Annotated in this window: 36 protein-coding genes, 1 tRNA gene and 1 pseudogene; 23 read left to right on the top strand and 15 right to left on the bottom strand. The window is 59.6% G+C overall.

Annotation, left to right across the window (positions count from 1 at the left end; genetic code table 11):
• The coding region (locus FJ941_RS27110; protein ID WP_348640762.1) for a hypothetical protein at positions 1 to 1218 on the bottom strand (1218 nt) is incomplete at its 3' end.
• Positions 1219 to 1541: 323 nt separating this feature from the next.
• Here FJ941_RS27110 and FJ941_RS27105 point away from each other — a divergent pair.
• Positions 1542 to 2495: a transglutaminase-like cysteine peptidase gene (locus FJ941_RS27105; RefSeq protein WP_140510480.1), complete on the top strand. Its 954-nt coding sequence runs from the start codon at positions 1542 to 1544 to the stop codon at positions 2493 to 2495.
• A 101-nt stretch (positions 2496 to 2596) separates the two neighbouring features.
• On the opposite strand, the gene FJ941_RS27100 is transcribed toward FJ941_RS27105, so the two are convergent.
• The 6 genes from FJ941_RS27100 to FJ941_RS27075 form a co-directional block, all read right to left on the bottom strand.
• Positions 2597 to 3238: a ribbon-helix-helix domain-containing protein gene (locus tag FJ941_RS27100; protein ID WP_140510478.1), complete on the bottom strand. Its 642-nt coding sequence runs from the start codon at positions 3236 to 3238 to the stop codon at positions 2597 to 2599.
• On the bottom strand, positions 3228 to 4517 hold the full coding sequence (locus FJ941_RS27095; protein ID WP_140510477.1) for an HlyD family type I secretion periplasmic adaptor subunit: 1290 nt from the start codon (positions 4515 to 4517) through the stop codon (positions 3228 to 3230). The genes FJ941_RS27100 and FJ941_RS27095 overlap by 11 nt, the downstream gene beginning before the upstream one ends.
• A gap of 50 nt (positions 4518 to 4567) precedes the next feature.
• Positions 4568 to 6700 carry a type I secretion system permease/ATPase gene (locus FJ941_RS27090; protein ID WP_140510475.1) on the bottom strand — a complete coding sequence of 711 codons (2133 nt, stop codon included), beginning with the start codon at positions 6698 to 6700 and terminating at the stop codon, positions 4568 to 4570.
• 39 nt (positions 6701 to 6739) lie between these two features.
• Entirely contained in the window at positions 6740 to 8188 is a 1449-nt protein-coding gene (locus FJ941_RS27085) for a TolC family protein (protein ID WP_140510473.1), read from the bottom strand.
• Between the two features lie 490 nt (positions 8189 to 8678).
• Positions 8679 to 8753 (bottom strand) — tRNA-Gln (locus tag FJ941_RS27080).
• A gap of 127 nt (positions 8754 to 8880) precedes the next feature.
• A complete protein-coding gene (locus FJ941_RS27075) occupies positions 8881 to 9225 on the bottom strand; it encodes a VOC family protein (protein WP_027145928.1) in 345 nt (114 codons plus the stop codon).
• A 224-nt stretch (positions 9226 to 9449) separates the two neighbouring features.
• Here FJ941_RS27075 and ppdK point away from each other — a divergent pair, with 224 nt between their 5' ends.
• From ppdK to FJ941_RS27060, 4 genes are all read left to right on the top strand, one after another.
• Positions 9450 to 12128 carry a pyruvate, phosphate dikinase gene (gene ppdK / locus FJ941_RS27070; protein WP_140510471.1) on the top strand — a complete coding sequence of 893 codons (2679 nt, stop codon included), beginning with the start codon at positions 9450 to 9452 and terminating at the stop codon, positions 12126 to 12128.
• A 123-nt stretch (positions 12129 to 12251) separates the two neighbouring features.
• On the top strand, positions 12252 to 13352 hold the full coding sequence (locus tag FJ941_RS27065; protein WP_246674026.1) for a glycosyltransferase family 9 protein: 1101 nt from the start codon (positions 12252 to 12254) through the stop codon (positions 13350 to 13352).
• 29 nt (positions 13353 to 13381) lie between these two features.
• Positions 13382 to 13522: a hypothetical protein gene (locus FJ941_RS29115; protein ID WP_181170010.1), complete on the top strand. Its 141-nt coding sequence runs from the start codon at positions 13382 to 13384 to the stop codon at positions 13520 to 13522.
• Positions 13522 to 14262: a polysaccharide deacetylase family protein gene (locus FJ941_RS27060; RefSeq protein WP_140510469.1), complete on the top strand. Its 741-nt coding sequence runs from the start codon at positions 13522 to 13524 to the stop codon at positions 14260 to 14262. The genes FJ941_RS29115 and FJ941_RS27060 overlap by 1 nt, the downstream gene beginning before the upstream one ends.
• A 93-nt stretch (positions 14263 to 14355) precedes the next feature.
• On the opposite strand, the gene FJ941_RS27055 is transcribed toward FJ941_RS27060, so the two are convergent.
• Positions 14356 to 14745, bottom strand: coding sequence for a DUF427 domain-containing protein (locus FJ941_RS27055; protein ID WP_140510467.1), 390 nt, complete (start codon positions 14743 to 14745; stop codon positions 14356 to 14358).
• Between the two features lie 130 nt (positions 14746 to 14875).
• Positions 14876 to 15229 (bottom strand): hypothetical protein, encoded by a 354-nt coding sequence (locus tag FJ941_RS27050; protein WP_140510466.1) that lies wholly within the window; start codon positions 15227 to 15229, stop codon positions 14876 to 14878.
• A 321-nt stretch (positions 15230 to 15550) separates the two neighbouring features.
• On the opposite strand from FJ941_RS27050, the gene FJ941_RS27045 reads away from it, so the two are divergent.
• Both FJ941_RS27045 and FJ941_RS27040 read left to right on the top strand, forming a co-directional pair.
• Entirely contained in the window at positions 15551 to 17179 is a 1629-nt protein-coding gene (locus tag FJ941_RS27045) for a fatty-acid--CoA ligase (RefSeq protein WP_140510464.1), read from the top strand.
• Between the two features lie 80 nt (positions 17180 to 17259).
• Complete coding sequence (locus FJ941_RS27040; protein WP_140510462.1) at positions 17260 to 18045, top strand: DUF1499 domain-containing protein; 786 nt, start codon at positions 17260 to 17262, stop codon at positions 18043 to 18045.
• 67 nt (positions 18046 to 18112) lie between these two features.
• On the opposite strand, the gene FJ941_RS27035 is transcribed toward FJ941_RS27040, so the two are convergent.
• Positions 18113 to 19021, bottom strand: coding sequence for an MBL fold metallo-hydrolase (locus FJ941_RS27035; RefSeq protein WP_140510460.1), 909 nt, complete (start codon positions 19019 to 19021; stop codon positions 18113 to 18115).
• Between the two features lie 114 nt (positions 19022 to 19135).
• Here FJ941_RS27035 and FJ941_RS27030 point away from each other — a divergent pair, with 114 nt between their 5' ends.
• From FJ941_RS27030 to FJ941_RS26980, 11 genes are all read left to right on the top strand, one after another.
• Positions 19136 to 19726 (top strand): biotin transporter BioY, encoded by a 591-nt coding sequence (locus FJ941_RS27030; protein WP_140510459.1) that lies wholly within the window; start codon positions 19136 to 19138, stop codon positions 19724 to 19726.
• A gap of 95 nt (positions 19727 to 19821) precedes the next feature.
• Positions 19822 to 20847 carry an NAD-dependent epimerase gene (locus FJ941_RS27025; RefSeq protein ID WP_140510457.1) on the top strand — a complete coding sequence of 342 codons (1026 nt, stop codon included), beginning with the start codon at positions 19822 to 19824 and terminating at the stop codon, positions 20845 to 20847.
• A gap of 102 nt (positions 20848 to 20949) precedes the next feature.
• Complete coding sequence (locus FJ941_RS27020) at positions 20950 to 21762, top strand: class I SAM-dependent methyltransferase (RefSeq protein ID WP_140510488.1); 813 nt, start codon at positions 20950 to 20952, stop codon at positions 21760 to 21762.
• A 241-nt stretch (positions 21763 to 22003) separates the two neighbouring features.
• The gene (rfbA, locus tag FJ941_RS27015) at positions 22004 to 22885 is read left to right on the top strand and encodes a glucose-1-phosphate thymidylyltransferase RfbA (protein WP_140510456.1); all 882 of its coding nucleotides are present in this window, start codon (positions 22004 to 22006) and stop codon (positions 22883 to 22885) included.
• A gap of 2 nt (positions 22886 to 22887) precedes the next feature.
• Positions 22888 to 23442, top strand: coding sequence for a dTDP-4-dehydrorhamnose 3,5-epimerase (gene rfbC / locus FJ941_RS27010; protein WP_027145915.1), 555 nt, complete (start codon positions 22888 to 22890; stop codon positions 23440 to 23442).
• Between the two features lie 29 nt (positions 23443 to 23471).
• A complete protein-coding gene (gene rfbB, locus FJ941_RS27005) occupies positions 23472 to 24542 on the top strand; it encodes a dTDP-glucose 4,6-dehydratase (RefSeq protein ID WP_140510454.1) in 1071 nt (356 codons plus the stop codon).
• Positions 24539 to 25447 carry a dTDP-4-dehydrorhamnose reductase gene (gene rfbD, locus FJ941_RS27000; RefSeq protein ID WP_140510452.1) on the top strand — a complete coding sequence of 303 codons (909 nt, stop codon included), beginning with the start codon at positions 24539 to 24541 and terminating at the stop codon, positions 25445 to 25447. The genes rfbB and rfbD overlap by 4 nt, the downstream gene beginning before the upstream one ends.
• On the top strand, positions 25444 to 29481 hold the full coding sequence (locus FJ941_RS26995; protein WP_140510450.1) for a glycosyltransferase: 4038 nt from the start codon (positions 25444 to 25446) through the stop codon (positions 29479 to 29481). The genes rfbD and FJ941_RS26995 overlap by 4 nt, the downstream gene beginning before the upstream one ends.
• A 15-nt stretch (positions 29482 to 29496) precedes the next feature.
• Complete coding sequence (locus FJ941_RS26990) at positions 29497 to 31548, top strand: methyltransferase domain-containing protein (RefSeq protein ID WP_140510449.1); 2052 nt, start codon at positions 29497 to 29499, stop codon at positions 31546 to 31548.
• Between the two features lie 28 nt (positions 31549 to 31576).
• Complete coding sequence (locus tag FJ941_RS26985) at positions 31577 to 32365, top strand: ABC transporter permease (RefSeq protein ID WP_140510447.1); 789 nt, start codon at positions 31577 to 31579, stop codon at positions 32363 to 32365.
• Entirely contained in the window at positions 32355 to 33839 is a 1485-nt protein-coding gene (locus tag FJ941_RS26980) for an ABC transporter ATP-binding protein (RefSeq protein ID WP_140510446.1), read from the top strand. Before FJ941_RS26985 ends, FJ941_RS26980 begins: the two co-directional genes overlap by 11 nt.
• Here FJ941_RS26980 and FJ941_RS26975 read toward each other — a convergent pair.
• From FJ941_RS26975 to FJ941_RS26965, 3 genes are all read right to left on the bottom strand, one after another.
• Positions 33736 to 35520 (bottom strand): capsular polysaccharide synthesis protein, encoded by a 1785-nt coding sequence (locus tag FJ941_RS26975; RefSeq protein ID WP_181170008.1) that lies wholly within the window; start codon positions 35518 to 35520, stop codon positions 33736 to 33738. The two genes, FJ941_RS26980 and FJ941_RS26975, sit on opposite strands and share 104 nt — an antisense overlap.
• 251 nt (positions 35521 to 35771) lie before the next feature.
• Complete coding sequence (locus FJ941_RS26970) at positions 35772 to 36473, bottom strand: ATP-binding cassette domain-containing protein (protein WP_140510442.1); 702 nt, start codon at positions 36471 to 36473, stop codon at positions 35772 to 35774.
• Between the two features lie 5 nt (positions 36474 to 36478).
• Positions 36479 to 37366: an ABC transporter permease gene (locus FJ941_RS26965; RefSeq protein WP_246674025.1), complete on the bottom strand. Its 888-nt coding sequence runs from the start codon at positions 37364 to 37366 to the stop codon at positions 36479 to 36481.
• Positions 37367 to 37689: 323 nt separating this feature from the next.
• On the opposite strand from FJ941_RS26965, the gene FJ941_RS26960 reads away from it, so the two are divergent.
• The 3 genes from FJ941_RS26960 (at position 37690) to FJ941_RS26945 (ending at position 41391) form a co-directional block, all read left to right on the top strand.
• Positions 37690 to 39678 carry a nucleoside-diphosphate sugar epimerase/dehydratase gene (locus FJ941_RS26960; protein ID WP_181170006.1) on the top strand — a complete coding sequence of 663 codons (1989 nt, stop codon included), beginning with the start codon at positions 37690 to 37692 and terminating at the stop codon, positions 39676 to 39678.
• A 119-nt stretch (positions 39679 to 39797) separates the two neighbouring features.
• Positions 39798 to 40730 carry a glycosyltransferase family 2 protein gene (locus tag FJ941_RS26950; protein ID WP_140510439.1) on the top strand — a complete coding sequence of 311 codons (933 nt, stop codon included), beginning with the start codon at positions 39798 to 39800 and terminating at the stop codon, positions 40728 to 40730.
• 121 nt (positions 40731 to 40851) lie between these two features.
• Positions 40852 to 41391, top strand: coding sequence for a sugar transferase (locus tag FJ941_RS26945; protein WP_140510482.1), 540 nt, complete (start codon positions 40852 to 40854; stop codon positions 41389 to 41391).
• A 45-nt stretch (positions 41392 to 41436) separates the two neighbouring features.
• Here FJ941_RS26945 and FJ941_RS26940 read toward each other — a convergent pair whose 3' ends face one another.
• Both FJ941_RS26940 and FJ941_RS26935 read right to left on the bottom strand, forming a co-directional pair.
• On the bottom strand, positions 41437 to 42384 hold the full coding sequence (locus FJ941_RS26940; RefSeq protein ID WP_140510438.1) for an NAD-dependent epimerase/dehydratase family protein: 948 nt from the start codon (positions 42382 to 42384) through the stop codon (positions 41437 to 41439).
• 17 nt (positions 42385 to 42401) lie between these two features.
• Entirely contained in the window at positions 42402 to 43727 is a 1326-nt protein-coding gene (locus FJ941_RS26935) for an O-antigen ligase (RefSeq protein WP_140510436.1), read from the bottom strand.
• 466 nt (positions 43728 to 44193) lie between these two features.
• Between FJ941_RS26935 and cysD the strand changes: the two genes are divergently transcribed.
• A complete protein-coding gene (gene cysD, locus FJ941_RS26930; RefSeq protein ID WP_140510434.1) occupies positions 44194 to 45099 on the top strand; it encodes a sulfate adenylyltransferase subunit CysD in 906 nt (301 codons plus the stop codon).
• 2 nt (positions 45100 to 45101) lie between these two features.
• A pseudogene (gene cysN, locus FJ941_RS29760) lies at positions 45102 to 45268 on the top strand (sulfate adenylyltransferase subunit CysN); the annotation flags it as partial.

The raw sequence follows: 45268 nt of genomic DNA, 5'->3' as shown, positions 1-45268 counted from the left end.
CAGGCCCGCTATGTCGGTGGCGACCCCGCCGGTCACCGCGGTTGAAGTGTCCGCACCAGCGGCGCGCACGCCGCTGATGGTGGCGCCATCGGCGCCGGCGACGTCGTTGGTCAGCACGCCGGCCGCGGCCGTGACGGTGAGCAGGACGCCCTCGGTCACGTCGTTGCTGTCGGCATGGGCCGTCGGCACATCGTCGATGATATTGATGACCAGGTTGCCGGGAGCAGCCGTGTCGCCATCGCCATCCGTCACCCCAACCGCAAAATTCACGCTCGTATTGTCGCCCGAGGTGTTGTCGCCGAGAGTATAGGAGTAGCTGATCGTGCCAACGCCCGAGGCAGCATCATAGACATAGCTTGCGGTCAGCGAGCCGGTAGCGTCGCTGAAGGTCTGCGGGGCACCGGTCAGCACATGGCCGCCCAGCGTCACTTCCGACACGCCGTCCGGCGAGGTGAAGCCGATCGTGCCCGATATCGTCTCGGAGTCCGACGCTGCATCCGAGCCAGCCGACTCGCCGCCACGGGCCGGAAGGCCGGCCTCATGGACCGTCGCTTCCCCTATGGCGCCAATGGAGGGAGTGGAATCGTTTTCCAGGAGGCTCGGGAACAATTCGCGATGATCCGGCTGCCCAAATTGCAGGTCCGTTGGTGGCAGGAGGGCCGACAGGCCGAAGCCGTCGCCGATCCCGCCGGCAGGCTGTTCGAAATTGCCGCCGGCGCTCGAGGTCGAACCTCCCGGGCCCGCCGATATCGAGCCGTCCGCGCCGAAGGCGACATCGACATGGCTCGCTTCCAGCGCGGCGATCAAGGCCACACGCGGCACTTCGACTTCGCCGATGATGAAGGTCGGCACATTCAGGGCACCGTCCTTGATGACGATGACCGAGCCGTCCGCCTGCTCGAGCACGAGGTTCTGGCCGTCGACCTTGATGTTGTCGATCGAGACGTTGGCGGGAAGCTTTACGACGTTGCTTGCGTCCGCCACGTATTCGTGGGGGGCATTTGCCGCTGGCGGAGCAGCCGCCGGCGCGCCGCCGCCGACATCGACCGGCACAGGCTCGGCCGCTGCCGGCGCTGTTTGAGCCGGCGCCGCCGCTTGCTCGGCCGGCGCGGCCTGCGCCACCAACTGGATCGGCGCTGTCAGGTCGTGGTGATCGTTGGAGACGGAATGCTCGTCCCACGAGTTCGAAACGTTGTCCAAATCAATACTGGTCGTCATAGCTTTAACCCCTCCGGCATTTCCCGGAAAGAGACAGGCGGCGCCTCGACTTTGCAACGGTCCGTCAATCCATTCTATATATTTGGATATGCGTTCGATGATTTTTTTTACGCTTGGTAAACTGTGAACATATAATCAGTTATATCTTGCTTGGAATGCGCGGCGCTTTGCCACGACTAGTGCGAAAAACTTGGTAAATAGAAGTATAAATACGTATAAAATTTTACACAAAATAGCAAAATCACTTTGCGGGAAAGTTATCCATCTTCATTTCCAGTAATTTGAGACAAGATTGGTAGCGTCCACGGTCAAAGGTGGGCGTCATGAAAAAACAAAAGAATGCTCCGGGGAAGAGAAAACTCAAGCTGCTTCTGCTGGCGCTGGGGATGGCCAGCGCGGCGCAGCCAGCCCTTGCCGGGCCCGTCATCAGGGATTTCCTGCCCGAAACGGCACTGCTTGGGACGGTCCAGGCGCCGCCTGGCCTCGGCGGCATTTCGCTGCGGAGGTACCAGCCCTGGCAGCCGGCCGCCGCCCACCAGATCAGCCTCGTCCTGAACGGCTACAATCCCGTTTCCGTGCAAGACCGGTCCAGCGCCTTGATGGCGCAAGAAGGCAGGGATATCGACCCGATGCAGACTGCGTCGATTATCCCGGGCGTGTTCGGGTCGGTTGCGCTGTCCATGCGCAATTTTCCGGTTTCGGCGCGCTGGGCACCGGTCTACCAGGCCATAACCAGTTGCACCGCCGGCAGTCCCTGCGACCACAAGAGCCCGGCCTTCGCGGCCATGGTTTCGGCTGCCCAAGGCAAGGGGTTTGTCGAAAAACTGTCGTTCATCAACAGCGGCATCAACCACCTGATCGCCTACAGGAAGGACAGCGTCGTTTACGGCAAGCTTGACTATTGGGCGAAGCCTTCGGAAATCCTCGCCAATCGCGCCGGCGACTGCGAGGACTTCGCCATTCTCAAGATGACGGCGTTGCTGAGGACCGGCATTCCGGCACGCAGCATGTCGCTCGTCGTTCTCCAGGACCGCAAGCGAGGTTTCTTCCACGCCGTCCTTTCGGTGAGCACTGCAAGCGGCGCTTACATTCTCGACAGTCTCAACAATACGGTGCTCAAGGACAGCGCTCTTCCGGACTATCAGCCACTGTACTCGTTCAGCACCGACCGGGCATGGATCCATGGGTCCAAACCGGGGGCCGCGCAGATGGCCGACGTCAAGGGCGGTTTCGAAACCGTCGCGCCTGGCGAAGGCGCGCAGATGGAAGTCAAGTAAAGCCAAAGCGCGGCCGCGTTTTTGTCCTGGCCGAATGCCCAGAGCAATTTCAGGAAAAATGCATAGCGCTTCCGCCGGGAATTGCGAAACGATGAGCGGCTCTAACCGTTGAAGACAAAAGCCATCAGCAATTCCAGGTCCAGCACCGGCGCGCGCACCACGTTAAGCTGACCCCGGTAACGGCGCTCACCGGCGCCGATCACAAATCCGCTCGCAACGGCAACGTCGCCGTTGGTGTCGAGGCGCGCGAATATATCCGCCACGTTGAGATCCAGCGCCAGCTTCAGGTCCTGCCGCGTGTCTCCGTCGAACGCCGTCGGCAACTGCCGTTTGACCAATTGCTGGAATGGCGCATTGAACGTCACGATCTTCTTGGTCGATGCCAAAGCGAAAGCCGGCGACGGACAGGCAAGCAGAATGGCGTTTACCGTCCTGATCGACGCAAGCCTGCGCAAATTCAGGTTCTCGTGTCCCAACGCGCGAATGCAGGCCACCCGAATTGCCGAGGTCAGGTTTCCGTTCTCCGCGTGACTTTCGGCGATCTCGTCGACCAGCATGCCGATGGTGCATTTGCGGCTCTCGGCCATCTGTTTCAGCGAAAGCCAGAAGGCCCGTTCCAGACGGATGCCGCGCCTTGTGCCGCCGCGCGCCACGACGCGGAACTCGAGCTCGAAATCTTCTGTCGGCAGCGGCAGAAGCAAACGGTTTTCGGGGGGCGGGGGAGAGATGGCGCTAGCGCTCACTCATTGCCTCCTGACGTGCTTTGTTGATCGGCTTCAGCAGGTAGCTCAGGATCGTCTTGCGTCCGGTCTTGATATCCACGGAACAGATCATGCCGGGGATGATCGAATATGCCTTTCCGTCTCGCTCCAGTGTCGATTTGTCGGTTGAAACACGCACTTGATAATAGGGCTCGCCCGTCTTCTGATCGACCAGGCTGTCCGCGGTAATGTTGGAAACCTTGCCTTCGATGCCGCCAAAGATCGAGAAGTCGTAAGCCGTGACCTTTATCAAGGCATCCTGGTCGGGGCGGATAAAGGCGACATCGCGGGGCGAAACACGCGCTTCGACCAGCAATGTCTCGGAAGTGGGCACGATGCCGGCTACGACAGTTCCGGGCTGGACGAACGCGCCGACGGTGTTCAGTTCCATCGTGTTGACGATCCCGTCCACCGGAGAACGGATATCGGTTCGCGCGACTTTGTCGGTCGCGCCGCGAATGGTTTCGTCCACCACGGAAAGATCGGCCAAGGCCTGCGTCAGGTCATCGAGCGCTTCCTGCTTCAACTGCAGCCCGAGTTCCTCGACCTGAAGCTGCGCCTCGGTGATCGCCGACTTGGCTTTCTTTATCGTCTCGCCGGCCAGGTTCAATTGGCCGTTGATTTCGGTTTGCTCCTGCTCGACCTTGAGCTGCTCGGTCCTTGCCATCAGACCTTTCTTGACCATCGCCTCGACCAGCTTCGCCTGCTGGTCGCTCACAGCCAGGTTTTTTGTCAGGCGGTCGAGATTGGCGTTCGCCTCGTCGAGTTCCTTTTCGCGCTGATCGAGGCGCGACTTGAGCACCGACAGCTTGTTATCGAAGTTTTGGCGCCGGGCAACGAGGAGATTTTGCTCGTTGTCGCAGATTTCCGGCGCCGCCGCCTGAATATCCTGCGGACACGGAAACGATCCGGTGATGCTGCCGCTCTGTTCGTATTTGAGCCTGGCGATCCGTGTTTGCAGGGCCCGCGCCTTGGCCTGCTGTTCGCCGAGGCTGGACGTGTTCAAAGTGTTGTCGAGACGAATGATAAGGTCGTTCTTCCTGACGACCTGCCCCACCTTAACGGCGATTTCCTGAACGACGCCCGGCTCGCTGGCTTGGATGACCTGGGTCTTGGAAGCCGGTATGACCTTGCCGTCGCCACGCGCGATCTCGTCGACCTCGGCGAATGATGACCAAGCGACAAAGGCGACGAAGAGCGCCGCTATGATGAATATGGACGCCGTCGCAAAAAGCGGCGGGCGGTCTTCCCTGGCAAGCATTTCCTACGCCCCGTTATTATATCGGTTTCAGCCCGATATAATTTGTTCCTTCAGGTATTGGTTCTCTGCAGCGCCTGAATGACTTGTTCTTTTGGTCCATCAGCAACGATCTTTCCCTGCTCGACAACAATAAGGCGATCAGCCAATTCGAGCATGCTGAAGCGATGCGTCGAGACGATCAGCGTCGTGTTGCGGTCAAATGCTGTCTTGAGTTGCTTGATCAGCTGTCGTTCCGAAGCCAAGTCCATCGAGCCGGACGGTTCATCCAGAAAGACGATCTTCGGCTTGGTCAAAAGCAGCCGGGCAATCGCCACCGTCTGTCTCTGCCCGCCGGAAAGATTGGTGCCCCGCTCGCCGACATTCATGTCGTAGCCGCGTGGATGGCGAGAGACGAACTCGTCGACGCCGGCGGCTTTTGCGGCTTCGATGATCTGTTCGTCGGTCGCCTCGGGAGCTGCCATGAGCAGGTTCTCCTTCACGGTGCCCGAAAACAGATCGCCAGCTTGCGCGACGATTCCCACGGCGGCGCGCACCTCCGACGGGTGATACTGGCGGATGTCGATGCCATCCAGCAGCAGCTCCCCTGAACTCGGCAGGAAAAGCCTGCCGATCAGGCGTCCCATCGTCGTCTTGCCTGACCCGATGCGGCCGATGATGCCGATGCGCTCGCCCGGCTTCACCGAGAAGTTCAGGCCGGACAGAACCTCGTTTTCCGAGCCGGGGTAGACGAAGCCGACATTCTTGAACGTCATCGCCCCATTGCGGATCGGGCGATTGACAAAGCCCACCGTGTCCGGCCGGTCCTCCGGTTGGGCCATGATGGAATTCACCATTCTCAGGGAGAGCATGGCCTGGCGAAATCTCGACAAGGTGATCGCGATCTGGCCGAGCGGAGCCACGGCCCGGCTCGCCAGCATCACCGTGCCGATAATGGCTCCTGTCGAAACATGCCCTTCCGAAAAGGCATAGGCCCCGGCCACGACGAGGGCGACCGTCACGAGCTGCTGGATGGCCTGGGTGATGTTGCCGGCCGCCGCCGAGAGCTGCTTGATCTTCTCGGAGGTGTTGGCCGCGTTCTTCGAATGCTCGCCCCACTTCCTCAGCAAATAGGCTTCGGCGCGCAGGGACTTGATTGTTTCCAGCGTGGAGATGGACTCGACCAGCAAGGCCTGGCGCTGGGATGCTTCATTCATCGAGGCGGCGACCCGTTTGCCGATGCGGCGTTGCGTGACGAGGCCGACTATCACCGACGCCACGAATGCCAAGGCCGGTATGATGACCAACCAACCGCCGATCGCGTAGATGACCAGCAGGAAGATGAAGACGAAGGCCGTGTCGATGAAGACGCTGATGGTGTTGGAGGTGAAGAACTCCCTGACGAACTCATATTGAGTGACGCGATTTGCATATTCGCCGGTCGAGCCCGGGCGCGCGGACAAGGATGAATTCAGCACCTTCTCGAACAGCAAATACGATATCCGCAGGTCCGCCTTGCGCCCGGCATAGTCGATGAGCGAGGCACGGGCCGTCTTCAGAAGCAGGTCGAAAAGAATGACGGCACCGATACCGATCGCCAGCACCCAAAGCGTCGATATCGCCTTGTTCGGCAATATGCGGTCATAGACGTTCATGGTGAAGATCGGCGAGGCGATGGCCAGCAGGTTGATGAAGATCGCCGACAGCACGACCTTCGAATAGGTGCGCCAGAAAGCGCCCATCGTTCCTGTCAGCCAATGGCGCCGTTCGATCTGCTGCGCCGACCCGACCTTCATGCCTTCGGTGGCGTTGGCATAGGTGATCGAGAAGGATACGCCGCCGCTGATGTAACTTGCGGCCAGCTCGGATTTGCCGACAGTCGTGCGCCCGTCTTCCTGCGGGGCAGTGAGATACCCGTCACCGTCGATTTCCGCCAGCAGGGCGATCGGCAACTGGCTGACACGGAAGAGAATTGCCGGAAGATCGAGGCGACCGCGCAAGAAGTCGCGATGGTTGAATTCGTGGGTCTCGAGACCGATGCGTTCGGCAAGATGCCTGATCTCGGTGACCTCGATGCGCGTGTCCGAAATCGGTACCCCGGCAAACAGCACGGTTTCCGCGCTCGGCCTGCCGAGATAGGCGGCAACCGCCGAAAAGCAGGCCTTGAATGCCTCCTTGGGCGACAGAATATGTGGCTGCTGATTCACGACCCGCCCGCCAGGACCCTCAACCCCCCTTACACCGGCTCACTTCTTCCTGACCGGGGCAAGGATGTCGAAAGGTATATCGTTCGTCTGTTCCGACGGGGTCCGTGCATAGGTTTCGGTGTCCGCGTTCGCCGGAACAGCAAATTCGTCCTTGGCGTAGGCCGTGGCCTGCTTTGGCGGATGGATGTCCATCGTTTTCAGCAACTGCCCGGTCGCTGCCAGAAGCCGATATTGGGCAAAGAGGGATGCGTAGGACGCGGTGTCCGCCAGCGTCGCTGTGTTGAACCGTGTATTCTGCGCATCCAGCACATCGAGCAGCGAGCGCTGTCCGACCTTGAACTGCTCGCGATAAGAGGCAACCAGCTTCTCGCTGGAAGCGGCTTGCAGCTTCAGGGTCTTTGCCAGATCGGCTTGCCGGAAGCGGCGATCCCAGGACGTGCGAACGGCCTCTTCGATCTCCCGCAGAACCTGATGCAGCCCAAGCCGCTGCTCGCTGGCGCGGCGGATTTGCTCCTGCTCATTCGCTTTGTCGATGCCGCCGCGGTACAGGTTCCAACGCAGCACCAATCGTGCCTGCAAATCGGACGTGTCTCCGTTGTCGCCGTCAATGTCATATCCGGCCCGGGCGGTGCCTTCGGCGACGATCGAAGGGCCGTATTTCGCCCGAGCGGCGTCAACCTGCGAGGCCGCGGCCGCAATATCGCTATTGGCCATGTGGACGCGCGGATTGTTCTCCCGCGCAATGCCCAGTGCGTCGTCGAGGGACCTTGGCAGCGCGGAGGAAACATCGCCAGGCCGCGAAGCATTGGTCAGCGGTTTCCCGACTGTCTTGAAGAAGCGTATCCTCGAGGCCTCGAGTTCCTCGGAGGCTTCCTGCATGCGGGCCTTGGCCGCAAACAAGCGCTCCTCGGCCTGTTGCCGGTCGGCTTCGTTCAACCCGCCGCCTGCTATGCCTTCCCGGATGTCGTGGAGAATCGCTTGATGAAAGCCCAGATTCTTCTTTGCCTCTGCCACGATCGAGCCCTGAAGCATGTATTCCAGGTAATCCTGGACAACCGACAGCCCGATGAACTCAGATCGCTCCAGCACGCGGAACGAGGCGCCATCGACTCGCGAGGCCTGACGGTCGAGTTCGGCTCGCCTTGCGCCGCTGTCATAAAGCGTTTGTGAAACCGTCAGATCGGTCTCCGCTGGATAAAGCGCATCGTGCTCGATGGAGAGCGCGCGGCGGGAGGAGTTGTCCAGGCGGCGAGCACCAGTAGATGCCTGCAGGTCGACGCTTGGGAGATAAAGCCCTTTCGCCTGCCGCAGCTCGAACTCGATCGCCTCACGGTTTTCGATGGCCTGGCCGATTTCCGGGTTGGATTCCACCGCAACCGCCATGGCCTCCTTGAGCGTCAATGCATGCGCGCCCCAGCAGCTCAGCATGGTAGCCGTCATCAAGAGGCCAACGCCCATGACCTTGGTCGACAGACCTGTCGTCTTCATTTTCCCACCCACGTTTCCCCGCCCTTTTAAGAGCGCCCCAGCCGGGCTCGGCGCCTGGCTTTGTTCGCTATCTTACAAATTAACGTGGACGTTTCATTATTAAGCTGTGACTAAACGATAGATTCTGGGCAGACGGCAAAAAAATGTAGCAAAAATAGCACACATTTGAGATGTCGGAGGGATCAAGTGCCGGCGTCGAAACTTGAAGCACCGCAACAAGATATGGAGATGGCAAACAGCAAGCCTGTTCTGACAACATGCTGACGAGTACGCCCGTCTGCAAATAAAGTTGCTCTCGCAGGCAATAAGGGCACCCTTAACAAACCCAGGCGAAGGAGGGTTTTGTCCGGCCCCCCATTGCCAACATGTTCTGGTCGCGCTTTGACATCTACGTGGCTGGCGAGATCGCCGAGGCACGGCCGCGCAGGGCACTTCTTGGTTGGAGCAGGGTCGATTCGGTGTGTGCTTCGGTCTCAATGAAGTCTGCGCTTGGCTGGGGCGCCAGGATTCGAACCTGGGAATGTCGGTACCAAAAACCGATGCCTTACCACTTGGCGACGCCCCAATAAGCCGTCAGAGTCGCTGTGCGGCGCGTTATTAGCAGAGCAGCCGAAAAGCACAATGCTTATGAGCGACCGCGAAGGCACCTGGCTGACCAGCAGCGCGATTGCCGCCAGATGATCCGCAACGGATTATACGGACCACACAGCCAACTCGTTGCCGGCTGGGTCGACAAAGTGGAAGCGTCGGCCACCGGGGAATGGGAATATCGGCTTGACGATCGTTCCGCCGGCGCTTTCGACGGCGCGAAGGGTTTCCTCCAGATTCTCACTGTAAAGCACAGGCAGCGGCTTGGCCGGCGCTTCTTCCGCATCGGCCTGAAAACCTCCGTCCAGCCCCTCCGCAAAGGCCGAATAGGTCGGTCCATAGTCGGTGAACGACCAGCCAAAGGCGGCACTGTAGAAGCCTTTCATCCGGTCCAGCGTGCCGCCGGTCGCCGGCATTTCAAGATAGTCCAGTTTTCCAGGCTGTTTCATGAGGCACCTCTTTGTTCCCTTTATGTTCTAGACATGGAACCATCAGGTGGCAAGTCTTTTTGACGCATCCCGGGCGATGGCTTTTTCTTAATCGATTGTAGCGACCCGACGACTTGCCCGGCGCTTGCGTTTCGCACTGCAGCATCATATCGCTCGAAGTCGGACACGGGCGGAGCTTTCCGTTTCGCCAATCTTTCCAATCTCCTGCAACCGGAGAGCAAAGCATGACCAAATGGGTTTTCACCTTTGGCGATGGTGCGGCGGAAGGCCGTGCCGGCGACAGGAATCTGTTGGGCGGCAAGGGCGCCAATCTGGCCGAGATGTGCAGCCTGGGCCTGCCGGTGCCGCCGGGCTTCACGATCACCACCGAGGTCTGCAATGCCTACTATGCCGATGGCCGTACCTACCCGGCGGGATTGGAAGCCGACGTCACCGTCGCGCTCGACCATATCGGCCGGCTGACTGGCCGCCGGTTCGGCGACCGGTCGAAGCTGCTCCTGGTTTCGGTGCGTTCCGGCGCCCGGGCGTCGATGCCCGGCATGATGGACACCGTGCTCAATCTCGGATTGAACGACGAGACGGTCGAGGCGCTGGCCTCCGATTCCGGCGATGCGCGCTTTGCCTATGACAGCTACCGCCGTTTCATCCAGATGTATTCCGATGTCGTCATGGGTCTCGATCACGAGGTGTTCGAGGAAATCCTGGAAGACCAGAAAGCCAGCCTCGGCCATGAGCTCGACACCGAGCTGACGGCCATCGAATGGCAGGGCGTCATCGCGCTTTACAAGGCCAAGGTCGAGGAAGAGCTGGGCAAGCCGTTCCCACAGGATCCGCACGAGCAGCTCTGGGGCGCGATCGGCGCGGTGTTTTCGAGCTGGATGAACAACCGCGCCATCACCTACCGGCGCCTGCACGATATTCCCGAAAGCTGGGGCACGGCGGTCAATGTCCAGGCTATGGTGTTCGGCAATATGGGCGAGACCTCGGCCACTGGCGTTGCCTTCACCCGCAACCCGTCGACCGGCGAAAAGCAGCTCTATGGCGAGTTCCTGGTCAACGCGCAGGGCGAGGATGTCGTTGCCGGCATCCGCACGCCGCAGAACATCACCGAGGCGGCGCGCATCGCGGCGGGTTCCGACAAGCCGTCACTGCAGAAGCTGATGCCGGACGCCTTCCAGTCCTTCGTCACCATCTCCGACAGCCTGGAAAAGCACTACCGCGACATGCAGGACCTCGAATTCACAATCGAGCGCGGCAAATTGTGGATGCTGCAGACAAGGTCCGGCAAGCGCACCGCCAAGGCCGCACTCAGGATCGCCGTCGAGATGGCCAGGGACGGGCTGATCACCAAAGAAGAGGCGGTCGCTCGCATCGATCCGGCTTCGCTCGACCAGTTGCTGCACCCGACCATCGACCCAAAAGCCGCGCGCGACGTCATCGGCGTCGGCCTGCCGGCGTCGCCGGGAGCCGCCACCGGCGAGATCGTCTTTTCCTCCGGCGATGCCGAGGACCTGAAGACGCAAGGACGCAAGGCGATCCTGGTGCGCATAGAGACCAGTCCGGAAGATATCCATGGCATGCATGCGGCCGAAGGCATCCTGACCACGCGCGGCGGCATGACCAGCCACGCCGCCGTCGTTGCGCGCGGCATGGGCAAGCCTTGTGTGTCGGGCGCCGGCTCGCTGCGTGTCGACTACAGGGCCGGCACGCTGCTCTCGATGGGACAAACCTTCCGCAAGGGCGACATCATCACCATCGATGGCGGCAACGGCCAGGTGCTCAAGGGCGCCGTGGCGATGCTGCAGCCGGAATTGTCAGGCGATTTCGCCGCGATCATGGAGTGGGCGGACGCGGTGCGCCGCATGAAGGTGCGCACCAATGCCGAAACGCCGCTCGATGCGCGCATGGCGCGCTCTTTCGGCGCCGAAGGCATCGGTCTTTGCCGCACCGAGCACATGTTCTTCGACGGCGCCCGCATCGTCGCCATGCGCGAGATGATCCTGGCCGACACCGAGAAGGACCGGCGCGCTGCGCTGGCCAAGCTTCTGCCCATGCAGCGCTCGGATTTCTTGGAACTGTTCGAAATCATGGCCGGCCTGCCGGTGACGATCCGCCTGCTCGATCCGCCACTGCACGAATTCCTGCCCAAGACGGAAGCGGAAGTCGCCGAAGTCGCGGCCGCCATGAACGTGTCGCCCGACAAGCTCAGACAGCGCACCGAGGCGCTGCACGAATTCAACCCGATGCTCGGCCATCGCGGCTGTCGGCTCGCCGTGTCTTACCCGGAGATCGCCGAGATGCAGGCGCGCGCCATTTTCGAGGCGGCCGTCGAGGCCGGCAAGAAAGCCGGCGCGCTGGTTGTTCCCGAGATCATGGTGCCGCTGGTCGGCCTGGTGAAGGAACTCGATTATGTGAAGGCGCGCATCGATGCGGTCGCCAAGAGCGTCATGGACGAGAGCGGCGTCAAGATCGATTACCTCACTGGAACGATGATTGAGCTCCCCCGCGCGGCGATCCGTGCCCATGTCATCGCGGAGTCGGCCGAGTTCTTCTCCTTCGGCACCAACGACCTCACCCAGACCACCTTCGGCATCTCGCGCGACGACGCGGCCTCCTTCCTGGAAACCTACCGCCAGAAGGGCATCATCGAGCAGGATCCGTTCGTCTCCCTCGATATCGACGGTGTCGGCGAACTGGTGCGCATGGCGGCGCAAAAGGGCAGGGCGACGCGGCCTAGCATCAAGCTTGGCATCTGCGGCGAACATGGTGGTGATCCCTCGTCGATCCGCTTCTGCGAGGATGTCGGGCTCGACTACGTCTCCTGCTCACCCTATCGCGTGCCGATCGCCAGGCTGGCGGCGGCGCAGGCCGCGGTGCACGTGGCAAAGGCAGGACGCGGCTAGACCGGTACGAAGCTTACGGTTTTGTATGAAAACTCACGCGAACGTGCTGGCGACATGAGCGTAATCTCGACATTGTTTGCGACCAATTTGCGGATGACCGCCAATTGTCTCCGGAAACAGACGTTGCAGATATCACCCGCTCCGTTCCGCTCGATCCTGATTATTCAAACCAAGTTCATAGGCGATATCGTCCTCGCCTCGACGCTCGCCAGGAACCTGCAGCTCGAATTTCCCGGCGCCAGGATCGTATTCCTCTGCGAAGCGCCCTTCGAGAGCTTCGTGGTTGCGCATGGCATCGCTTCCGAGGTGGTTACGTTCAGGCGGGCCCGCATGCGAGGCAACCCGCTGGAGCGTGGAAAAGAGCTCTATGCCGTGGTGCGGGCGCTGCGCCGCTTCCGCTTCGACCTGACGATCGATGTGACCGATTCCAAGAGCTCTCGGGTCGTCAGCGGGCTCATCAACGCCAGGACGCGTGTCGGCTACAATCCTCCCGAGAGGCCGCTGAAGCTGCTGGAGCGGCAGCCCGCCAATGTGTTTGCCAAACCATACGGGTTTGGCGGCCAGCATTTTGTCTATCGCTATCTCTCCCCACTTGAAGCGCTCGGCATCGATTTGCGCGTGACGGTACCGAGCATCCAGCCGTCGACATTCGAGGCCGCGAAAGCCCTGGCGCTTCTGGGCACGCACGATATCCACCCGAACGCCTTCGTCGCCGTCCATTCGGGCGCGAGTTTCAAGGGCCGGCAATGGCAGCCGGAACGGTTTGCCGAGGCGATTGACCAGGTTGCGGCCGAGACCGGACTGGGCGTCGTCCTGGTGGGAGGGCCAGGCGAACGTGAAACCGCCGCGCGGATCGTTTCCGGGACCGCGACGCCGGTGGTCGACCTGGTCGGAGCGCTTTCGCTCGAGAGCCTGCTGGCGGTCCTGGAACAGGCCCGCCTGTTTCTCGGCAACGAAAGCGGCCCGATGCACATGGCCGCTGCCGCGGGTACCCCGGTTGTCGGCCTTTTCGGCCTGACTCATCCGTCGCGCTGGGGACCTGTCGGCGTGCCCAGCATCGCGCTTCGGCCGTCAATGCCCTGCGATTGCGTGGCCAGGGATTTGTGTCGTCGGTCCGACCCCAGCAAGGCTTGCTGTGTCTGGCGTCTGGAGGTGAAGCCGGTCGTCGACGCCGTGCGCGAGATCCTCGCACGCACCGATCTGAAAAAGGAACGCGTTGTCTGAGGGCGATGGGTCGGCAAGACTGTCGCCGAATGTTCACCAAGCTGGAGGTCAAATTGCCGCGCCAGGCGTTTTTCTGCTATCCCTCGTCTGATTTCCGCCTTCATGCGGGTTTTTTGGGATGGCGGCTTGAAGTCGCCAGCCGGGAATTTGGTTTCGGGAATTTGGTTTGATGCGTCTGCTGCAAAAACATCTCTGCACGATCGCCATGTCGGTGGCGCTGATATCCGGTGCCCATGCCGCGCCGCTGGTCGAACCCACGCTGCACATCAAGCCGGCTGCAAGCGGAACCGGCCGCGTTGCGCTCACGCTCGATGCCTGCGGCGGCAAGACCGACACGCGCATTCTCTCGGCGCTGGTGGACAACAAAATACCGGCCACCATTTTCGTCACCGGCATCTGGCTGAAGCGCAACGCCGAGGCCGTCGCGATCATGCGGGCGCATCCCGACCTGTTCGAACTGGAAAATCACGGCGGCCGCCATGTTCCGGCGGTCGACACGCCACGGAAGATCTATGGCATAAGCAGCGCCGGCAGCCCGGAGGCTGTGCTCGCCGAGGTCGAGTCAGGGGCCGCGGCTCTGGCCACGGCCGGCGAGCCGGCGCCGAAATGGTTCCGTGGCGCAACCGCCGAATACAGCCCCTCGGCCATCGCGATGATCCGCAAGCTGGGCTTCAAGATTGCCGGCTTCTCGATCAATGGCGACGGCGGCTCGCTGCTCGGCGCCAAGGAAACCGCCAGGCGTATCGCCGCTGCCAAGGATGGCGACGTCATTATCTCGCACATCAACCAGCCGACCCACGCCGCCGGCGAGGGCGTGGTGCAGGGCCTGCGGGCACTCAAGTACAAGGGCATGACCTTCGTGCGGCTCGACGACGCCGACGGGACGGGCGATCACGGCACCACTGAGTAGGGCGGTTCAGTGTTTGATAGAACCGCCGAACCGCTCTAACGACTGGGCCTGATCTGAATCTCAGTGCACCCTTGAGTGCGTCGGCCGAAGCGTTCAGTCCGGCTTGGCTTCGATGGTGACCTTGCTGGCATAGAACGCGCCGTGGTCGCGGATCTCGGTCATCTCGTCGTATGGCTGGCGGTAGGCCCACATCGCGTCCTTGCCCGCTTCGCCCGCCGGCAGCACGCTCCAATAGCTGGCGTCACCCTTATAGGGGCAGTGGGTCGCGTGGTCCGTTCGGCTGAGCTTGTCGAAATCGATGTCGGTGAACGGAATGTAGAAGGCGGCGGGGTAGGGGGCCTCCGTCAGCACCTTCGCCTTCGCGGATGACGCGATGACGGTATCGCCGGCGCGGACCGTGACGGTGCCGGAATAGGGCTCTATCGTGATGATCCTGTCGGGATTGCGCTGGAAGCCGGGTGCCGGGTTGGCGATCTTGTCCATGCTGGTTCCTCCTTGCCCCGACCTTAAGTGTGGTGGACGGCCGGATTGCGCAAGACCCGTAGTCACAAACAAAACAGACGCCATGCGCCCGTGCGTGGCGCGAAGATTGCCTTCTCGTGGCCGCGGAAATTCAGGCGGCGGTTTTGAAGGCGTCCATCAGCCCGGCATAGGCGGCCGCGATGCCCGCCACCGGATTGCTGCTTCTGGAAATCGTCTCGACTTTCAGCGCCCCGCCGCCGGTTGGCAAGGTGAGCAGCAGGAACTGGCGATTGCCGCCATCGCCGACGGATGCCGCCGCGACATGCTGGCCTTCCCCTTCGTTCTGGACGCACATCTTGAACAGCAGCGTGCCGCCGACCGCTTCCAGCGCGCCGCCGACAACTTCTACGAACTCGTCTTCGGAAACAGTCTTTTCGTCCGGCACCAGATCGGCCAGGCTTTCGGCAAGCGTACTCTCGAGAACCTTATCGTCGAGCGCGTCCATGCGAACCTCTCTCAGTCGCCAATCGCACCCCTTTGCCCGTTAACGAACCTTAACACCGACGATGGCCGGATTATGACACGTTTTTGCGGTTGGTCCGATCACGAGAGTTTGCGTCGACGTAATGGATTTGAAGCCCCTGTCACTCGAATGGCAGCAAGGCCCGCCAAATGAAATCAAAAAGCGTCCGGATTCAATCGTTTGCCAAATACAGGTCGAACTCCGACTTTCGTCCGCTGCTCCCGTAGGTGGCTGGACAATTCGCCGGTTCGCTTCACAATGCGATCAAAAGCGCGACGTGAAAAGCGTGAGGGAGGGAACGGCATGCTGGGATTGATGCAGGAATGGCCGCTACTGTGCCACAAGCTGATCGACAACGCTGAAAGGCAGCATGGTGTGCGCGAGATCGTATCGCGTTCGATCGAGGGACCGATCGTGCGCACCACCTACGCCGACATCCATCGTCGTTCCCTCAAGGTCGCCCAGCGCTTGGAGCGCGACGGTTTCGCGTTGGGCGACCGCATCGCGACGCTGGCCTGGAACACCGCCCGCCACATCGAGGCCTGGTACGGCATCATGGGCATCGGTGCTATCTACCACACCCTCAATCCGCGCCTGTTTCCTGAACAGATCGTCTGGATCATGAACCACGCCGAGGACAAGGCTGTCTTCGTCGACCTTACCTTCATTCCGTTGCTCGAGAAGATCGCGGGTGCCGTCCAATCGCTGAAGAAGGTGATCGTGCTCACCGACAAGGCGCACATGCCGCAAACGACCCTGCCCGGTGTCGTTGCCTACGAGGACTGGCTTGACGAGGTTGATGGCGACTTCGCCTGGAAGACCTTTCATGAAGGCACCGCGGCCGGCATGTGCTATACGTCCGGCACGACGGGTGACCCAAAGGGCGTCGTCTACAGCCATCGCTCGAACGTGCTGCACGCCATGATCGCTGCCATGCCCGACGCCATGGGCCTGTCGGCGCGCGACACGATCCTGCCGGTGGTGCCGATGTTCCACGCCAATGCCTGGGGCCTTGGCCAGAGCGGGCCGATGACCGGCGCCAAGCTGGTCATGCCTGGCTGCAAAATGGACGGCGCCTCGATCTATGAGTTGCTCGATCAGGAGAAGGTGACATTCAGCGCCGCCGTGCCGACCGTGTGGATGATGCTGCTGCAATATCTGGAAGAGACCGGCAAGGCGCTTCCCCATCTCAACAAGGTCGTGATCGGCGGCTCGTCGTGCCCGCGCGCGATCATGGCGAAATTCCAGGACAAGTACGGTGTCCAGGTCATCCACGCCTGGGGTATGACCGAAATGTCGCCGCTCGGCACGCTGTGCACCTTGAAGCCGGACTATGCAGGCCTGGACGGCGAGGCGAGGCTCGACGTCCAAGGCAAGCAGGGTTACCCGCCCTTCGGCGTCGAAATGAAGGTGACCGATGACGATGACAACGCGCAGCCGTGGGACGGCAAGACGTTTGGCAGGCTCAAGGTACGCGGCCCGGCCGTCGCCCGCGCCTATTATGGCGGTGTGGGCGCGGAGCAGTTCGATGAGGATGGCTGGTTCGATACCGGAGACGTCGCTCATATCGACGCCGGCGGTTACATGCAGATCACCGATCGCGCGAAGGACGTCATCAAGTCCGGCGGCGAATGGATTTCGACCATCGACCTGGAAAATCTGGCTGTCGGCCATCCCGATGTGGCGGAAGCGGCGGCGATCGGCGTCCAGCATTCGAAATGGGGCGAGCGGCCCTTGCTGGTCGTCGTCGCCAAACCTGGCAAGGAACCGACCAAGGCCGAGATTCTCGATTTCATGGATGGCAAGGTGGCCAAATGGTGGATGCCGGACGACGTCGCCTTCGTCGGCGAGATACCGCACACCGCCACCGGCAAGATCCAGAAGATCACCTTGCGTCAGCAGTTCAGGGACTATCGCTTGCCGACGGATTGAGGGGATGTTGCGTGTTTCGGCTTCAAGCCGCCGCAAAAAGGCACTAAACCTCCATCCGGGTTGGGGCAGCGCAGAGCATAATGGTTAGCATTCCCGAACGGCAAACGTCGAAGGCTGCCGGCTGGTCGCGGCGCACGGGCGCCTTTTCGATGGTGCTTTTGCTGACGAACTTTGTCGGCCACCGCTTCGGCCTCGTCCAAACGCCGGTGTTCCTGTGGGTGCTGGGCATTGTCGCCCTGCTGGCGGCGCTCGCGCTGCTGTTTGCCGGCCTGGCCTTTGCAAGGCTGTGGAATTTTGGTGACCGTGGTGGCCGTGATCTCACCGTCGGCGCCTTGCTGGCACTGCTGGTGCTCACCCCCTACGGCGTTGCCGCCTATTGGGCGACGATCTATCCGCCGCTGCGCGACATCTCGACCGATTTCGATGAACCGCCCGCGCTCGATGTCGGTGACCGGACCAGGGACATGAACGTGCTGTCCCCGCCGACGCCGGGTGAGCAGACGTTGCAGACCGACAGCTATCCATTGGTCACCGCACGCAGCTACGACCTGCCATTCGAGACCGTCGTCAATGCCGTTGAAACGGTGCTCGACCGGCGCGGCTGGGACTTTTCGGAGCCTTATCCCGAACTTGCCGGGCAGACAGAGGTGACCATTACCGCCATCGCCTCGAGCTTCGTTCTTGGCCTTCCTGCGGACGTCGCCATTCGCGTGAGGGATGACGGCGACACGGTCATCGTTGATATGCGATCTGCCTCGCGTTACGGCCGCCACGATCTTGGCGACAATGCCGCGCGCATCACCGATTTCCTGGCGGAACTGGACCAGGAAGTCGCCGGCCAGGTCGGCGCGGCGCCGGCCCAATAGCCATTTTTCGGGCGAATTGCGCGCCGGCGACGATGGTCGGGTGAACACCGTGGGCGGGCGGGCAGGCCTATCGGCCCGGCGTGAAAACGCCATCTATGGCGGGGGCAGTGTCCGTCGCCACCACGCCGCGTCCCACCAGGTCCTCCAGATGGGCAAGCACCGACAGGCCGGCGGCGCCGTGCAACCGGGGATCGGTATCCCTGTAGATCGCCTTGACCATGGCGGGAATGGTCCTGTCTCCAGCTCTGATCCGCTCCAGTATGGCTCGTTCGCGCATCTTGCGATGCGTCTTCAGCCCGCGCATGAAAGCGCGCGGCGCAGCCACCGGTCCACCATGGCCAGGCAGCAGCAGGCGATCGCCGCGCTCGATCAGCCGGTCCAGCGATGCCATGTAATCGGCCATTGCCCCGTCCGGCGGCGCGACGATGGATGTTGCCCAGCCCATGACATGATCGGCTGAAAACAGGATGCCGGTGCCTTCCAGCGCGAATGCCGCGTGATTGGCCGTGTGGCCGGGCGTCAGGACTGTCCGGATCGCCCAGCCATCGCCGCTGACCAGTTCACTGTCCGGCAACGCGATGTCGGGAACGAAAGCGGTGTCGGCGCTGGCGTCGAGCGGATTGGTTTCGCCGATATGCAAGGGCCTCGCCGGCCGGTGCGGTCCTTCCGCCAGCACCTGGGCGCCGGTGCGCTCCTTCAGCCGGGCCGCCAGCGGGGAATGGTCGCGATGCGTGTGGCTGACGAAAATGTGGCTGACCGGCCGGCCGGCGATCACGTCGAGCAAGGTCTGAAGATGCGCCTCGTCATCCGGCCCGGGATCGATCACCGCCAGCGCGTCGCGGCCCACGACATAGCTGTTGGTGCCATGAAAGGTGAAAGGACTGGGATTCCCAGCCGTGACGCGTTGCACGTCTGGGGCCACGCTTACGCCTTGGCCATAAGCGGGGTCGAAGCTGGTATCGAATTTGAGGGCCATGTCGCCACATTATTCCAAGAACGGCAAAACCGATTGCCGCATAGCACGCAAGCAAATATAGAAAAACGCAAGGCCGCGATTGTTGGTTCGCGGCGAGATTGAATGGGGAAGACCATGACAACCGCCACGACGACCCGCCCGCTTGTTTTTCTGGCCTTGCCGCAAGAAGGTGCCGCGCGACTGGCAACGCAGTTTGTCCTGGCGATTGCCGGGACGCTGCTGTTGACCCTTTCGGCCAAGACCAAGGTAGTGCTTGGGCCTGTCGACATCTCGATGCAGACGCTCGCCGTCTTCCTGATCGCCGCCGCCTTCGGCATGCGGCTCGGCGTCGCCACCCTGCTGCTTTATATGGCGGAAGGCGCGATGGGCTTCCCGGTCTTCCAGGGCACGCCGGAAAAAGGCATAGGCATCGCCTATATGCTCGGCTCGACCGGCGGCTATCTCGCCGGCTTCGTGGTCATGGCCGCGATTGTCGGCTGGGCCGCCGACCGCGGCTGGGACCGTCATCCGATCAAGCTTTTCAACGCCATGCTGGTTGCCGAAGTGATGATGATGGCGATGGGTTTCGCCTGGCTGGCGCTGCTCATCGGTCCGGAAAAATCCTGGCAATTCGGCGTCATGCCGTTCATCGTCGGCGACCTGATCAAGGTCGCTCTGGCGGCCAGCCTCGTGCCCGCCGTCTGGTCATTGCTGAAGCGCTCCTGATTTGAGATCATCCGGCCCGGATCACTCCGGGCCGGAGCTTGGCCTGCGGTCAGCTCGGGCCTGGTCACCAGGCATGTTACGGACGGGCCTTTGTGATGAAAGTTCTGGTCACCGGCACTGCCGGCTTCATAGGCTATCATGTCGCCAGGCGGCTCCTGGAGCGCGGTGACGAGGTTGTCGGCATCGACAGCATCAACGATTACTACGACCCTGAGATCAAGCAGGCGCGGCTGCGGCTCCTGGACGAGGCGAGCCGCGGCACCAATGCAGGCTATCATTTCATCCACGGCAATCTCGCCGACCATAGCGTGGTTGATGGCTGCTTTGCCGAACACGCCTTCGACCGGGTGATCCATCTCGCCGCCCAGGCAGGCGTCCGCTACAGCCTGGAAAACCCGCGCGCCTATGTCGAGAGCAACATCGTTGCTTTCACCAACATGCTCGAGGCCTGCCGCAGCAGCCGTGTCGGGCACCTGACCTATGCCAGCACCTCCAGTGTCTATGGCGCCAACACCGATATGCCGTTTTCCGAGCATCGCCCGGCCGACCATCCCTTGCAGTTCTACGCCGCCACCAAGCGCGCCAACGAACTGATGGCGCACAGCTACAGCCATCTGTTCGGCCTGCCCACCACGGGGCTGCGTTTCTTCACCGTGTACGGTCCCTGGGGGCGACCTGATATGGCTCTGTTCCTGTTCACCAGGAACATCCTGGCCGGCGAGCCGATCAAGCTGTTTAACAACGGCAACCACACGCGTGACTTCACCTATGTCGAGGACATCGCCGAGGGCGTGATTCGCGCCAGCGACAGTCCTGCCGCGGCCAACCCGGCCTGGGACTCCGGCCATCCGGATCCGGCGACCAGCAGCGCGCCCTGGCGCATCTTCAACATCGGCAATAGCAACCCGGTGAAACTGACCGCCTATGTCGAGGCGCTGGAAAATGCGCTCGGCTGCAAGGCCGTCATCGAGCTCCTGCCGCTGCAGGCCGGCGACGTGCCCGACACCTTCGCCGATACTTCGGCGCTGCAAGCGGCGGTCGGCTACCGCCCCCGCACCTCCGTCACGGAGGGGGTAGGGCGGTTCGTCGAGTGGTACCAGGGTTATTTTGGGCGGGCGTGATGAACGCGCTCTTGGCCGCGTAAAGGCCGGCCTTCGGTCGAAAAGGACCAGGGACAAAAAAAATGTGCTAGTCTCCCAAGTCATCGGATGGTGGGGATTGCCATGTTGGAAACGGACAAGCTGTTCGCGGGCTCGATTCCGGAAAACTATGACCGCTACATGGTGCCCTTGATTTTCGAGCCGTTCGCCGTGGATATCGCGCAACGAGCCGCGGCCCTGTCGCCAGGCGCGGTCCTGGAAATCGCTGCGGGCACCGGGGTCGTCACCCGCGCATTGGCGCCAAGACTGTCCCCGGACGCAAGCTATGTCGTGACCGACCTGAACCAGCCGATGCTCGACTACGCTGCTTCGCGGCAGACACCCGACAGCCGCATCGAATGGCGCCAAGCGGATGCGATGGCGCTGCCGTTCGAGGATGCGGCGTTCGATCTCGTCTGTTGTCAGTTCGGTGCGATGTTCTTTCCAAACCGCACCTCCGCCTACCGCGAAGCCAGGCGGGTCCTGAAGCCGGGAGGACGGTTCTTGTTCAACGTATGGGATCGCATCGAGGAGAATGTGTTCGCCGATGACGTGACCAATGCGCTGGCGAGGATTTTCCCAGACGATCCGCCGCGCTTCCTGGCACGCACGCCGCACGGCTACCACGACAAGGTGCTGATCCGCCGCGAGCTGGAGGACGCGGGTTTCTCCGATGTCACGATCGAGACGAGAGCCGAACAAAGCTGCGCATCCTCGCCGCGCCTTCCGGCCGTCGCTTATTGCCAAGGCACCGTTCTTCGCAGCGAAATCGAGGCCAGGGACGCTGGAAAACTGGACGCCGCGACCGACTACGCGGCATCCGCCATTGCAGACAGACATGGCAACGGCGAAGTTGCCGCCAAAATCCAGGCATATGTGATCATGGCTGTGGCCTAGGTGTTGATACATCTGCCCTGAGGCCCGTCCTCGATAAAGCCGAAAGTGCGATCGGTGATCACGGCCTCGGCCTTTGCCAGGATGGGACCAGACGGGTTCGGCCGAAGCGGGAGGTGCCCGTCGATGGACGGTATTCAACATGGTCGATGCATTTGTCGTGTGCCGCATTGACAAGCCAATGCATGAAACCTAAGCACAGGCACTCAGGGCCGGGGGGCTTTGGCATGTCAAGGAGAGCTTTTTGAAAGGAATTATCCTTGCTGGAGGCAGTGGAACACGTCTTTATCCACTAACATTAGCAGTCTCTAAGCAAATTCTTCCCATTTACGACAAGCCGATGATCTATTATCCGCTGAGCGTGTTGATGCTCGCGGGAATACGAGAGATTCTGATCATTTCGACGCCTCGTGATCTGCCCGCTTTCCGTGGTTTACTCGGCGACGGATCGGATTTTGGGCTGGCACTGTCCTACGCCGAGCAGCCGCAGCCCAATGGCCTCGCGGAAGCCTTCATCATCGGCCGCGATTTCATCGGCAAGGACAGCGTGTCGATGATCCTGGGCGACAACATCTATTTTGGCGACGGGCTGTCGCAGCTTTGCCGCGCCGCGGCATCGCGCCAGAAGGGCGCTTCGGTGTTCGCCTACCATGTCGAGGATCCCGAGCGCTATGGCGTGGTGTCTTTCGACAAGGCGACCGGAACCGCGCTGACGATCGAGGAAAAGCCACAAACACCGAAGTCCAACTGGGCCGTCACGGGTCTCTATTTCTACGACAATGATGTCGTCGACATCGCCCCGACCATCCGCCCTTCGCCGCGTGGCGAGATCGAGATCACGGCGGTCAACAACGTCTATCTCGAGCGCGGCCAGCTCCATGTTCATCGGCTGGGACGCGGCTATGCCTGGCTCGACACCGGCACCCATGACAGCCTGCACGAAGCCTCTTCCTTCGTGCGCACGATCGAACATCGCCAGGGCATCAAGGTCGCCTGCCCGGAGGAAATCGCCTTCGAACAGGGTTGGCTGACGGCGGACATGGTGCTGGAGCGCGCGGCCCGCCTGGGCAAGAACGAATACGCCGCCTATCTGCGCCGGCGTGTCGTCGATCTTTCGGAGGGCTAGAGATGCTGGAGGTGAGATCCCTGGGCATCGATGGGGTGCTTGAAATCGTTCCGAAACGCCATGGCGACGCACGCGGGTTCTTTATGGAAACCTACAATGCCGAGCGCTTTTCGCAGGCCGGCATTGATTTGACTTTCGTGCAGGACAATCACTCGTATTCCGCTGCCCCGGGCGTCTTGCGCGGGCTTCACTATCAGCTTGCGCCGCGCGCCCAGGACAAGCTGCTGCGCGTTATCCGTGGCAGTATTCTCGACGTCGCGGTCGACATCCGCCGCGCCTCGAAAACCTTCGGAAAATGGGTCGCCCTCGAAGTGTCGGCCGAAAAAGGCAACCAGATCCTGGTGCCAAAGGGCTTCGCGCATGGCTTTGTCACACTCGTGCCCGACACCGAGGTGCTGTACAAGGTGACCGACACCTATTCGCCCGAGCATGACCGGTCGATCCGTTTCGACGATCCTGCCATCGGCATAGAATGGCCGTCGCTGGCCGGCGGGTTCCAGCTTTCCGACAAGGATCTCAAGGCGCCTATGTTGGCCGCGGCCGAGGTGTTCGCCTGATGGAGCGTGTTGTGCATAAGGACAGCGGGATGAATTTTCTGGTGACGGGCGGTGCCGGCTTCATCGGTTCGGCGGTATGCCGGCATCTGTGCGCCAATCCGGCCTACCGGGTGACCAACCTCGACAAACTGACCTATGCGGGCAATCTGGACTCGCTGCGGCCGATTGAGAATGTCCACAATTACCGCTTCGCCCAGGCCGATATCTGTGACGAAAGGGCGGTGCTCGACATACTGCGCCGCGACGATATCGACATCGTCATGAACCTCGCCGCCGAGAGCCATGTCGACCGCTCGATCGACGGACCGGGCGCCTTCATCGAGACCAACATCGTCGGCACCTACAAGATGCTCAATGCCGCGCTCGAATACTGGCGTGGCCTGTCCGGCGACAGGAAAGCCCGCTTCCGCTTCCATCACGTCTCCACCGACGAGGTGTTCGGCGATCTGCCCTTCGACGGCGGCATGTTCGTCGAGGAGACGCCCTACGCGCCGTCCTCGCCCTATTCCGCCTCGAAGGCGGCTTCGGACCATCTGGTGCGCGCCTGGCACGAGACCTACGGCCTGCCGGTCGTACTCTCCAACTGTTCGAACAATTACGGGCCCTATCATTTCCCCGAGAAGCTGATTCCGCTCGTCATCCTCAACGCGCTCGACGAAAGGCCGCTGCCGGTTTACGGCGCCGGCGCCAATGTGCGCGACTGGCTGTTCGTCGAGGATCACGCGCGTGCCCTGGAACTGGTCGCCACGAAAGGCCATCCGGGCGAGAGCTACAATGTCGGCGGCAATTCGGAACGCACCAACCTAGCCGTCGTCGAGACGATCTGCGACCTGCTCGACACCAGGCGTCCGCGCGCCAGCGGCAGGCGCTATCGCGAGTTGATCTCCTTCGTCACCGATCGCCCCGGCCATGACCGCCGCTACGCCATCGATGCTTCCAAGATAGGCCGCGAGCTCGGCTGGACGCCCAGGGAGAATTTCGACAGCGGCCTTGCCAGGACCGTGGACTGGTTCCTCGACAACAAATGGTGGTGGGGGCCGATCCGCGAACAGCGTTATGCCGGCGAAAGGCTGGGCGAAGCACGCAAGGTGGGCGCGTGAGGCTCCTCGTCACCGGACGCGACGGCCAGGTCGCGGCGAGCCTGCTCGAGGCCGGCCAGGCGCGCGCGGGCGTGGAGGTCGTCGCCCTCGGTCGCCCGGAGCTCGACCTGGCAAGACCCGATACCGTCATCGACGTCATGGCGGGTGCCAAGCCCGATATCGTCGTGTCGGCCGCCGCCTATACCGCCGTCGACCAGGCCGAGGACGAACCCGATCTGGCCTTTGCGGTGAACGCGACCGGTGCCGGCAAGGTGGCGGAGGCCGCGGCGCGGCTCGGTGTTCCCGTCATCCATCTTTCGACCGACTATGTCTTCGACGGAACCAAGGCCGATGCCTATGTCGAAACCGACCCGACGGCGCCGCTCGGTGTCTACGGAACCTCCAAGCTCGCCGGCGAGCAGGCGGTGGCGGCCGCCGGCCCGCGCTACCTGATCCTGCGCACCGCGTGGGTCTACAGCCCGTTCGGAAAGAATTTCGTGAAAACCATGCTGAGGCTCGCCGCCGACCGCGACGAGATTTCGGTGGTGGGCGATCAATGGGGAAATCCCACGTCGGCGCTTGATATCGCCGACGCGATCCTGCATGCGGCCGCCATGCTGCGCCGCGACAAGGACTTCGCCGCGTTCGGCACCTATCATCTGGCCGGCACCGGCGAGACCAACTGGAGCGGCTTTGCCCGTCATATCCTCGACACAAGCCTGAAGTCTGGTGGTCCTTGGGCGCGGGTAGGGGATATCACAACGATGGACTACCCAACCAAGGCGCGCCGTCCCGCCAACTCCCGGCTATCGAGCGCGAAATTCGCCGGCGTGTTCGGATGGAACGCGCCGGACTGGCGGCAGTCGACGGAGAAGGTGGTGCGCCGGCTGGTGATTGACGAGACGAGACAGATATTGAGCGCATGAACAAACATCCATCACCCGAGAATCTGCAAGGCGCGATGCTTGATCCGCAGCCGGCCGAAGGACGGCCGGCAAAAGCCCGCACCAAGGCGAAGCCCGCGGCTGCAAAAGGACCCACGATGAAGCGCACATGCATCATGGTGCTCGGCATGCACCGTTCGGGCACCAGCGCGCTGACGAGGGCGATCAGCCTGCTCGGCGCTGAACTGCCGAAGAACATGCTTGGCGCCAATCCAACGAACCCCACCGGCCATTGGGAACCGCTGCGGCTGATGGAACTTCATGACCGTATGCTTGCGGAGGCCGGCAGCAGTTGGGACGACTGGCGCCCCTTTGAGCAAACCGATCTAGGCGCCGCTCGCCTACGTTTTTACAAATCCGAGATCGCTAGGCTGATCGACGAGGAGTATGGCGCTGCGTCGCTTTTCATCCTTAAGGAGCCAAGAATCTCGCGTTTGGTGCCGCTTTATGCAGAAATCCTGAAGCGGATAAATGTCGAAGTCCGCTATGTCTTGACGCAACGCAATCCCTTGGCGGTAATTGCTTCACTCGAAAAACGGGACGGATTCACATCAGGCTTTAGCGCACTTTTATGGCTGCGGCATGAGTTGGAGGCCGAACATGATACCCGAGGCAAACCTCGCGTGTTTGTCTCCTATGAAGCTTTGCTTAAGGATTGGCGGGTCGACCTTCAGAAGATTGCCGAGGCTCTGCATATAGAATGGCCGCAATCCATCTCAGGACTGCAGACAGCCCTGTCCACCCATTTCTCTACTGACCATCAGCATCATGCCGCAAGCGCGGATCTGCTCGACGCCGATCCACGCATCGCTGATTGGGTAAAGCAAGCGTACGGTGCGTTGAGAGCACTTGAAAAAGACCCCACCGATGCCACCGCGATGGCGCGGCTAGATACCGTGCGGATCTCCTTCGACACAGTTAGTCCGGTGTTTGGCGAAGCTTTCTTCGATGAGATGGGCTCGCGCGTCCAAAGATTAAAGCAGGCGAGTTCACAGGCGCAGCACTTGGCAGACGAGAGGGCCGCCGAAAACGACCAGTACACAGTAGAGTTGGCGAGTGTTCGTCGAGAAATAGAATTGAAAGACGAGCAACTAATACGGCAGCAAGAAGCCCTCAGGCGTTTGGCCGAGGAACGCACTGATGATACTTACCGATACACAACAGAACTCGAAAAGCTGCGAGTGAAAACAGCGAGGAAGGATGCCGAACTTGCCGGAGCACGCAATGCGCTGGCTGAGATCGAACGGGAGCGGCAGCGTGCCACCGAGTCGGAAAGCCGAGAGCGTCATTTAACTCAGGAGTTGGAGGCGCTTCATAACCGTCATGCAAGTGTATCGTTAGAGCGGGATCAAGCTCTCGGCGAGCTTCAGAGCGTTCGAGATAGGCTTGATGCCGTTTACGGCAGCACGTCTTGGCGTCTGACGTCTCAACTCCGTTCGACAACGCGTCTCGTAAAGCGCGTATCGTTCGGGTTCGGCTATCCCTTTTCGGTTTTTTGGAACGCTGCAACCAAGCTTTCCCTAACTCCAATGCGCGACGTGCGGGCAGCGGGCATCATCAGGCGATCCGGAGCTTTCGATAGGGACTGGTACCTCAAGAACAATCCTGACGTAGCCGAGTGGCGAATTGATCCACTGCGGCACTACGTTGTCTTCGGTGCTCGCGAGGGGCGCGATCCAAATTCACGCTTCAGCAGCAGTAATTATTTGCTCCGCAACCCCGACGTTGCGCTCGCCGGCGTAAACCCTTTTGCTCATTTCTTGGCACACGGCAGAAATGAAGGAAGAGAGGGCGAAGGGCGCGAACTTAGTTCGCCAAAACAGTCGTTCACCCCACCTCGTCAGCGTCTGAGCCCACTGTCTGTCCTCAAGCTAACTCCCGATGCTTTGCGATTCTCTGGTGGTGTCGCGCCCCTTGTAGCCACCAGTTGGCGTGTACTTCGTAGGGAGGGCACGAGAGGTATTGGATACCGTATTAGAATTCTGATGCAACGGAAGGGGAGAGAGGAGCACGTCGAGCAGTGTTTTGACGTGAACCCGCCACATGACCAAGCACTCCTGCAACGTTCGAAAGTGGTTCGCCGCCATGTTGCGAGCGTAGATATTATAATTTGCGTCCATAACGCTTTGGACGACGTCCGTAAATGTCTGGAATCAGTGACAGCGCGAACAATGCCTCCTTACAATTTAATTATTGTGGATGATGGCAGTGACGAGCTAACTGCATCATATCTGAGAGAGTTTATGATTGGACAGCCTGGTCAGCTGCTGAGGCATCAAACCGCATTGGGCTATACACGTGCAGCAAACGCTGGTCTGAGGGCGTCCACCGGCGATTTTACTGTCCTTTTAAATAGCGACACTATCGTTACCTCATTTTGGCTTGACCGCCTGGTTGAATGTGCTCAGTCCGACGACAAAATTGGGATCGTCGGCCCTCTGAGTAATACTGCATCATGGCAGTCAGTGCCTTTGACGATGGAAGACGGTGACTGGGCGTTGAATTCGCTTCCAGAGGGAATGGATGTGAATAGCATGGCCATGCGCGTTGCGGAGTGTTCCCCTCGTGCTTATCCCAAAGTCGGGTTTCTGAACGGTTTTTGTATTCTTCTCCGGCGCTCCCTGATCGAAGACATAGGTTACTTCGATGAGGTGGCATTTGGCGATGGCTATGGAGAGGAAAACGACTACTGTTTGCGCGCTTCTGGAGCCGGATGGCTTCTTGCGGTGGCTGAAGACACGTATGTTTACCATGCGCAATCCAAAAGTTACTCCAATGAACGGCGGCGCAAGCTTGTGGAGCGCTCCGATCAGATGCTGCGTGAAAAACACGACAGCCGCATTTTGTTGTCTCTAGATGCCACTAGAGGAAATCTTGGTCTCGCGGCAATGCGGGCCAGAATATCAGTGGGACCGGAGCGCATCCTGGACCGAGACCAAATTCGCAATCGCCACGAGGGGCGTCGTGTCTTGTTCTTGCTGCCGGTACGCGACTCTGGCGGCGGCGCCAATGTTGTGCTCACAGAGGCGCAATGCATGATGCGCGCGGGCGTCGATGTGACGATTGCGAACTTAAGAATGCACAAAGATGCGTTCGAGCTTAGTTATCCCAGCGTGGAGGTTCCGATAATCTACCTGGAAAGCCCTCAGTCATTGTCAAAAGTAAGGGGAAATTTTGACGCAATAATTGCAACTGTATTTTTTACAGTAGAATGGCTTAGAGGAATGGAGTTAAAAGAACGGCAATGCTTTGGTTATTACGTGCAAGATTTCGAACCTTATTTCTTTGATGAATCGGACCCATTGCACGCGCAAGCATTGAGCAGCTACACCGCGATACCAAACATGAAATTATTCACCAAAACCGCTTGGAACGCCAAGGAATTAAAACGTTGTACCGGCATTGATCCCTCGATTGTCGGACCAAGTTACGATTGCGACCGCTTTTTCCCGAGCGCCCGAGGCGACATCGGTGTCATACGAATCGCCGCTATGATACGTCCGTCAACTCCCCGTCGGGCGCCCGAACTAACCGCTTCTGTGTTAGAGCGCATCTGTCGGAATGAACCGAAGCGTGTAGAAGTCCATGTCTTTGGCTGCTCGCCAGAAGATCCGCTCGTGAGGCGATTCGTTCAGCTTCCGAACGCCGTGATAAGAGGCCACCTAAATCCTGACGAAATGTCGGCACTTCTCGCGTCTGTAGATATCTTTGCGGATTTTTCGGTTTACCAAGCGATGGGCCTCACTGCACTGGAGGCGATGGGTTGCGCCACCGCCGTTGTAGGTCCGGCAAATGGGGGCCTGGGAGAGATCGTCACTGACCACAGGAATGGGCTGATCGTGGATACCACGGATGAAAATGCCTGCTACGATGCGCTTGTGGAGCTTGTCAGCGACAACGAGTTGCTCAGGAAAATACAGTTGGGAGGCCTCGAAATTGCCGCAGGGTACTATTCGGAAGGAGCGGCCGTTCGAATCCTGGACGCTTTGTTTCCTGAAAACGGCCTGAGCCAGTGATTTTTGGAATCTAGGATGTTGTCAAAAAAGCTCAAGGTTCATGTGCTGTTTGAAAGTGGAGATGGCCGGACACCTTTTGGGACCAGCTATATCCGGCTGCTAAGGCCGCTTGGGCATCCTTCAAACGCTCAGAGGATTGAACTGTCGGCCGGCGTGGAGTTGCCCGGTGAAGCAATCGACGTTGTCATTGTGGACCGCTTATGGCGTCAAGATTTGGGCGGCGAGCGCCAAGCGGATGCGCAAAACGCCCTCTTCTCTGAGCTTGAACATAGAGGCATCCCTCTCGTTTACGCTTTAGATGACAATCTTCTTGATCTAAATGATGAACCGGGGCGTGCATCTTGGCCCGGGGCGCTGCAACGGACAATATGCCGCCGCTTTATTCAAAGAGCAGCCGGCGTTATCACCTCAACTCCTAACCTGGCAAAGCGCATCGCTAAGCTGAACGCCAACGTCGCTATTCTGCCCAACCAAATAGACGATACGTTATTCAGACGCCCTGAACGGCATGCAATCCCTTCCAAGCCAGAGAAGCTTCGCTTTGGTTACATGGGCACTTTTACCCATTTGGAAGATCTCTTAAGCGTCATACAACCGGTTCGGAGGTTTATATCGTCAAACTCTGATATTGAATTCGAAGTCGTGGGCGTTGCCGATGTCTCAGACGTTCTTTCAGTGTTCGGAACTCTCCCTGTTCGTCTGTCAAGCGTTCCCCACGAAAGCGTCGAGTACCCGAAGTTTGTCGAATGGATGCAAAAGGAGATAGACTGGGATTTTGCAATCGCACCATTGAGTGGAAGTCGGTTTAATGACGCCAAATCTGACATAAAATTTCTAGACTACAGCGCACTTGGTGTTCCTGCTATATATAGTGATGTGCCAGCGTACAAAGATACGGTGCGCCATGAAGGCAACGGTCTTCTGGTCGGCACAAATTACGACGACTGGACACGTGCCCTCGAGCGAATGGCTCAGGATGCTGAGATGCGCAGTCGCATTGCGCTCGATTGCGCGAATGAAGTGTGGGATTCGCGGGTGCTGGCGACGCACGCAGGAAAATGGGTCGATGCAATAGAACGTTTCTTAGCGGAGAACCGATCGCCGGAAAATCTCAGGTTCAGCGCTTATAACTTGGTCTCGTCTCAAACAGAGAGAACTCCTTCCGACCGTAGAGCGGGCCCGGATAATGGGAGCGCCGTGAATTTGAGGAATACAAAGAAGGAGAGACCTAGCCAACAGTTGAATAGGCAGGAGAAGTTACTGTGGCACATAGACCCTCGCGGTATAGGCCTTGAAATAGGTCCAGGGTACAATCCACTGCTTCCGAAGGCGCAGGGGTACCGTGTTGAGACGCTGGACCATGCGCCTGCCGATGAGCTGCGCCTGAAATACAAAGGCATGGGTGTCGACACAACACTAATAGAGGAAGTTGATTTCGTTTGGCAGGGTGAACCACTCGACCACCTGACAGGCCGACGAGGTTATTATGATTTTGTTCTGGCGTCACACGTCATTGAGCATACGACTGACTTGGTCAGTTTTGTTCAGCAATGCGAGTCTATGTTGAAGCCGGGTGGAGTACTTTCGTTGGCTATACCCGATTGCCGGTATTGTTTCGATATTTTCCGAGGTGTGACGACGACAGGAGATGTCCTTCAAGCTTTTATCGAGAAGCGCAAGCGCCATACTCCAGGAACCATCTTCGACCACGTATCCCTCGCTGCGTTTCTAGACGGCAAGCCGTCATGGCATCGTGGTGCTAATGGAAATTTGGATTTCTTGCATACTTTCCAGCAAGCTGAAGAACTATATGAAAGGGTTCAGAGGGAGCCACAATATTTCGACGTGCATAATTGGCGGTTCACACCATCGTCATTTTCTTTAATCATGAACGATCTTCGATCACTTAATTTGATTGACTGCTCCGAGCAGATTTCATTCGACACAGAGGGGTATGAATTCATCGTTAATTTAGCGAAGGGCGGCGCCCGAGGGCTTGCTGATCGGTTGGTTTTGGCTCGGCGCGCTCGTGCCGAGATCTCCGAATCTCACGTTCCCGCAAAGTAGAGTTGCCGTAGTGACAGTCGGGCACAATATGCCAAATGCAGACATCGTTTTTGCCCTCGTCCGCCGAGAAGTTGCGGGGCGGTATCGCGGCTCAGCATTCGGATTGCTCTGGTCGCTGCTCAATCCGCTGTTCATGTTGGCCGTTTACACGTTCGTCTTTGGCATTGTGATGAAGTCACGCTGGACCATTCCAGGTCAGCAAAGTGTCACGGATTCGACAGGGCAGTATGCGGTGGTTCTTTTCTGCGGACTTATTGTTTTTCAATTCTTTGCAGAGGTGGTTTCGCTTTCACCTGGGTTGATCGTGGCCAACGCCAACTATGTCAAGAAGATCGTCTTCCCTATCCAGATATTGCCGGTGGTTTCGGCTGGCGCCGCACTGTTTCACGCGGCAGTCAGTTTGCTGGTGCTGCTTGTCTTCGCCTATGTCGTCTTTGGCGGCATCCCCGCAACGGTGGTTTTCGCGCCGGTGGTTTTCGCGCCGCTGGTTTTCCTGGTCCTCGGCATAGCCTGGATATTGGCATCGATCGGCGTGTATTTTCGTGACATGAGCCAGATCGTAGCACCTCTGGTGACGGCGACCATGTTCCTCTCGCCAGTCTTTTTCCAGAGAACGTCGCTGCCAGTCTGGCTGCAGCCCTGGCTTTCGCTCAATCCACTCGCGATTCCCGTCGAGAGCTTTCGCGACGTGGTTCTTTTCGGCGTGCAGCCAAATTGGGCGGCGCTAGGCAATTACTCACTGGTGGCGATTGTCGCTGCATTTCTCGGCTATCAATTCTTCCAGAAGACCCGCAGGGGGTTTGCCGATGTCCTCTGAAAAATCGGGTGTCCGAGCTTCCGACATCGCTATTCGCGTGCACGACGTATCCAAACATTATGTCATGTTCGAACGGCCTGAAGATCGCTTCAAGCAGATGTTGGTGCCGCGGCTGGAGCGGCTGATCGGCCGTCCACCGCGTCGCTATTTTCGCGACTTCGCAGCTCTGTCGGGAGTGTCTTTCGAAGTTGGTCGTGGCGAAACTGTCGGCATCATCGGCCGCAACGGCTCCGGCAAGTCGACGCTGCTGCAGATCATCTGCGGCACGCTGCAACCAACCAGCGGCTCGGTCGAGGTCAATGGCCGCATCGCCGCACTGCTGGAACTTGGCGCTGGGTTTAACCCCGAATTCACCGGTCGGGAGAACGTTTTTCTAAACGCCTCGATTCTAGGTGTGCCGCGCAAGGAGATGGAGTGGCGCTTCGACGACATCGCGCGATTTGCTGATATCGGCCCATTCATTGATCAGCCAGTGAAGACCTATTCATCGGGCATGTATGTCAGGCTGGCCTTCGCCGTCGCAACCAATGTTGATCCGGACATCCTTGTTGTGGATGAAGCTTTGTCGGTGGGCGATGAAGCTTTTCAGCGCAAATGCTTTGCTCGCATTGAAGACATTAAGGATAGGGGCGGCACCATTCTGTTCGTGAGCCACGGGGCTCAGACGATCGTCCAATTGTGCACACGAGCGATGCTGATTGATGACGGGGAGAAGATATTAGAGGGGCGGCCAAAAGCGGTGGTGGCGCAATATCAGCGGTTGGTCAGCGCCAGCACGGAGGTGGCGAAAGAAATTCGCAACGGGATTAAGGCGCTCCGTGCCGTTTCGCCAGCCACCAAGGCAGCAGTTACCACCCCTGATCCCAAAGGGGCCGCCGCTCTAGAGTGGCCTGCCGGAGAAGCCTCCGATGCAATCGTCGCTTTACCGATCGAGGCCGAACCGAACGACGCCGTCAGCCAGTATGCAGATTATTATGATCCCAACCTGAAGTCGAAGTCCGCAGTTTATCTCGAAGAACGGGGTGCCCGCATTCGAGACCTTCGCGTTCTGACTCTCAGTGGTGAGGGGGTGAATGTGCTGCAAATGGGAAAGCGGTATGTCTTAGAATATTCAGTGGATTTTTCTTCCGAAGCAAGCGAGGTCGGCTTTGAGTTCCTGTTTAAAAATGTGACAGGCTTAGTGTTGGCTGGCTCGGACACGCACAGGGTAAAAGCAGAAAGGACCAGATTCGTCAGATCTGGGTCGGAAATGACAATAAGTTTTACCTTTAACTGCGTCATGTTGCCGGGAGTATATCTCGCAAGTGCCGGTGTGCGAGGTTTGATCAACGACGAGTTGCGTATGCTTCACAAAGTTATCGAAGGCATTCTCATCCGCGTAGCCAGCGAGCCAGACCTTGCTGCAATCGGCTACGCCAACTTGGACGCGACGCCGCAGGTGGCGTTGTCTTCAGCAGGACTTCCAGAGCATTGAGTGTCTCGACAGCCCTGGATTTGGTGTATTCGATAATATCCAGCAGCAGCTCGCGTTTGTCCCCCTCAACGAGGTCCAAGGCAGCGCGCGTGACCTCATCCTCCTTTGCGTGCTCAATCCGATAGACAAATGGCCATCCAGAGGTGGAGAGGAGGTTTGTCAGCTTCCCACCTCCGCGAATTTGATCGATCGCGATGAAGGGAACCTCATTGCGCATCGCCAGAACTGCGCCATGAAAACGCGATGTGAGCACGAGATCACAAGACGAATATAGAGCCTCAATTTCGACAGGCGCGCGCCCAGAACGGGTCAAGTGGTGTTCTATCTCAAGCGTTCTCACTTGATATTTTGTTCTCAAGCTGTCGAGCACCCGCGCCGTAAGAGCGCTAGTGCGATCGTGAAGTGAACTTTGGGGTCCATACTCACCTTGCTCACCGCGGAGCACCAATCCGACAACAAGCGGCTCATTTAGTTCGCGCACTCGCTTTGGAGTGACCCGCGAAGGCGCGAGAATGGCGACGTCCTCAAATCGCCGACCGCCTCCTTCTCTAGCCAACACGACGTCAAACGGCTGGACGTAGTTGATGTGCTCTCGGGCAAAGAGGCTTATGCTGACCCCAATTTTGCTGATCGACGGAAATCGGCGAATTATCGTCTCCACAATCGGATGATCTCTGATAATCGGACCGCAGACGAAAACTAATGCGGCGTAATCACTCCCTTCGAATTCGTCCGGCGCCACCCTTTCTCCGGAAATTTCAAACGCAGTACTCGCCGTTACATGCCTAAAATTCGACCCTAACGCTTTCATACGGGCAGCAACACTCTGCACTGCCAATAGGTCTCCAATAGTTCCATTGTCCTTTAGCGATCCATACCAGCACAATAGGATAGGCGGCACCTTGGCCGCCGTGTCAGCGACTGGGGCATATCGGCCGCGGATGTCTCGGTTGGTTGGATGCCGACCGAAGTTGCAAAGAAATTGGTAGATGCTTCCATCGCGCACCGCACTGTGGTCAACTTTGTGCGTAAGCTTTAAGATCGGAATCTTGGCGAGAGATATAATCTCTCGGTCCTTTTTTGAAATCACGCCAAGCAATCGCGTCTCATAAGGAGTGAATATATGGGGGCCGTCCGCCGACATCTTCGGCACTCGGTCCCACAACGCGCTAAAGTTTCTGTTATTTTGGTAGGCTTGGCCAAACAGGTGATGGAACCAGAAATAATCTGGATCATCTTCTCGGCGCTGCCAGTGTTCATGGACCAACCGGCGCCACTCGTAAACCAGGTAGGAGGACTGGCTGGCAGCCAAAAACCATGAAGATAGCATTCGCGAAGGGGCGGGGCGCTCGAAGGCAAAGAAACCTTCTGACATAACGCTATCAAGCCACTCATCGAGAGGCCGCAGGCAATAGCAAGTAGCGTCGACCCAAACTCCTCCATATCTGCACAGAAGTTCGATACGCACTATATCACTATACGTCGCATCTGAAAGCGATCTGGAAAGGATCGAACTTGGATCGCTAACGTCGGGCAAGAAGTCTGCCAGAGTCCCTTTGGTCAGGATTTGGACCGTCCAGCCGGGGTTCATTCTCTGCCAAGAGTTCAGGCATGCTTTTACGATCTCTGGCGCTTTTTCGATGCCTTGCAGCCACAGTATCCAGATCGTTTTAGGTGGCATCGTGCATCCCGTTTGCGACATTCCGCTTCGGCCTGCCTTAGCAGCGTGCATCCCAGTCCTCAACCCCCACCACGCGCAGTGCAGGTTGCCCATTCCCCGCGATCCAATGGCCAATACACAGACAAATGACTTGCGCGGGAATGCCACTCCAAAAAATTCCGGCAATGCCTTGCAACCCGCAGTATGCGATACAGCAGGCGGGGGCCGAAGATGCTACTTGGAAGTGTGACGGTCACGAATGATTTTCGTGCTCAAGTCAGCGACTCCACTCGACCGGCGCGAAGTGTCAGTTTCTTCGTGCAAACGCGCTGGATCAGCGCGTCATCGTGGCTGGCCAGCACGATGATGCCGGCTTTTTCCGCCAATTCGTCCATCCGTCGTTTGGCTTTTTCCTGGAATGACGCGTCGCCGGCGCCGATCCATTCGTCCATCAGCAGAATCTCAGGATCAAGCGTGGTCGCTGCCGCAAATGCCAGACGTGCCGCCATGCCTTGACTGTACGCCTTGAACGGCAGGTCGATAAAATCACCGAGTTCGCTGAAATCGATTATTTCTTCCATCTTCTCTTCGATCTCGGCCTTCGTCCAGCCGCTGATCAATCCCCTCAGCACGATGTTCCTGCGGCCAGTGGCCTCGGGTCGGAAACCTATACTGATGTTGAACAGCGCATCGACCTTGCCGGCGATGGACATCGTGCCGCCCGTTGGCTGGTAGATTCCGTATAGAACCTTGAGCAGGGTGGTCTTACCGGCGCCATTGGGGCCGACAAGCCCTAACCGGTCGCCCGCCTTGAGCTCGAAGCTGACACCGTCGAGCGCCTGCACGACCTGTTTGGTGCCCGCCTTTGCTATGTTGCCGCCAAGAGCGCTGCGACGCCGGCCAGGCGCCGAAAGCGTCAGCTTTTCAAACAGCCGATAGACGAGGCTGACATTGTTCAGTTTGATGGAGGTCATGAGGCTCAGATCAGGAAAACGACGTGCTTGCGGTAACGGCCCAGCAGCAGCAACGCAACGGCCCAGGCGCCGATACAGATGTAACCTGTCACCGCCAGGGCATGCGTCGGAAAGATGCCCGCCGTGATCGGTTCACGCACGCCCTCAAGGAAATAGGTGAACGGATTCCAATGATAGGCATACTTTTGGATGCCTTCTTGCCCGCTATAGACCCAAAAGACCGGCGTCAAAAACATGCCAACCCGCATCATGTTGCCGACGATGAACTCACTGTCGGGAAAAAAAGCGCCCAAGAACGCGAAGACCATGACAAATGCAGGAGTTGCCAGGACGATAAGCAGCAGACCCGGCAACGACAGCAGCCAGTTCGCGTCGATGCCGTAACCGCTCAACAACAGAATAAGAACGCACCCCGCCAGAGAATAACCAGCCCGGATGACGCTTTGCATCGCCAATCGCATCACGTACACGAACAATGGCAGTGTCGTGCCTTGAATGAAGCTCGCCTCGCGCTGGAAGAGCGATACGCTCACGATGATTGTTTCGCTGAGATAGAACCATACCAGCATGCCAATGGCTACGTAGGCTACATAACTTGGGTTGCTCGCGTCCTTGGTGACGAAAACAAAGACAAACGTGCCGACAAAAGCGAAATAGTTGACCAGCATCCAAAGCGGGCCGAGTGTCGTGCGTCTGTGCTGGTCGCCAATGTCTTCATGGGCAAGCGCCACCCAGACCCGGTGTAATTTCATGGCCTTTGAGATGTCGTCAAAGGCGCCGTTTAGTGCAGCAATCATAGCTGGGAGTGTCGCAATCTGTTGTTTCGGCGCATTGTCCTTCGCTGGCCATAGCGAACCACCAAGCCCCTGTCTAATAGCCGTTTCGATGGACATATGGCAACGCATTGCGTCCTAGCCGGGTCTGGAGCAGAGTCAACTGCGGCAAAACTGGACACACATGCTGATGACGTGCCGCGATTTATGAGCAATCCTAATGCCGACTTCGAAGCAATTTTCCGCGAATCGGGCTTCATGTTTCCCCTGACCACTCGTTCCTCCGCCAAAAAAACCTCTGGCTATGCCTCGCGGCCCGCAGTATGCGATACAGCAGGCGGGGGCCGGAGATACTGCTTGGAAGTGTGATGGTCGCGAACGATTCTCGTGCTCAGACACTTTGCTGACGGTCATGACGACAGCCTGGAGTTTAGTACTGGCGAATGAATACTTCCCTGGAAGCTGTGTTCGGGCTCAGGCCACAGATTCGGCGCGTCTTCATCATGGTCCAGGACGTGGCCATGGTCCTGGTCGCGGTCGCGCTCAGCCTCGTCCTGTCGCGGTCGGATCTTTCGTTCGGCGCGCTCTCCACGGAGGGTCTATTCACCTGGGCCGGCATCGTGCTCATCAGCCATCTGCTGTTCAGATATTGCGGCCTCTACACCACGGTCTGGCGCTTCGCCTCGACGCCTGATTTCTTCAACATCCTGAAGAGCTGCGCGATCCTGACCTTCGTGCTCTACGCCGTTTCGTTGGTCGTACGTTTCTTCCAGCCGGTCGCGGGCCTCAACGAGCGCCAGTTCATCGTCTTCCTGCTCGTCTCCTTCACCATCATCTCGGCGCCCCGGCTGTTCTACCGCTTCCTGCGTGACGGCGCGAGCTGGGGTATTTTGAACCGCAAGGCCGAGACGGCGCGAACCAAGCAGGCCCTGTTCGTCGGGCGGCTCGGCGAGGCCGACCTGATCATTCGTTTCACGCGTACGGCGCAGCCCGCCGAGCATTCCATCGTCGGCATCATGGCGACCGAGCGTGGCGCGCCGCTGGGCACGCGCATTCAAGGGGTTCCCGTGGTGGCGACCCGGCCGCGCCTGATCGATGTCCTGGAGGACTATGCGACCGGCAGCAAGAGCCTCGATCTGCTGATTTTCGGCAGCGGCGCCGAACACGAGATCGAGGAATATTCCGAGCTGGTCCGCGTCGCGCGTCACGGCGACATCGGAGTCGTGCAGTTCGCGGGGCTTTCGCAGGTGGGCCAGGAGGGAAAGCTCGTTCTCGATGCCGTCGAGATGGAGACGATCCTGCGCCGCCCGACTGTGCCGTCCGACATCGAGCGCATCGGCGCCTTCATCGGCGGCAAGCGCGTACTGGTCACGGGAGGCGCCGGCTCCATCGGGCGAACGCTGGTCAAGCGGTCGCTGGAGCTTGGAGCCGAGGCCGTGCTGGTCGCCGACAATTCCGAATTCGGCATTTTCCAGCTGAGCCAGTATGTCGATGAGAAGGACCATGACCGCCTCAAGGTCCGCATCGTCGATGTCGCGGACAGGCGCCAGATGACGCGCGTCGTCACGGAGTTCAGACCCGACATCCTCTTCCATGCCGCGGCGCTGAAGCATGTTCCGCTGCTGGAGGAGAACTGGGAATCGGCCATCCAGACCAACGTTTTCGGCACGCTCGTCTGCGCCGAGGTCGCCGCCAAATGCGGCGTGGCGCAATTCGTCATGGTCTCGAGCGACAAGGCCGTCGATCCGACGTCCGTGCTCGGCATGACCAAGCGGGCCGCCGAACAGATCGTCAGCGCCCTGCATGAAACGCCGGCCGGCGAACCGGGCGGCCGCCGCGCCGCCACCAAGTTCATCGCGGTGCGCTTCGGCAACGTCTTCGGCAGCAATGGCTCGGTGGCGACCATATTCCAGGCGCAGATCGAGGCCGGTGGGCCGGTCACCATAACCGACCGCCGCATGACGCGCTATTTCATGACTGTCGCCGAGGCCGTCGATCTCGTCATCATGTCGGCGGCCGATGCCGCGTCGCGGCCGGCCGACCAGGACTACGCCGTCTACATGCTCGACATGGGCAAGCCCGTGCCGATCGTCGAAGTGGCCGAAACGATGATCCGGATGGCGGGAAAAAGCCCCTATACGGACATTCCAATCCGCTTCACGGGCATCCGGCCGGGCGAAAAGCTCCACGAGACCCTTCACGGCGAAGACGAGGAATTGGTCGAGCTCAGCATTGCCAAGATTTTTGGCCTGAGCACCGACGTCGCGCAGTGGTCGGATGTCCAGGCAGCACTTGCGGCGTTGCAGCAATCCATGAAGAGCCAGGACAAGGCCGCCTCGCTCAGCATCCTGGCCGATCTCGACCGCGCGACGAAGACAAGGACGAGCGCGCGGCAGGACACGGTCCCGAAGACGGCCGGGCAGGCGAGCTAAAGCAATTCCAGGAAAAGTGCGTAGCGGTTTTCCGTCCGGAATTGCGCAAAGGCAAGAGATGAGCAATTCCGGGAAAAGTGCGTAGCGGTTTTCCTCGCGCAGCAAGGCGTTTGACATCAGTGGGTAAGACAGATCTGCGCATTGCCGTCCTGATGGCCACGAAGGACGGCGCCGCCTTCATCGACGAGCAAATGCAGTCGCTGCTCGACCAGTCCCATCCTCTGGTCGACCTCTGGATATCCGACGACGGCTCCGTCGATGGCACGGTTGCCATCGTCGAAGCCTGGAAGCCCCGCTGGGCAAAAGGTCGGATAAATTTGGTGGAAGGGCCGCGGCAAGGCTTTGCCGCCAATTTCCGGTCGATGATCCTTGACCCGCGCATTGACGCGGATTGTTACGCCTTCAGCGATCAGGACGATGTCTGGGAGCCCGACAGGCTTGAAAGCGCCCTTGCCTGGATGCGGACATTTGACGTGGCGCAACCGCTGATGTTCTGCTCGCGCACCGCGACCATGACCGAAACCGGAGGCCTGGTCGGCCATTCGCCGCTGTTTAGCCGCCCGCCGGCCTTCCGCAACGCGCTGGTGCAAAGCATTGCCGGCGGCAACACCATCCTGCTCAACCGCGCCGCCCGCGATCTGTTGGCCAAGGCCTCCGCTCGCACCGGTTTCGTCAGCCATGATTGGTGGGCCTATCTGATCGTCACCGGTGCCGGCGGCGTCGTCCGCTACGATCCGCGACCATTGGTGCGCTACCGCCAGCATGCGGCAAACCTGGTCGGCGCCAATGCATCGTGGCAGGCGCGGATCTCGCGGCTCGGCCGCCTCTTCAAGGGCCAGTTCGCGGACTGGACCGATCTCAATCTCGCCGGCCTTGCCGTCAATCGCGACCTCCTTACGACGGATGCGCTGACATGCCTCGATTTGTTCGCGAACGGTCGGCAAGGTAGCCTTTTCCAACGCCTGGGCGCCCTGCACAAAAGCGGCGTCTATCGACAGACTTTTGCCGGGACCCTTGGACTCTATCTCGCCTTTATCCTGGGTCGTATCTGAATATTGCGGACTGTGTGGCGGCGCTTGGTCAGGAACGCGACCTCATGCTACGCCGACCGGATTGATGGGTTTCGCTCGAGGTTGCCGGGTGAAGCCCTGGCAGGGAGCCCATCGGCCACTCATGACGACAGCCAAGAAAATCTTCGATATCGCCGGTGCGGCTGTGCTGCTGGTGGCATCCTCTCCGATTCTGTTTCTTGCCATTCTTGCCGTCCGTGCATCGTCGCCTGGTCCGGTGATTTTTTCCCAAACGCGGGTTGGCCGCGAAGGTGCGCTTTTTCGCTGCCACAAGTTGAGGACGATGTACCAGGGAACGCCATCCTTGCCCTCGCATGAAACCCCGGTGAGCGCCGTGACATCGGTTGGAAAGGGCTTGCGGAAATTCAAGCTCGACGAGTTGCCGCAACTCTGGAATGTCCTGCGCGGCGAAATGAGCCTGGTCGGGCCGCGTCCCTGCCTGCCGACCCAAACAGAACTGATCGAATACCGCAGGCGGCTCGGGGTTTTGCAGGCTCTCCCCGGAATGACAGGCTTGGCCCAGATCAGGGGCATCGACATGTCGAACCCGCAACTTCTGGCCGAAATCGATGCCAGCTATCTCAGGACCGCGTCGTTCTGGCTCGACCTTCGAATCTTGTTCGGAACGCTCTATCGCGGCTGAGCGCGCCGTGCTCCAGAAGCAAAAAACCAGTCCTTGGACCAGTGGTCAAACGGGAAGTCGGGACTTTCGGAGCCGCGCTATCTCGATCAGCCTTTCCAGTGTGCTGGATTCCGGCGCCCAGCCTTGCGAGGCAAGCAGGGAAGGGTCGCATATCTGTGTCGCCGTCAGGCTGTCCCAGAACAGCCGCTTGCCAAGCAGTATGGCGGCCGCCCGCATCGGTCCGGCCGGCATTGGCACCAGGCGGGTCGGCCTCCCGAAACCGCGGCGAAAGGCACCGATGATGGCAGCGACGGAAACCGGCGGCACGTCGCTGGCGGTATAGACCGGATGAAGCGGCTGCGAATGGCAAAGCAGATGCCACACCGCCCGTGCCGCCGATTGCGATGACAGCAGCGAGCGGTTTGCCGTCAACGCGCCTGTCGGGATCGGCAGAGCCGTATCGGCGAGCCGCATCAGCGTCGCCAGGTTTCCTTTCATGCCGATCCCGTAGACCGGAGGCAGCCGCAATATGGCGGCGTCGGCACGGCCATGCGAGGCGTAGGCCTCCAGCACCGCGATTTCTGCTTCGCGCTTCGAGCGTCCGTAGGCGTCTTGCGGTTCGGGGACCGTGTTTTCGCCGATCGTTGCGCTGGCACGCGCGCCGATCACGGCCCGGATCGAGGAAAGATGGATGAACCGTCCACTTGCCTGCGTGGCGGCGGCATGTGCTAGACGTGCGCTCAATTGCGCATTGGCTGCCCGAAAATCGGCTTCGGTGGCATTGCCCTGGTCATTGTTCAGACCCGCGCAATGGACGATATCCTTCACATCCCTGGTCAGCGTCAGGAAAGCCGCGGCCGGCGCATCGAAACCCGGCATCGGCATGGCGTCGGATCCCGCATCAAGTCTCTCCGGCCGGCGGGAGGCGAGGCGAAGCTCGACACCGGCCTCACGAAGTCGGTGGACCACCTGGCGGCCGATGAAGCCCGTCGCGCCCGTAACCAGGACTTTCATTGTCTTGCCCGGACCGGCTATCGAGCGGCTGGCCGGGGTGCCAGGCCCTCTACTGATGGAACGGCTTGGCTGTTTGTTGGTGAAACCGTCCGTGCTTCCACCAACGCGGCCTGGCGCCCACATGCAAGATATGTTCCCGACACCAGGAAGACCATAAAGACCGAGTCCAGAATGTCATGGCCGATCAGGATGCCTGTCATTCCGGCGGTCAGATAGGTGATCACGACGACAATAACCATGGTGGCGCCGAACCGCTCGATCGGATCGGCGCTGTCGCGAAGGACCCGGGCGGCATTTCTGGCGGCAACCACAAAGATCGCCGCCAGCGTCACCGCACCCAGGATTCCCGCTTGCACCAAGGCGGTCAGGAAGCCGTTATGGAAATGACTGAAACCTTCGTCCATCCCGAACTGGTCCTGAAAGCCCTGCTTGATCAAGACGTGAGTGGCCCCCACCCCATGTCCGAAAAATGGCATCTCCCGAAATGCCTTCAGGCCGATATCCCAAAGCGCGACGCGCGATCCCAGAGCAGTCGTGTGGTCACCATGGGCCGCCAGCGCATCCCAGTCGGAGTGCAGAAATGCAACACGCCCCGCTATCGTCTGGAACCCGAAAAACGCGATTGTGACTGCGATCGCGGCCAGCAGCAAAAGCACGCGAACGGCATTTCTCCCTCTCAGCCTCTGCTGGTTGATCAGCAGAACGGCGATACCGGCAATCAGCAGCGCCAGCCAGACGATGCGCGTACCGGAGTAGATAATGGCGACCGTTCCGCCGAGTGCAGCGCAGATGAGGGCGATCCTGTACCTCTCTATACCGGACAGGACAGCAGCCACGCAGGTCACCACTGCAAGGCAGAGGACCTCGGCGAAAACGATCGCATTCCCGGCCCCGCCCTCGGCGCGTATGCCAAGCCGATACTGCTGATAGACCGCCAGCAGCAGCGCCCCAAAACAGGCAGCCATGCTGGCCAGCACAATGATGCGGACGAGCGTTGCCTTCTGCGTAATGCTCCAGGTCGAATAGGAGATGGGAAAAAACAGAAAGGTGATCAGCGGGATAAGATGCCGCGCGTCCTTGACGATCGCGTGGTTGACGAGGGACGCCAGGACATTGCTTGCACAATAGGCATAGATCGCGATCGTCAGCGGCATCATCGCGCGGTCGACATTGAAGCGTCTTCTCTTCAAGGCGATCAACAGGACGGACCACAAGCCGCCGCCATTGAACACGAAGCTAACAACCGATCCCAGGACCGGGGGAGAAAAGAAGCAGAGAATAGAGAAGTAGATATTGATCCGCGAAGGCGTGAATTGCTGCCTAATGGATGAAAGCCGGTTCAATTTTCGGACCTGCTATTCCAGAGAGATTTTATGCGGCACATCTTCGAAAGTGCTCGCCTCGAAACTGCCCGTGCTTCATCACGCACTTGCCCACTCTCGAAAAGCGTATAGCGGCTGGGTCGCTGTTTCGATAGTGCGTCCGGATCGATTGCCGCGAAATCCCGCATTCGGGGCCGGTTGACCCCTGCGGCGCCGCCGCGGCGCTCTCACAGGCAATATTTTTCCTGCCTTTCCCAGCTGAAGGCTCTTCAAGCAGAAATTTCCGGATTTTGCCACAAGCATGGAAAATTCATTCCCGAACCGACTGCAGCCGGGCTCGTCCTGCATTGTTCTGGGCCGCGACGATCTGCTAGAACGCCCGAACGAAACACTTTGTCCAGAAGCGAAGCTTGAAGCGGGCGCAAAAAGGCTCGATGATTTGACGCAGTAACTTCTGTTGCAAGGCACGAGAGAACGCTCACGGTCCATGATATCAGCGCTTACGCATCTGCAGCGGCTTGAAGCCGAGTCCATCCACATATTCCGCGAGGTCGCGGCCGCTTTCACCAAGCCGGTTATGCTCTATTCCGTCGGCAAGGATTCGTCGGTGCTGATGCATCTGGCGATGAAGGCGTTCTATCCGGCCAAGCCGCCATTCCCCTTTCTTCACGTCGACACCACCTGGAAATTTCGCGAGATGATCGCATTTCGCGATCAGATGGCGCAGAAGCTGGGGTTCGACCTTCTGGTTCATGTCAACGAAGACGGCGTGCGCGACAACATCAATCCGTTCGATCACGGTTCGAACACCCACACCCATGTGATGAAGACCGTGGCGTTGCGCCAGGCGCTCGACAAATACGGCTTCGATGCGGCCTTTGGAGGCGCCCGCCGCGACGAGGAAAAGTCGCGCGCCAAGGAGCGCATCTTCTCTTTCCGCAATGCCCAGCATGTGTGGGATCCGAAGAACCAGCGGCCCGAGATGTGGAAGATCTTCAACACTCGCATCGCGCAGGGTGAATCGATCCGCGTCTTCCCCTTGTCGAACTGGACCGAGCTCGACATCTGGCAATACATTCTGCAGGAAAACATCCCGATCGTGCCGCTCTATTTCGCCAAGCAGCGGCCGGTCGTCGAACGCGATGGCATGTTGATCCTCAAGGACGATGATCGCATGAAGCTGCTGCCCGGCGAGGTCGTGGAGAACCGATTGGTGCGATTCCGCACGCTTGGTTGCTATCCGCTGACCGGCGCCATCGAATCCGACGCCGACACGCTCGAAGCCATCGTCGGCGAGATGCTGACGGCACGCACATCCGAACGGCAGGGTCGCCTGATCGACCGCGATGAAGCCGGTTCGATGGAAAAGAAGAAGCGCGAGGGGTATTTCTGACCATGCGCCACATCATGGCGAAGAGCCTCGCTCCCACGGACGGCGTCCGCGACTATCTGGCCGCGCAGGAGAAGAAGTCGCTGCTGCGCTTTCTGACCTGCGGTTCGGTGGATGACGGCAAGTCGACGTTGATCGGACGCCTGCTGTCCGACACCAAGCAGATTTTCGA

It is taken from the genome of Mesorhizobium sp. B2-3-13, from assembly GCF_006442195.1.
Classification (GTDB): Bacteria; Pseudomonadota; Alphaproteobacteria; order Rhizobiales; family Rhizobiaceae; genus Mesorhizobium; species Mesorhizobium salmacidum.
Note: the sequence above shows the minus strand (reverse complement) of the source record. Positions and strands in the feature narration are given on the sequence as shown.

Coding starts and splice junctions, on each gene's coding strand:
- FJ941_RS27105 (WP_140510480.1), top strand. CDS start 1,542: ATGAAAAAACAAAAGAATGCTCCGGGGAAGAGAAAACTCAAGCTGCTT.
- FJ941_RS27095 (WP_140510477.1), bottom strand. CDS start 4,517: ATGCTTGCCAGGGAAGACCGCCCGCCGCTTTTTGCGACGGCGTCCATA.
- FJ941_RS27085 (WP_140510473.1), bottom strand. CDS start 8,188: ATGAAGACGACAGGTCTGTCGACCAAGGTCATGGGCGTTGGCCTCTTG.
- FJ941_RS27075 (WP_027145928.1), bottom strand. CDS start 9,225: ATGAAACAGCCTGGAAAACTGGACTATCTTGAAATGCCGGCGACCGGC.
- ppdK (WP_140510471.1), top strand. CDS start 9,450: ATGACCAAATGGGTTTTCACCTTTGGCGATGGTGCGGCGGAAGGCCGT.
- FJ941_RS29115 (WP_181170010.1), top strand. CDS start 13,382: ATGTTCACCAAGCTGGAGGTCAAATTGCCGCGCCAGGCGTTTTTCTGC.
- FJ941_RS27060 (WP_140510469.1), top strand. CDS start 13,522: ATGCGTCTGCTGCAAAAACATCTCTGCACGATCGCCATGTCGGTGGCG.
- FJ941_RS27055 (WP_140510467.1), bottom strand. CDS start 14,745: ATGGACAAGATCGCCAACCCGGCACCCGGCTTCCAGCGCAATCCCGAC.
- FJ941_RS27050 (WP_140510466.1), bottom strand. CDS start 15,229: ATGGACGCGCTCGACGATAAGGTTCTCGAGAGTACGCTTGCCGAAAGC.
- FJ941_RS27045 (WP_140510464.1), top strand. CDS start 15,551: ATGCTGGGATTGATGCAGGAATGGCCGCTACTGTGCCACAAGCTGATC.
- FJ941_RS27040 (WP_140510462.1), top strand. CDS start 17,260: ATGGTTAGCATTCCCGAACGGCAAACGTCGAAGGCTGCCGGCTGGTCG.
- FJ941_RS27035 (WP_140510460.1), bottom strand. CDS start 19,021: ATGGCCCTCAAATTCGATACCAGCTTCGACCCCGCTTATGGCCAAGGC.
- FJ941_RS27030 (WP_140510459.1), top strand. CDS start 19,136: ATGACAACCGCCACGACGACCCGCCCGCTTGTTTTTCTGGCCTTGCCG.
- FJ941_RS27025 (WP_140510457.1), top strand. CDS start 19,822: ATGAAAGTTCTGGTCACCGGCACTGCCGGCTTCATAGGCTATCATGTC.
- FJ941_RS27020 (WP_140510488.1), top strand. CDS start 20,950: ATGTTGGAAACGGACAAGCTGTTCGCGGGCTCGATTCCGGAAAACTAT.
- rfbC (WP_027145915.1), top strand. CDS start 22,888: ATGCTGGAGGTGAGATCCCTGGGCATCGATGGGGTGCTTGAAATCGTT.
- rfbB (WP_140510454.1), top strand. CDS start 23,472: ATGAATTTTCTGGTGACGGGCGGTGCCGGCTTCATCGGTTCGGCGGTA.
- FJ941_RS26995 (WP_140510450.1), top strand. CDS start 25,444: ATGAACAAACATCCATCACCCGAGAATCTGCAAGGCGCGATGCTTGAT.
- FJ941_RS26990 (WP_140510449.1), top strand. CDS start 29,497: ATGTTGTCAAAAAAGCTCAAGGTTCATGTGCTGTTTGAAAGTGGAGAT.
- FJ941_RS26985 (WP_140510447.1), top strand. CDS start 31,577: ATGCCAAATGCAGACATCGTTTTTGCCCTCGTCCGCCGAGAAGTTGCG.
- FJ941_RS26980 (WP_140510446.1), top strand. CDS start 32,355: ATGTCCTCTGAAAAATCGGGTGTCCGAGCTTCCGACATCGCTATTCGC.
- FJ941_RS26975 (WP_181170008.1), bottom strand. CDS start 35,520: ATGCCACCTAAAACGATCTGGATACTGTGGCTGCAAGGCATCGAAAAA.
- FJ941_RS26970 (WP_140510442.1), bottom strand. CDS start 36,473: ATGACCTCCATCAAACTGAACAATGTCAGCCTCGTCTATCGGCTGTTT.
- FJ941_RS26965 (WP_246674025.1), bottom strand. CDS start 37,366: ATGTCCATCGAAACGGCTATTAGACAGGGGCTTGGTGGTTCGCTATGG.
- FJ941_RS26960 (WP_181170006.1), top strand. CDS start 37,690: ATGAATACTTCCCTGGAAGCTGTGTTCGGGCTCAGGCCACAGATTCGG.
- FJ941_RS26945 (WP_140510482.1), top strand. CDS start 40,852: ATGACGACAGCCAAGAAAATCTTCGATATCGCCGGTGCGGCTGTGCTG.
- FJ941_RS26940 (WP_140510438.1), bottom strand. CDS start 42,384: ATGAAAGTCCTGGTTACGGGCGCGACGGGCTTCATCGGCCGCCAGGTG.
- cysD (WP_140510434.1), top strand. CDS start 44,194: ATGATATCAGCGCTTACGCATCTGCAGCGGCTTGAAGCCGAGTCCATC.